Raw genomic sequence first — 55,393 nt, forward strand, 5'->3', positions numbered from 1 at the left:
TGCATGGCATGCAGGAGGTCAGCGGTTCGATCCCGCTAGGCTCCACCATTTCCTTATCTTCTCAAAAAAATCAGATGGCGTGAGACATCCGGACAGCCGGGTTTCCACCCCCGAGGCGGCGCTGATGGACGCCCACCCTCAGTAGGCCGATCTCGAAGCCTTTCCATCCATGACAAACCTGCCATAGGCCGGCGATGCTTTCCCGACTGCCGCCGCTCGCCTCCTGGACTTCCGCTCTCATCGCTGCCCTGATCGGGTTCGGAGGAACCGTCGCGCTGGTCGTTCAGGCCATGCAGGCGCTCGGGGCCGAAGCGGGGCAGGTCGGCTCGGCGGTGACGGCGCTCTGCCTCGGTATCGCTGTGGCCGGTGCGACCCTCTCGCTGTGGATGCGAATGCCGGTGGTGCTCGCCTGGTCCACCCCGGGCGCGGCGCTGCTGGCGGCGAGCGACGGTGCGGTCGCCTGGCCGCTGGCGATCGGCGCTTTCGTAGCGGCCGCGGCGCTCATGTGCCTGCTGGGGCTGGTGCCTGCACTTGGGCGGCTGGCCGCACGAATTCCTGCCTCGGTCGCTTCGGCGATGCTGGCGGGCGTGCTGCTGCCGTTCTGCCTGCAACTGTTCCGCACTTTGCAGACCGACCCGCTGCTGGTGGTGATCCTGTTGCTGGTCTTCGTGATCGCCCGCCAGCGCTTCCCACTCTACGCTCTGCTGCTGGTGCTGGTTTCCGGCGTTGCCGTCGTGCTCCTGCGCGGCGACATGGTCGGATTCGCGCCAGACACGCTGCTCGGCGGGTTGAAGCCGGTCACGCCCGCTTTCGACCTCAAGGCCGTGGCGAGCATCGGCGTGCCGCTGTTCCTCGTCACGCTGGTCTCGCAGAATCTCCCCGGCCTCGTCGTGCTGCGGACTGCCGGCTACGAACCGAAGCCGCAGCCCCTGCTGCTGGGCACCGGCCTCGCGACGATGCTGCTGGCACCTTTCGGCGCGCACGGCGTCAATCTCGCAGCGATAACGGCGGCGATCTGCACCAGCACCGACGCGCACCCGGACCAGCGCCGCCGCTGGACGGTCGGCCTGATCTACGCTGCCTTCTACCTTGCGCTGGCGCTGTTTTCAGCGCCTTTGGTGCAGTTCTTCCTGACGATGCCCAAGGCCTCGATCGCCGCCTTCACCGGAATCGCGCTGATCGTCCCGCTCTCGGGCGCGGTGGAGAACATGCTGATCGAGAAGTCCGAGCGCGATGCTGCGATCCTCACTTTCGCCGCGACCGCCTCGGGCGTTTCGCTGCTGGGCATCGGCTCGGCTTTCTGGGGGCTGCTGGCCGGGTTCGCGGCGCTGGCGGCGAAGGCGGTTTTCGCGCGCCGAAATTGACCTCTTGCCCGGCCCGCCGTAACGCGCGGGGCATGACCGTAACGCGCTTCGCTCCCTCGCCCACCGGGCATCTCCACGTCGGCAACATCCGCACGGCGCTGCACAACTGGCTGCTGGCCAAACAGGCGGGCGGCAAGTTCCTCCTGCGCATCGACGACACGGATGCGGCACGCTCGAAGGAGGAATTTGTCGAGGGCATCAAGGCCGACCTCGCCTGGCTCGGCATCGAATGGAGCGGGGAGGAGCGGCAGTCGGCCCGCTTCGCGCTCTACGAGCGCGAGTTCGAGCGGTTGAAGGCAGCCGGGCGCGTCTATCCCTGCTGGGAGACGCCGCAGGAACTGGAACTGAAGCGCAAGGTGCTGCTTGGACGCGGCCTGCCGCCGATCTATGATCGCGGCGCGCTCAAGCTCACCGAAGATGAAAAGGCAGCGAAGATCGCCGCCGGAGACCTGCCGCACTGGCGCTTCCTGCTCGACCATGACGAGCCGATCGCCTGGGAAGACGGCATTCGCGGCGCGCAGAAGTTCGATGCCGCGCAGATGAGCGACCCGGTGATTCGCCGTGCCGACGGCTCCTGGCTCTACATGCTGCCCTCCGCGATCGACGATGTGGACATGGGCGTCACCCAGATCCTGCGCGGTGAGGACCACGTTTCCAACACCGCCGCGCAGGTCCAGATGTTCACGGCGCTCGGCGCGCCGGTTCCGGCCTTTGCCCACGAGGCGCTGCTGGTCGGCACCGAGGGCAAGTTATCCAAGCGCCTCGGCTCGCTTGGAGTCGCGCATTTCCGGGGGATCGGCATCGAGGCGCAGGCCGTGGTCGCGCTGCTGGGGCGCCTTGGCACCAGCGACCCCGTCGATCCCGGACTTGACGCTGAGGCTCTGGCCGCCGCCTTCGATCTTTCCCGCTTCGGCCGCGCGCCTGCCCGGTTCGACGAGGCGGAACTGGAGCGCGTCAATGCCGCCGTGGTCCATGCGCTGCCGTTCGCAGCGGTCGCCGGCCGCCTGCCCGAGGAGATGGACGAGGGCGCCTGGGAAACGATTCGTCCAAACCTCTCGCACGTTCACGAGGCGCATGACTGGTGGAGCGTGGTAATCGGCCCGATCGAGGCTCCGGCACTGGCAGACGAGGACCGGGCCTATCTGGCTCAGGCCGTCGCGGTTCTGGCCGGGCTGGAATGGGGCGCGGGCTTGTGGAAGGCACTTACCGGCGCGCTCAAGGACGTGACGGGGCGCAAGGGTAAGGGGCTGTTCCTGCCGCTGCGTCTGGCGCTTACCGGGATGGAGCACGGGCCGGATATGGGCGCGCTGCTGCCGCTGATCGGTCGGGATGAGGCTCTGGCGCGGTTGAAGGTTTCGGCCGGGTAAGAACAAGGGAAGATCCAGGGGATGATCCCCCGGACCCTCTAAATGTCATCGTCGCGCGCTGAATGTCGGTCGTGCGCTCCCTGCGGCGCAGCCAATTAGTCTACCGACGCTGCCATGGGCGCGCGACGCTGTTGGTCCGCGTGACCTCGACGGTAATGAGGGTGCAGGGGGGCTATGCTCCCCTGCTTCTGCCCCTTCTCACTCCATGAACCACCCATGGCTCGCCACCAGCGACTGCCCGGTCAGCGCATTGGTCTGGAAGCCTGCAAAGAACAGCGCCACTTCGGCAATATCGTCGACGGTGGTGAATTCGCCGTCCACCGTCTGGCCGAGCATCACGCGGCTGATGACTTCCTCTTCGGAAATGCCCAGTTCCCTGGCCTGCTCGGGGATCTGCTTGTCCACCAGCGGGGTGCGCACGAAGCCGGGGCAGATCACGTTGGAGCGCACGCCTTTCTTGCCGCCTTCCTTGGCGATCACGCGCGACAGGCCGAGCAGCCCGTGCTTGGCGGTGACGTAGGCGCTCTTGAGCGGGCTGGCTTCCTTCGAGTGGACCGAACCCATGAAGATGATCGAGCCGGATTTCTGCGCGTACATGTGCGGCAATACGGCCTTGGAGGTGAGGAAGGCGCCGTCGAGGTGGATCGCCAGCATCTTCTTCCAGTCGGCATAGGCGAAGTTCTCGACCGGATTGACGATCTGGATGCCGGCGTTCGAGACCAGCACGTCCACCGCGCCCCAGGCCTCGACCACTTGCGCGACGCCTGCGTTCACCTGATCCTCGCTGGTCACGTCCATGGCGACGGCCAGAGCCTCGGTTCCGTACTTCGCCTGGATATCGTCGGCGGCCTTCTGGGCGGCTTCGAGGTTGAGATCGGCGATGGCCACTTTGCCGCCCTCGGAGGCATACTTATGAGCGATGGCGTTGCCGATGCCGCTGGCGGCGCCGGTGACGATGCAGGACTTGTCCTTGAGCTTCATGGATCGTCTCTCCTGGGAAATGCGTGCCGATGTATGTGTAGGTGTCACTGTCCGTTGCGGGGCCGGTCGAGCGCGAGGTCGAACGTCATGATCTCGTCGGGTTTCAGCGCGCGCCCGGTCCAGTCCGCTTTTTGCAGCGACCAGAGCGCGTCGGCCTTGCCCGCATCCCAGTGCTCGGTAACCGTCATGCGCGAGAACTCGTAGTCCTTCGACATGGTCTCGTAGCCGCGCGGGCGGTTGATGAGGTGCATCACCGCCACGGCGCCGGCGGGGCGGCAGCCCAGCAGGTGGTGCAGATCGGGATCGTCGCGCAGGTCGTCCGGCAGCTTGTGGGCGAGCCGCTGGGCGGCGGCGCGCATCTCCTGGAGCCGCTTGGACAGATCGGTGTTCATGCGCGTGCGGCTGGAGAAGCGGATGTCCTTCTCCCGCTGGGCGATATCGGCCATGGTCTTGGGCACCGCCCCGCGAGAGGGGAAGAGGTCGACCTGGAACACGGTCATCTCGCAAGGGCTGCGGTTGTCGAGCACGTATTGCAGCGGCGTGTTGGAGACGAGGCCGCCGTCCCAATACCACTCGCCGTCGATCTCGACCGGGGGGAAGCCGGGCGGCAGGGCGCCGCTGGCCATGATGTGTTCGGGGCCGATCCTGCGGTTGCTGCAGTTGTCGAAATAGGCGAAGTTGCCGGTCATCATGTTGACGGCCCCGACCGAAAAGCGGGTTTCGCTGTGGTTGATCCGGTCGAAATCGACCAGATCGAGCAGGGTCTGGCGTAGCGGCGTGGTGTCGTAGAAGCTCAGGCGGCTGAGTTCGTTCGGCCATTCGGGCAGCGGTGTCGGCAGGCGCGGGGTGAAGAAGCCGGGTATGCCGAACGTAGCAGCCCAGCTCGCGGACGTCTCGTTGAAGGCGCGGCGGGCGAACCCGTTGCCGACATCCAGCCGATAGAGCAGTTCGTGGCTGACGCCGTGCCAGAAAGCGCGAAGCTTGCCGACTCGCTCCTCGGGCGCATTGCCCGCGATGATCGCGGCATTGATAGCGCCGATGGAGATGCCGGCCACCCAGTCCGGCGCATGGCCCTCGGCAGCAAGGGCTTCGTAGACTCCGGCCTGGTAGGCGCCGAGCGCGCCGCCGCCTTGCAGCACAAGCACCGATTGCGGCGCGTCGGAAGACGAAGGCGAAAAGTCGGCGTTTTCGGCATGCATGGGCAGGATCCTGCGCATGGGGATGTTGCGATGCAACAAGTGGGGCAGTGCGCAGGCAGTTTCAACAGTTTATTTGGATACAGGTTGCGGTCTCTCTCGATGTCATCCTGAACTCGTTTCAGGATCCATGTCGGACCATCGACGGTCGTCTGTTCGGCAGGATGGATCCTGAAACGAGTTCAAAATGACGGGCGTGGGTTGGCAGGTCGAGTGTGGCCGGCCATCTCGGCGAGCGGACCCCGTCACGCCGCCACTTCGGTCAGGCTTCCCTCGCTCGCCGCTTCCAGCAGGCGGCGTTCGAGCGCCTTGATCCGGCTGGACGATGTCAGCTTCGCGCCCAGAAGGTCGGTGACGTAGAAGGTGTCAGCCGCCCGCTCGCCGTATGTCGCGATGTGGGCGGAGTGGACCATGAGCTTCGATTCGAACAGGGCATGGGCCAGCCGGTTGAGCAGGGCCGGGCGGTCGCGCGCGTTGACTTCGACCACGGTGAGGCGGTTCGAGGCCTTGTTGTCCACCAGGACGCGCGGCCGCACGTCGAAGGCGTCGGCGCGGGGGCGGGCGTCGGGGCGGGCGACGAGTTGCGGCAGGATCTTGATGCGGTTGGCCAGCGCGTTCTCGATCGAGGAGCGCAGGCGGGCGAGCTGGGTCTCTTCCATGAACGGCCGCCCGAGCGGGTCCTGCACCAGGAAGTTGTCGACCGCGCGCCCGGTTCGGGTCGTGTGGATTCGCGCGTCGATGATGTTGCCGCCCGCCAGATGGATGCCGCCGGCGATGCGGTAGAACAGGCCGGGATGGTCCGAAGCGATGACGGTGACCAGCGTCGCCCCGCGCGCCGGGTAATACTCGGTCGCGATCGAGAGCGGCTCCTCCTGCGAGGCGTGGAACTGCGCGAGGTTCTTGGCGATCACGTCCTCGGGCTCGGCGATCCAGTAGGCGTCCGCGAACTGGGTGCCGAGTTCCTCGACGAGCGCGGCGGTTTCCGAGGCGCCATCCGCGACGATCGCCTTCTTCGCCGCGACCCGCTTTTCACGGCCGAATTCGACATGGCCAAGGCGCAGGCGTTCCTCGGTGGCGGCATAGAGCTCGCTGATCAGCTGGCGCTTCCACGAGTTCCAGGTGCCGGGGCCGACCGCGCGGATATCGACGATCGTCAGCAGGGTCAGCTGGCGCAGGCGGTCCACCGACTGCACGAGCGCCACGAAGTCGGTGATCGTCTTGGCGTCCGACAAGTCCCGCTTGAAGGCGGTGGCGGAAAGGATCAGGTGGTGAAGCACCAGCCAGGAGACCAGTTCGGTCTCCTCCTCGTCCAGCCCGAAACGCGGACAGAGCTTCAGCGCGATCTCGGCGCCGATCTCGGAGTGGTCGCCGCCGCGCCCCTTGGCGATATCGTGCAGCAGCACGGCGGCATAGAGCGCACGGCGCGAGCGGACCTTGTGGATGATCTCGTGGCTGAGCGGATGGTCCTGCTTCAGCTCGCCCTTCTCGATGCGGGAGATCAGGCCGATGGCGCGGATCGTGTGTTCGTCCACCGTGTAGTGGTGGTACATGTCGAACTGCATCTGCGCGTTGACGCGGCCGAATTCGGTGACGAAACGGCCGAACACGCCCGCCTCGTTGAACGAGCGCAGCGCCACTTCCGGGTTGTTGCGGCTGGTGAGCAGTTCCATGAACAGCTCGTTGGCGCGCGGATCGCGGCGCACCTCCTCACGGATCAGCGCGGCGTCGCGCGAGACCAGACGCATGGTCTCCGGGTGGATTTCCAGCCCCTCGCGGTCGGCGATGACGAAGATCTCGATCAGGCGCACGGGATCGGCTTCGAACCATGTCTCGCCGGGCGCCATGATGCGGCCGCCGAACACCTTGTAGCCTTTCAGCGTGCGCGGGCGGGCGCGGAAACCCGCCAGCAGCCCGCGCGGCTGACGCTTGGCGAACTGGTCGTCGAGCTGGGCGAGGAACACGCCGGTCAGTGTGCCGACCATCTTCGCCTGCAGGAAGAACATCTGCATGAACCGCTCGACCGCGCTCTTTCCGGGGCGATCGGAATAGTTCATCCGCGCCGCCACTTCGCGCTGGATGTCGAAGGTCAGGCGATCCTCGGCGCGGCGGGTGATGGTGTGGAGGTGGCAGCGCACCGCCCAGAAGAAGTTCTCGGCCCGGCGAAAGGCGCGGTATTCCTTGTGGGTGAGCAGGCCCACGTCCACCAGCTCGCTGGGATCGCGTACCTTGTGGATATATTTGCCGATCCAGTAGAGCGTGTGGAGATCGCGCAGTCCGCCCTTGCCCTCTTTCACATTGGGCTCGACCACATAGCGGCTGTCGCCCATGCGCTTGTGGCGTTCCTCGCGCTCGGCCAGCTTCTCGACCACGAACTGGCGTTCGGTCCCGGCGACCACGTCCTTCCAGAAGCGCGCGCGGGATTCCTCGTAGAGATCCTGATCGCCCCAGACGTAGCGGCCTTCCAGCATGGCGGTGCGAATGGTGAGGTCCGAGCGGCTCATGCGGACCATGTCGTCCACCGAGCGGCTGGAATGGCCGATCTTGAGGCCGAGGTCCCAGAGGAAGTAGAGCATCGCCTCGATCACCTGCTCGCACCAGGCGGTCTGCTTGATGGGGGTGACGAAAGCCAGATCGACGTCGGAATGCGGCGCCATTTCGCCGCGCCCGTAACCGCCGACGGCGATGATCGAGAGGCGCTCGCCCTTGGAACGGTTCATCGCGGGATAGACGTGCGTCGCGACGTGATCGTGGATCACCCGCAGCAGCTGGTCGACCAGATAGGCCTGCGCCTCGGCCACCTCGTGCCCGGCCGAGGGTCTTTCGACCAGGCGCCGGGCGATCTCCGCGCGGCCGTTCTCCAGGGCTTCGCGCAGGCGTTCGACCACCTGCTTGCGGCCCTTGGCGGCTCCGGTTTCAGCCACGACGGCTTCGATCGCCTCGACCAGCGCGCGGCGGTCGATCACGGAACGGGGCGAAGGGATGCGGATCACGCTCATGTCTGGTGATATCTAGACATTCAAGGGCTTGAGGGGAACAGCGCGCGTGTCCCTCGCGCCGATTTTGCGGTGGCCAGGCGAAATCCGGCCTACCATCGCCTCTCGCGCTATGCCAGAAGGCGCGGCAACAGCACCGCCGAGGCCGTCCGGCCCGGCGACTTACAAGATTTACGAGGTCGAGCACTTGTCCCTGACAGCACTTGCCGCAGCCGCCGCCGCAGAGGCACATCAGCCGATCTACTGGGTCAACCTGGGCCTCAAGAACTACCTGTTCCGCATCGGCAGCTTCGAACTGCGGTGGTATTCGCTGGCCTACCTGGCCGGCATCATGCTGGGCTACTGGCACCTTTCGCGCATGATCAAGTCGCCCGGCGCGCCTTTGGCGCAGCGCCATGCCGACGATCTGTTCTTCTACTGCACCATCGGCATCATCCTGGGCGGCCGCCTGGGCTATGCGACGTTCTACACCGGCGGCGACACCGGTATTCCCAGCCTCTGGGCCGATCCTGCCGCGCTGCTGTCGCTCTGGCACGGCGGCATGAGCTTCCACGGCGGCCTGATTGGCGTGCTGCTGGCGATGGCCTGGGTGTCCTGGCGCGGGGAACTCGATTTCCTGCGGGTGGCGGACTACATCGCGGTCTGCGTGCCTTTCGGCATGCTGTTCGGCCGCCTTGCCAATTTCGTGAACGGCGAGCTGTGGGGACGCGTCGTCACCGATCCGGGGCTGCCCTGGGCCATGGTCTTCCCCGATGCCGGACCGCTGCCGCGCCACCCCAGCCAGCTCTACGAAGCCGCTCTCGAAGGCCTGCTGATGATCGTGATCATGCTCGGCCTGTTCTGGAAGACGCGTGCACGCTTCCGTCCGGGGCTGCTGGTCGGCGTGTTCACCACCGGCATCGCCTGTGCGCGCTTCACCGTGGAATTCTTCCGCGAGCCGGACGCCCAGCTTCAGGACTTCGCGGCGCGCACCGGCCTGTCGATGGGCCAGTGGTTGACGATCCCGCTGATCCTGCTCGGTCTCGCACTGATCACGCGCGCGCTTGCCAAGCCGGCGCTGGCCACCGTTCGCCCGATCACCTGAGCCGATGCCCGAGGCCGAACCGCTCTCCGCCGTGTTCCAGCGGCTGATCGCGACCTACGGGCCGATCTCGCTGCTGCACTACATGGGCGAGTCGAACGCCCGCTACTATGCCGACAAGGACCCGCTCGGCGCGGCCGGAGACTTCATCACGGCGCCTGAGATCAGCCAGATGTTCGGCGAACTCGTCGGGCTATGGCTGGCGGATATCTGGATGCGGGCGGGCAGTCCCGCGCCGGTCCACTATGTCGAGATGGGGCCGGGACGGGGCACTCTGGCACGCGACGCGCTGCGGACGATGAAGCGGGTGGGGCTCGAGCCGCAAGTCCATTTCGTCGAAGGCTCGCAGGCTTTGCGGGCGCTGCAGGCCGAGGCCGTGCCGCAGGCGCAGTGGCACCACGATCTGGGCGGCGTACCCAGTGACGCGCCGCTGCTGTTGGTGGGCAACGAATTCCTCGACGCCCTGCCGGTACGACAGCTGGTGAAGACCGCGGCTGGCTGGCGCGAGCGCATGGTGGGCTGGGCCGAGGACCGTTTCCGCCCCGTCGCCGGCGACAAGCCGATGGATGCCGCCGTGCCGGAAAGCCTCAAGGACGCGCCGGAAAGCACTCTGCTGGAGACTTGCCCGGGCGCCGCCGCCGTCATGCACGAGCTTTCCGGGCGACTTGCCGCGCAGGGCGGTGCGGCGCTGCTGATCGACTATGGCTATGCCGAGCCGCAGACCGGCTCCACGCTGCAGGCGCTGCGGGCACACACCAAGGTCGATCCCTTCGCCATGCCGGGCGAGGCGGACCTGACCTGCCTCGTGGACTTCGCCATTCTCGCCGAAATCGCGCAAAGCGAAGGCGCGCGGTGGCAGGGCACGGTGACGCAGGGGGCGTTCCTGCGCGCGCTGGGCATCGAGATGCGCGCCGCCAAGCTCGCGGCGGCCGCTCCGGATCACGCGGACGCGGTCCAGCGCGCGATGGTCCGGCTCATCGGCGACGATCAGATGGGAACGCTGTTCAAGGTCATGGGGGTGGCCGGACCGAACTGGCCGCAAGGCGCAGGGTTCTAGGGCAGTATTCACCGAGGTCGCGCACGGCGAGGTGATGAAGGACGTGACGTCTGCCGGGCCGGCAGGCAGCGGGCAAGGCAGTGCAGGGGGGCAAACATGACGGAAGCGGTGTCGATGAAGATCGCGGGTATCAGGGTCAGGGGCCTGTCGCCGCAAGACCTGCAAGGGCCGGACAGGTTGGAGCGGGTCCTCGGCCTCCTCGCCCTGATCATGCTCTTTTTCATCATCGCGGCACTGCTGCGGGGGATGAGCGAATGGGCGCGCGTGCCCGCGATCGTCTGGCTTCATCTCGCAACGATCCTGGTGGCCCTGGTGCTGACGCCGGTGTTGCTCTGGCGGCGGCGCGGCGATGCGCGTCATCGCCTCTACGGATATGTCTGGAGCGGAGCGATGATGCTCACGGCCCTCGACAGCCTGTTCATCCATATGGGGGGACCCGGCCGTTTCAGCCTCATCCACGTTCTGTCGCTGTTCACGCTGGTCATGGTGCCGATGCTGGTCCTCGCCGCCCGGCGGCACGACGCTGTGCGGCATCGCCGCACGGTGCGCGGCTTGATCATCGGGGCGCTGCTGGTCGCGGGCTTCTTCACTTTCCCGTTCGACCGCCTGCTCGGTCACTGGCTGTTCGGCTGAGCGATACGAAAAGGGGGAGCAGGCCGCAGCCCACTTCCCCCGTTAAGTTTCGAGCTAACCTTTGCTAGGCTCACCGCGTCTCGGGCGTTCGGTCCTCCTCGGGCACCTTGCGCAAGGGCACGGCGCCGAGCCAGTCTTCCAGAGCGTCGAGGTCGATCGCGCCGCGCGTGCGGTCCTTGCCCTGGGCGAAACCGCTGAAGCCGTCGCCGCCCTCCGCCAGGAAGTTCACCACGCTGACCCGATAGGTCTTTGCCGGATCGAGCGGCTTTCCGTCCAGCGTGATCGCCGTGATCCGCGAACCGGAGGGTCGGCGCATGTCGAAGGCGACCCGCATGCCCTGGCTCGGCGACAGCATCTGCTGCTCGCCGTCGTCGTCGAGGCCCTGCTCCAAAGTGGAGCGGATCTGGGCGCCGGTGAGCGACATCGTGACGATCTCGTTGTTGAACGGTTCGACTGCGTAGATCTGGCCGAAAGTCACAGTGCCGTCGCTCGCCGGGACCAGCGCGGCGCGGATACCGAAAGGATTGAGGAAGGCGATCTCGGCGCCGGCCTTGCGCGTGGCGGCAAGCTGCGAATCCGCGATCAGATTGCCCAGCGCGCCGCCCCGCGCGACGCCGTTCCCTTCTTCCTTGGGAAGGGCGGCGGAAAGACGGCCGACCGGGCGCGAGACCAGATGCAGCGAGGCGTTCTTGTACCGCTCGACATAGGCGGCCACGTCCGCGCGCGGCTGGAACTGCGGGAAAGCCGCCGAGTTCGCCACTTGGCCCTTGGCCGAGGTATAACCCGGAGACTGGACGATCAGGTTGCCGGCTTCTTTGCCGAGGAGCTTGTGCGTCGCCGGATCGAAGCGAAGGGTGATGTCGGTCACCAGCTTGCCGTAGACCCCGGCGCTGGTCAGCAGGATCGGGCCGCTCTTCGGATTGGCCGTGTAATTGCAGACATAGGCCCAATGCGTATGGCCCGAGACGACCACGTCGACGCCGGGCTCGAGCCGGTCGAGAATCGGGCGGATGTCGCCGGTCATGTCGTTGCAGCCGTTGGGATCGGGCTGGCCGGCGGTTCGCCCGCCCTGGTGGATCAGCACGAGGACCGCATCGGCTCCGGCCGCCTTCAGGCGCGGCACTTCGCGGTTGATCGTCTCGGCCTCGTCGGCAAATTTCAGGCCGCTGACCCGGTCGGGCGCGACCAGGGTCGGCACGGTCTTGAGCGAAAGGCCTATGAAGCCGAGGGTGATCTTGTCCTTGCCTTCACCGAAGCTCTTGAGGCCGGTGCCGGGAAACAGGGGCGAACCGTCGGGCAGGGTGGTGCTGGCGGCCAGGTACTTGTAGCTGGCGCCCTTGAACTGTTCGAGCTGACAGGGCTCGCCGCGCGTGTTCTTCTCGCAGCCGCCGTTCTGGAGGCGGCGCAGTTCCTGCCATCCCCGGTCGAACTCGTGATTGCCCACGGCGTTGAACTCCACGCCGACGCGGTTCATCACCCCCACGGCCGGCTCGTCGAGATAGAGCGAGGAGGCAAGCTGCGAGGCACTCGTCAGGTCACCGGCCGCGACGACGACATTGTTGGCGTGCCTGGCCTTCAGCGAATCCACCGCCGAAGCCAGCCAGGCACCGCCACCGGCAGGCACCGACACTTCGCCGCCCTGGCCGTCGGGGGCCTCGACCGACTGGTTCGGCGGCTCCAGCGCGCCGTGGAAATCGTTGATGGCGATGACGCCGATCTCGATCGGTGCCGCCGCTTGCCCGGCGGGCTGGCGCGGGCTCGGCGTCGTTGCGCAGCCCGCGAGCAGGGCCGCCAGCAGCGAGGTGGATAGCAGCGGAAGGCCGCGGATGGATGGGAAAGTCATGGCCGCGTCCTATCGGATGCTTTCATGACGGTGCAATGGCTTTTCCTTCGCTTGCGGCCGGGATCAGGCCTCGTCTTCCAGCCTGTGCATGTCGTCGTCGGAAAGGCCGAAGTGGTGGCCGACTTCATGCACCACGACGTGCGTCACGAGATCTTCCAGCGTCACGCCCGTCTCGCACCATTCGGCCAGCAGCGGTTGGCGATAGAGCGTGATCCGCGGCCGGAACTCTCCTCCGACCCAGACCGATTCCTCGTCCAGCGGACGGCCATGGTAGAGACCGGTGAGTTCCCAGGCATCTTCCAGTCCCACGGCGCGCAGGGTTTCCTCGTCGGCGAACTCCTCGACGTGGACGGTGACGCCCTCCAGATGCTGCGCGAACGGTTCGGGAATGCGCGCGAAAGCCGCATGTGCAAGGGCCTCGAAGGTCTCGGGGCCGGGCGCGTTTCCATATCGCTGGGTCATGGCTTCGTTACTCCCGTTCCGCACCGGCCGCGAGGATGCTGGCAATGCCGGCGGCGGTGGAGGGGTGGTAGGTCGGCTTGGCTTCGGCGAAGAAGTCCCGCGCCTTGCTCGCTCCCCATTCGCCTTGTTTCATCAGGCCCTTGTAGAGCGGATAGACGAGCAGTCCGCGCCCGATCCGGGAAAGGTAGGCGCGCAGGTAAGGCACTGCCGGATCGTAGCGGTTGGCGATCGCCAGTTCGAACCACGCCGATTGTATATAGGCATTGCTCGAGGCCGAGAGACCCAGCGTCTCGTCCAGTTCCTTGAGCCGCGCGGGAGTCTGCGTCTTGTCGATGCCCTTGAGGAAGCGCAGCCATTCCTGCGTGGTCCAACCCCTCGGCTGCACGGCGCCGGCCGGGCCACCGCGGTTGAATGCTGCCAGCTTGGCATCGACTTTCGCCAGGGTCTCGCTCTTGACGTGGACGGCATTGCCGGGAAGCCCCGCTCCGTAAGACCAGCGGTCGAGCTGGAGCGAGAGTTCCAGCTCCGGCTGACCTTTCAGGAGGCGCTCGCGCAAGTCGGCCAGGAATCCTGCCGTGGTCTGCGGCTGGAAGGCGTGGCGGTCGAAATAGGAGGAGAGATAGGCATCCCACTTCTCGCGGCCTACGGTATATTCGATCATGCGCAGGAAGTTGGAACCCTTGGTATAGTCCACCTCGCCCGCGCCGGGATCGCCGTGCAGCCGGGTAGCGGCCCCGGTCTGGCCGCCGCCGGCGGCGATTTCACGCTGCATCGTATCCCAATCGAGGTCGGCATAGATGGCGGCCTGCTCCTTGCCGTAGAGCGACTCCATGATGCGGTTCTCGAAGTAGGTGGTGAAGCCTTCGTTGAGCCAGGAGTCGGACCAGGTGGCATTGGTGACGAGATTGCCGGACCACGAATGCGCCAGCTCATGCGCGACGACATCGGTGTTCGACCGGTCGCCGGTGACGATCGTCGGCGTCAGGAAGGTCAGCATGGGGTTTTCCATGCCGCCGTAAGGGAAGGCGGGTGGCAGCAGGAGCATGTCGTAGCGGCCCCAGCGATAAGGTCCGTAGAGCTTGCCGGCAGCGTCGATCATCTTTTCGACGTCGACGAACTCGCTTGCCGCCTTGTCCAGCATAGGCGCTTCCGTCCACACGCCGGAGCGGGGGCCGAGCGGCCTGAACTTCAGGTCGCCCACCGCGAAGGCGATCAGGTAGGGCGGAACCGGCTTGTCCATGCGGAAGCGGAAGGCGCGGCGGCCGTCCGGGAGCGGTTCGCCTTTGTCGCCGGAGAGTTTCTCCGCGCTCATCACCGCCACGAGATCGCCCGGTACGCGCAATGTGGCTTCCCAGGTCTGGCGGATGCCGGGACTGTCCTGGGTCGGCACCCAGGATCGGTTGAGGATCGCCTGGCCCTGGCTGAAAAGGAAAGGCTTCTTCTTGCCGAAGGTCATTTCCGGCGGCAGCCATTGCAGCGCCGTGGCGCCGGGTTTCGATCGGTAGACGATCCGGATCCTGTTCGCGCCGTTCAGCGCGATGGTCAGGGCCGAGCCGGTCTCCTTGTCTCGCGGGCCGACCGTCCACTTCAGCGGCTTGCCGCTCGCATCGGTCACCGAGGCGATGGCAAGATCGTCCACATCCAGCACGATCCGGGGTGCGCCGGGAGCCGCGAGCACGTCCAGCAGGGCGCTGCCGCCCAGCGTCCTGGTGGCGAAATCCACATCGAGATCGAGCGCGACGTGGGTGACGCGCGCGACTTCGGGCTCGGCGTGGGTCCAGACGTCCTTGGCCTCGGCCGTGGTCAGGATCGGTGCAGGCGCGGCGGTTTGCGCGATGCTTGGGACGGCAGTTCCGGCAAGCAGCGCGGCGGCAAGGATAATACGCATGGGTGGGACTTATGATCGCGGCCTTCCCGGCGCGCAAGCAGAGGTTTCCCGGGATCCATGAGGGTTGCCGGATACGAAAAGGGCGCCCGGATCGCTCCGGGCGCCCCACTCGGCGAACTGATGCTCCTTCCTCGAAAGGAAGGACGCGCGATCAGGCGCTGTAGTACATGTCGAACTCGACGGCCGACGGCGTGGTTTCCCAGCGCAGCACTTCCGGCCACTTCAGTTCGAGGTAGGATTCGATCTGGTCCACGGTGAACACGCCGCCTTCGAGAAGGAAGGCATGGTCGGCCTGGAGCGCGTCGAGCGCTTCACGCAGCGAGCCGCAGACGGTCGGCACTTCGGCGAGTTCGGCCGGCGGCAAGTCGTAGAGGTTCTTGTCCATGGCTTCGCCCGGGTGGATCTTGTTCTTGATCCCGTCGAGGCCGGCCATGAGCAGCGAGGCGTAGCACAGGTAGGGGTTGGCCATCGCGTCGGGGAAGCGGAATTCCACGCGCTTGGCCTTGTCGCCCGCACCGTAGGGGATGCGGCACGAGGCCGAGCGGTTGCGGGCCGAGTAGGCCAGCAGCACGGGGGCTTCGTAGCCCGGCACCAGGCGCTTGTAGCTGTTGGTGGTCGGGTTGGTGAAGGCGTTCAGGGCCTTGGCGTGCTTGATGACGCCGCCGATGAAGTAGAGGCACATGTCGGACAGACCGGCATAGCCGTTACCGGCGAACAGCGGGTTGCCCTTGTCCCAGATCGAGATGTGGGTGTGCATGCCCGAGCCGTTGTCCTTCATGATCGGCTTCGGCATGAACGTGGCGGTCTTGCCATAGGCCTGTGCGACCATGTGCACGACATACTTGTAGATCTGCATGCGGTCGGCGGTCTGGACCAGCGTGCCGAAGGTCAGGCCGAGTTCGTGCTGGGCAGCGGCCACTTCGTGGTGGTGCTTGTCGCAGGGCAGGCCCATTTCGAGCATGGTGGTGACCATCTCGCCGCGGATGTCCACGGCCGAGTCGACCGGAGCGACCGGGAAGTAGCCGCCCTTGGCGCGCGGACGGTGGGCGAGGTTGCCGGTGTCGTACTCGCGGTTGGAGTTGCCCGGCAGCTCGATGTCGTCGAGCTTGAAGCCGTTGCCTTCGTAGCCGTCATAGAACTTCACGTCGTCGAACATGAAGAATTCGGCTTCGGGGCCGACGTAGACGGTGTCGCCGAAGCCGGCCGACTTGACGAAGGCTTCTGCGCGCTTCGCGGTCGAACGCGGGTCGCGGGCGTAGAGGTCGCCAGTCGAGGGTTCCACGATGTCGCAGAACAGGATGAGCATCGGGGTGGCCGAGAACGGATCGACGTAGACGGCGTCGAGGTCTGGCTTGAGGATCATGTCCGACTCGTTGATGGCCTTCCAGCCTTCGATCGACGAACCGTCGAACATCAGGCCGTCTTCCAGCTCGTCCTCGCCCAGGATCGAAGCGACCATGGTGAGGTGCTGCCACTTGCCCTTGGGGTCCGTGAAACGCAGGTCAACCCACTCGATCTCTTCGTCCTTGATGCGCTTGAGGACGTCCTTTGCACTCGCCATTAGAGTAGTCTCCAGTGATGCTCTTCCGATCCCGAAAGAGACTTTGATGTTCGTTGTCTTCGGGCGTTCCCGGTTGCGCCGGTTTCCCGATCCTTCGTTTCCGATGCGGGCCGAAGGGATTTTGGCTTGATAGCCCCCGTTACAGGGCGTCGTCGTCCCGTTCGCCGGTGCGGATGCGCACGGCGGTTTCGATGGGCACGACGAAGATCTTGCCGTCGCCGATGCGGCCGGTCTGCGCGGCATCCGCGATGGCTTCCACCACGCGTTCGGCCAGAGCGTCGGGAACCACCACTTCGAGCTTCACCTTGGGCAGGAAGTCCACCACGTATTCGGCACCGCGATAAAGTTCGGTATGGCCCTTCTGGCGGCCGAAACCCTTGGCTTCGGTGACGGTGATGCCCGAGACGCCAACTTCGTGCAGGGCTTCCTTCACTTCGTCCAGCTTGAACGGCTTGATGATGGCTTCGATCTTTTTCACGCCTGTCTTGACCCCTGCATGGTCCCGGATCTTTTTCCGAAGGCAGTTCCGGTCCGGGAACCGAATGCCTCGCGCGCGACTCCCATCAAGAATCGTGCCAGTGCGGATGGGCCCCTCGTAGGCCAAGTGGCTTGCCGCGAAAAGACAGGAAACGCAGGTTTCAGCCTGCGAAATGCACCGACTCGTGCATCCGCCGCCGGGTTGGCGACATTATGTGATCAACATTCAGGCAGGACCTGCCTTAAAATTGTGCAGAGGGTTTAGTCCTGCTTCCTGGAAGGGCGTGCAAGCTTGAGACGCCGACGCTAAAAAGGCGCCGGAAACCGCATGGCTTCCGGCGCCTTTTTAGCGCGAAATAACGCGAATGATATGTGGGGCCGGTTCCAACCCGTGGATCAGAGCCTCAGGCCAGCGGTCTCGGAAAGCCCGGCCATGAGGTTGAGGTTCTGCACGGCCGCGCCGCTGGCGCCCTTGCCCAGATTGTCGAGCATGGCGACCATGCGCGCTTGCGAGCCGTCCGCGGCGCCGAGCACCCGCAGCGTCAGCGTGTCGACCGGCGCCATCGAGGCGCGCAGCAGCAGTTCGTCGGGCTGGTCGTCGACGACCGTGACGATCTCGCTACCCGCATAGAATTCGGCGAGCGCGGCACGAAGCGCGGCGGGATCGCCCGTCTTGGGCATCATGGAAAGATGCAGCGGTACTTCCACCAGCATGCCGCGATGTGCGGGAACCACGGCGGGCGCGAAGATCGGTGCATGGGTCAGGCCGACATGTGCCGTCATTTCCGGCACATGCTTGTGGCCGAGGGCCAGGCCATAGGCACGGAAGGCGATGTCGCCGTCTTCCTCGAAACGGCCGATCAGCGCCTTGCCGCCGCCCGAATAGCCCGAGACCGCGTGGCAGACGTAAGGCCAGTCTGCCGGAAGCAGGCCCGCCTTCACCAAGGGTGCGACCAGGGCGATGAAGCCAGTGGGGTAGCAGCCGGGATTACTGACGAAGCGCGCGGCGGCGACGGTATCGCGGCCCACCACTTCCGGAAAGCCGTAAGTCCAGCCCGGCGCCACGCGGTGCGCCGAGGAGGCGTCGATCACGCGGGTCGTGTCGTTGCGGATCATGCCGACAGCGGCCTTGGCGGCGTCGTCGGGCAGGCAGAGGATAACGAAATCGGCCGCGTTCAGCGCTTGGGCGCGAGCGGCGTCGTCCTTGCGGCGGGCGTCATCGAGGAGGATCAGTTCGAATTCGGCGCGGCCCGTGAGCCGGTCGGCGATTTCCAGACCGGTGGTGCCGGCGGCGCCGTCGATGAAGACCGTCTTCGTCATCAGCCCTGTGCCTCCAGAGTGTCGAGCGCGACATAGCCGACCTGGCCCTGTTCGCCGAGCTGGCCCCAGGCCCAGTTGCCGGCGACGTCGAGCACGTTGAACGTCTCGCCGGCGGGAAGCTCACGAATCGTCTCGGCGTCGGCGCGGCTCATCGCGCGCAGCACCGCGCCGTCGAGCACGACATGCGGCATCGGCACGGCATAATGCGGCACGAAGTAAAGACCCGCCAGCCTGATATGCGCGAGGTCTCCGCGCACGGGAAGGCATCCGGGATCCGCGGTCACGCTCGGCCCGGTCATGGCAAGCAGTCCATCGATCCGGGGAGGGCGGGTATAGGAATCCTCGGTGGCCAACGCGGGTGCTACTCCAAATGCAAAGATGCGCGCGCTTAGCGGCGGCATGGCAAAGACGCAAGTTCAGCCATGGTCGCCAGTGTAGCGCCGCTGCAACATGTGCCAGGCCGCACGCAGACCGAGCGCGTCGCCGCCCTTGGGCCGACCCGGCTTGGCGGCGGGGCGCCAGGCGAAGGTGTCGAAGTGCGCCCAGTCGAGCCCCTTGGGCACGAAGCGGTCCATGAACAGCGCTGCCGTGGTGGCCCCGGCAAAGCCGCTGGACCCGGCATTGTTGATATCGGCGATGTCCGACTTCAGGTATTCGCGGTAGCCATCATAGAGCGGCAGGCGCCAGCAGGGGTCGTCCACTGCAAGGCCCGCGTCGATAATGGCCTGCGCAGTCCCGTCCTCGCGCGTGAAGAGCGCCGGAAGGTCCGGGCCGACCGCCACGCGGGCGGCGCCGGTGAGGGTGGCGAAGTCGATCAGGAGTTCGGGCTCCTTCTCGCCCGCGCGGGTGAGGGCGTCGGCCAGGATCAGGCGGCCCTCGGCGTCGGTATTGCCGATCTCGACGGTGATCCCCGCACGGCTGCGCAGCACGTCCCCGGGGCGGAAGGAATTGCCGGAGATCGCGTTCTCGACCGCCGGGATCAGGAGATGGAGCCGCACCGGCAGCTTCGCGCCCATGATCAGGCGGGCGAGAGCCAGAGCATGGGCGGCGCCGCCCATATCCTTCTTCATCAGTAGCATCCCCGCGCCGGGCTTGATGTCGAGCCCGCCGGAATCGAAGCAGACGCCCTTGCCGACGATCGCGATCCGGGGGTGCGTGGGTTCGCCCCATTCCACTTCGATCAGGCGCGGCGCATGGGCGCGTCCCGCCGCGCGCCCGACGGCGTGGACCATCGGATATTCCCGCTCGAGCATCTCGCCGCGGGTGATTCTCACCTCCGCGCGGAAGGCCTTGGCAAGCGATTCCGCTTCGGATTCGAGCTGGCCGGGCCCCATGTCCTCGGCCGGGGTGTTGACGAGGTCGCGCACGAATTCGATCGCCTCGGCCTCTGCGATCGCGGCATCTATCGCCTTCACTTCGCCGGTGAGGAGAATGCGCGGGCCTTCCTCGGACGGTTCGGAGCGGTAGCGGTCGAAGCTGTATTGTCCCGCGATCCAGCCGAGTGCCGCCTTTCCGGGTTCTCCGTTTGCGCGGCGGTAGGTGCCGGCGGGCAGCACGTCGGCCAGTTTGGCAAGGCACCAGGTGGAGAGGCTGGCCGGATCGGCCACGCCCGCGGCGACGAACCAGCCCTCGCCATCGGGCACGATCGCGTGGCTGCCCGGATCGCCGACGAACTTCTGCGCTTCGATCGCGGCGCGCTGCGGCACCGACAGGCCCTTGGTGAACTCCTCCAGTCCATCCTTCTTGATGAGGTGGATGGAGACGGCTTTCTGGCCGCGATCGGGCTGAATCAATGCGTTCTTGTCGGTCATGGATTCATTCTCTAGCCTTGCCGCGAACCTGAGCCGAGAGGGAAAATGATGCGATTTGGTGCCTGGTGCCTGGCTTCCGCTGCAAGCGCGGCCCTGCTGCTTGGCGGCTGCCAGAGCGAGAAGCCCGCTCCCGCCGCCTCGGAGACCGCTGCGGACACCGTCGATACCGCCAGCGAAACGGCGACTGAACCGGCTGCGGACGCCAGCGAAGTCGCCGTGGGCGGCGGCCGCACGGAGAAGGTGGAGAACGACACCTACGAGTTCAGTTATGCCTATCCCGATGCGGCAGGCGCAATTCCGGGCCTGAAAGCCAATCTCGACAAGCAGCTCGAGACATCGCGCGCGGACCTCATCAGCGGTGCGAAGGAAGGACAGGCGGAGTCCAAGGAGAACGACTATCCCTATCACGCCTACAGCTATGGCGAGGAATGGAAAGTCGTCACCGACCTGCCGAACTGGCTCTCACTGTCCTCGGAAATCTATACCTACTCCGGCGGCGCGCATGGCATGACCATGTTCGACGCCCTGTTGTGGGATCGCCATGCCGAGGCGGTACGCAAGCCGATCGATCTCTTCACCAGCAAGGAAGCGCTGTCGAAAGCCATTCGCACGGCGTTCTGCACCGCGCTCGACAAGGAGCGGGTCAAGCGCCGGGGCGGCCCGATCGACAAGAGCGACGAGATGTTCTCAGAATGCATCGATCCGGTGGAGCAAGTGGTGATCCTCGGGTCGACCAATCGCCAGACCTTCGACCGCATCGGCCTGCTGGTGCCGCCCTATAACGCCGGGCCTTATGCCGAGGGCAGCTACGAGGTGACGGTGCCGGTGACGGGCGCGGTCATGGCCGCCTTGAAGCCCCAATATCGGTCGAGTTTCTCGGTCGCCAGATAGGAGCGGATGCGCGAGGTCACGCCCGATCTCGCAATTTGCGCGCGCAATCGTTATGTAGGCGTCATGACCGAATACCAGATCGTCGAACCCGGAAGCGAAACCGTCCTGCGTGACGGCACCATCAAGCTGCATGGCCCCGAGGGCTTCGAGGGCATGCGCAAGGCGGGGCGCCTTGCCGCCATGATCCTCGACGAGATTGCGCCGATGGTGCAGCCGGGCGTCACCACGGCGGCGATCGACGACAAGGTTCGCGAACTGACTCTGGACGGCGGCGCCGTGCCTGCGACGCTCGGCTACCGGGGATATGCCCATTCGTGCTGCATCTCGATCAACCACGTGGTCTGCCACGGCATCCCGTCGGAAAAGACGATCAAGGACGGCGATATCGTCAATATCGACGTGACCCCGCTGCTCGACGGCTGGCATGGCGACACCAGCCGCATGTACCTGGCGGGCGACGTCTCCCTGAAGGCGCGCCGCCTGGTCGATGTGACCTATGACTGCTTGATGATCGGCATCGAGCAGGCCAAGCCCGGCAACCGCGTGGGCGATATCGGGGCCGCGATCCAGGCCTATGCCGAATCGTTTCGATACGGCGTCGTCCGCGAGTTCTGCGGCCACGGCCTCGGCCGCCTGTTCCATGACGCGCCCGAAGTGGTCCATGCCGGCCGCCCCGGCACCGGCCCGCTGCTGAAGCCTGGCATGTTCATGACTATCGAGCCCATGATCAACCTCGGCAAGCCGCCGGTGAAGCTGCTGGCCGACGGCTGGACGGCGGTAACGCGCGACAAGTCGCTCTCGGCGCAGTTCGAGCATTCGATCGGCATCACCGAGACCGGCTGCGAGATCTTCACGACCAGCCCCAAGGGCCTCCACAAGCCGCCCTACGCCTGATTTGTCGGACGGTAGGGCGCTTGGACAGTAGGGCGCTTGGACGGCGGGGCGCGCGGACGTCGGCTCCCTTGAGCGGAACAGGTCGCCTTCTCCCGCCCTCGTCATGAGGGCAAAGCGGCGCCCTCAGGCCAGCATGTGAAGCATCGCAGGCCGTGAGGCGCCCACAAGGAGCGCGCTTCGGCCTCTGCGCGCGCAAGATCGACAGTCCCGGAGGGCAGGGGGATAAGCTCCCCTGCTCTTCTTTTCCCCTTCAAGCCGCAACCGGCCTGCTCAGCAGTGCCAGCAGCGAGATGCGGTTGAAGAACCACATCCGTTGCAATTCGAGGCCGCTGTATTTCCGCATGGTATTGGCGAAAGTGTAGGGCGTGTACCAGGCGTTGTGATCGGGGTGGACGCCCTCCAGGAAGGTCTCGGTCTCCGCTACATAGTCGAAGTGCCGGGCGCGGCACTGGAATGCGTCCGGCACGGAGATCAGGAAGAGGCCGGCATCCAGGCTTTCGATCTGCGCCAGGAATCCGGCGACATCGGGAACGTGTTCCATGACTTCGGGAACGAGGACGACATCGTAGCGGCCGGTCACTTGGGCGAAATCGGTGAAAAGCTTTCCTTTCACGAATGGCCGTAGCTGCTCGAGCGCCTCGCCATGGGGATCGAGGCCATCGAGTTGGGCGCAGTGTGCTTCGAGGCGGACGTGGAGGGAAGTGCGCGGATCGGTGATCGGCCAGTCCGCGCAGCCGATGTGGAGCACGCGCTGGCCAGAGAGCAGGCTGGCGAAGACCTCCATGCGGTCCAGCGAGGCGAGTTCCGAGCCAACCGGCACCCGCTGGAGGAAATAGGGCGCGTGGATGTGTTCCAGCGGCGAGGACGCGGTCTGCCCGGACGTCGGCACGGCCTGCGGATTCGGGGGTGGAGCCGCCATTTCGCCGAACTCGGTCCGGTGCATGTCCTCGTATGTGCGCAGCGTCGAGCCCCAGAGCTGGTGCGCGTAGACCGGGTCGGCGCCGTCATAGGTAAGGCCGGTGAAGTGGCGCGGGATGAACGTGTGGCTGGGGTAGATCCGCAGCGGGGTATAGGCGAACTTGCGGTAGCAATCGGTCAGGCGCTGCGGGCCCACGGTCTTCCACGCCATGTCGCCGATCACCGAGGGGCTGGCGGCGATATCCTCGACGATCCGCTTGACCAAGGCATTGCCCGCAGTGCAGCCGAAGTAACCGGCTGCGATCAGGCCCGGCCGGGCGATCTCGCTTTCCCAGCAGGCGAAGGCCTCGCAGTCGAGCATCGCGAGGTCGAGCGGCCGCAGACAGAGGGAATCGGCATCGAAGACCAGTCCGCCGTGTTCGAGCAGGATTTCCCAGCGCATCATGTCGGCCACGCCGTTCAGTTCGCGCGGGGCCATCTGCGCCATATGCCGGCGGTTGATCCAGTCGCGGCCCTCCAACTCGGCATTGCCCCAGAGGCGAAATTCCCAATCGGGATGGGCATTGCGCCAGGTCTGGATGCAATTGTCCGGGCGGCGGGTCTCGTCGCCGACCCAGATGAAATGGAAGCACTTCGGAATCATCGCGGCGGTTCCCGGCGGAAGCGGATCTTCCTTGCCGAGAGCTAAAGCGGGGCGGTGTACCAAGTCCGAAGGCGGGCTAGGCAATCCCTCGTATAATCGACCTGCTCGCGGCTGTACGGAGCAGACGCATCGCCTCACCGGGAGAGCTGAAACCGATCAGCCGGAGCGGCACGCAAGTGCGGACTGGTGCCGCTCCGGGCGGGCGACCTCCGGGGGGTATGGAGGTCAGTCCCGCGGGATGATCCAGCGGATCGTCCCCAGGGGATTGCCGGCGACCGCTTGGCCGCCGGCATGGGTGGCCGGTCCGAGCCGGGCACCTGCCGAGGTCTTTGCAGGCGGCCTCGCCAAGGCCGGTAAGACGGCTCGAATCCAAGATGGAGCACGGACCGGCGCGGGCCGGTGCATCGATCTCGAGCCTGAAACCTGGGCTGTTCCGGTGCTCGGCGCGCGGCCGCTCGGCCGGATTGCCGTTCAACCGGGCCGCGACACCGCCAGTCAGGGCTTTGCGGCTATTGCCTGCCCGACGATGTTCGATGAAGTGTCGGTCGATGTACGACATCGGCGATCCTCTCCATGAGGGTACCGCGTTCTCGCGATGTCGGCATCTTGCGGTTGGTCGCAAGCCGGGTGCACCTCATGGATTGAAGGTATCACGTTTCCTGCCAAATCAAACCGCTTTATGACCATGACAGGCCTCTGCGCGACCGACCGGTTCTTACCGCAAGGCCGCGATGGCCTTCTGGCGGCGGCGCTGGACCGAACTTCCCAGCCCGATAGCCTCGCGATACTTGGCGACGGTGCGGCGAGCGAGTTCGAAACCCTTGTCTTTCAACAGGTCTACCAAGGCATCGTCTGAGAGGATCGCTTTCGAGTCCTCGGCGTCGATCAACTGCCGGATCGCCGCCTTCACGGCTTCGGCGGACGCGCCTTCCCCGCTCGCGGCGGAAACGCCCGAGGTGAAGAAGAATTTCAGCTCATGCGTGCCGCGCGGGGAGCTCAGATACTTGTTCGAGGTGACCCGGCTGACGGTCGATTCGTGCATGCCGATCGCCTCGGCCACGGTTCGCAGCGTGAGCGGCTTCAATTGCGAAATGCCGCTGCGGAAGAAGCCTTCCTGCTGCTTCACCAGTTCGCTGGCGACCTTGAGGATCGTCTTCTGTCGCTGGTCCAGGGCCTTGATCAGCCAATTGGCGTCAGCGAGCTTTTCGGAGAGCCAGGCGCGCGATCCCTTGTCGGCGCAGCTGCCCTTCAATTCGACGTAGTAGCTGCGGTTGACGATCAGCCGCGGCAGGCTCGCCTGGTTTATCGCCACGTCCCAGCCGCCGTCGCTGCGGGGCATGATGAGGATATCCGGCGTCACGGCGCCGCTGGGCTCACCGCCGAACCGCAGGCCCGGCTTCGGATCGTAGCCGCGAAGCTCGGACAGCATGTCGGCAAAATCCTCGTCGTCGACGGCGCAGATCCGCTTGAGACGGGCAAGATCGCCGCGCGCGAGAAGGTCGAGATTGTCGATCAGCCGCGCCATCGCCGGATCGTGGCGATCGGCCTCTCGCGCCTGGAGGGCAATGCATTCCGACAGCGACCGTGCGCCTACGCCGGTGGGATCGAGCGACTGCACGACCGCGAGTGCCTGCTCCACATCAGCGCGTGCCACGCCCAGCTCTTCCGCCATGTCGAGGAGCGTGACGGGCAGGTAGCCGGCCTCGTCCAGTTGACCGATCAGATAACGGGCGATGCCGGCTATCCGCGGATCGGCGGCGGCGCTGCCGACCTGCGCCTCCAGGTGCTCGACCAGGGTCGCCTCGCCGTGATGGCGGTCTTCGAGGCCGGGCCGTTCGTCGCCCCCGCCGAGGCGCAGATCGGCGGACCATTCGCCGGTGTCACGATCGCGATCCAGCGCGGCCGTGTCTATGTCCAGCGGGCGATCCTGATCGCCTCGACCCTCGCTGATGAGGCGGTCGACGGCAGATCCTTCGAGCGTGGTTTGCCGGGGCGGGTCCGGCACATCCCCGTCCTGGGCGAGCGAGGCAGGCTCGCCGCCCAGATCGAGCAGGGGGTTGGCTTCCAGCGATTCGCCGATGAAGGCTTCGACTTCGAGGTTCGACAGCGCCAGCAGCTTGATCGCCTGCTGAAGCTGCGGAGTCATCACCAGGGACTGACCCAGCGACTGCCTGGGCCTGAGATCCAGGCGTGGTCCAAGCGCCATGGCTTAGCCGACCTGTGTGCGAAAGCCTTTCGACAGGCATGTGCCTGCCGCGAAGGTCACAGGGTGAAGCCTTCGCCGAGATAGAGGCGGCGCACGTTCTCGTCGGCGACGAGCGCTTCCGGGCTGCCCGCGAAGAGCACCTGGCCGCCGTAGATGATGCAGGCGCGGTCCACGATGTCTAGCGTCTCCCGAACGTTGTGGTCGGTGATGAGCACGCCGATGCCGCGCGTCTTCAAGTCTTTCACCAGATCGCGGATGTCGGAGATCGACAGCGGGTCGATGCCGGCGAAAGGCTCGTCCAGCAGCATGATCGAGGGTTTTGCCGCCAGGGCGCGTGCGATTTCGCAGCGCCGCCGCTCACCGCCGGACAGCGCCATGGCCGGGCTGGAACGCAGGCGGGTAAGGCCGAATTCGTCCAGCAGCCGTTCCAGTTCGCTGGCGCGCACATGCTTGTCCGGCTCGTTGAGTTCGAGCACGGCACCGATGTTCTGCTCGACCGTAAGGCCGCGAAAGATCGAGGTTTCCTGCGGCAGGTAGCCAAGCCCCAACACGGCCCGGCGGTACATCGGCAGGCGCGTCACGTCGACGCCGTCCATCAGAATGCGGCCGGAATCGGGGCGGACCAGACCCATGATCGAATAGAAGCAGGTCGTCTTGCCCGCGCCGTTCGGCCCGAGCAGGCCCAGAACCTCTCCCTTGGCCACCGACAGCGAGATATCGGTCAGGACCGCGCGCTTGTCGTAGCTTTTGGCGATGGAGATGACTTCGAGCCCGCCGGCTTCGGCGACGGTCGGCACATGGTGAGCCGGTTGCGGAGGGAGTTCGGTGGTTCCGGTCATGTTCGGAGCGGTTTACGCAGGCGCCAGGTACTCGGCAAGTCGGCAAATCGACCGATACGGCGTGAGTTGGCAGGTTTCCTGCATGGTCCGTCGCATTTGCCGCCCCGATCCGGCACAAGGCAATAAAGTTGCGTGTTGAAGGGGGACCTTGAAGTCTGGACGGTGTAGTGATCTAGTGGGTGGATCGCCCGAACGGGATTGCTGCAGACGGATCAGGTTCACACACGAAACAGGACTGACGACGATGGACAGGATCGGCAAACAGGACACCCACCCCTTCGGCTCGGTCAGGCCCCTGTCCGCTGCCCTGTCCGACAAATCCGCCCGCGCGGACCGCGGCGGGGGCGTAGCTGGAAAGGCTCGGCTGGAAAGCGCGGACTGGCGCCGCAAGATGAGCGACAACATCGCTTATGCCCTGCTGGTCTATACCGCCTTGCAGATCTTCGTCACCGTGGGCGCGCTCAAGAGCCACGGCGAGTCGCTGCTGCCCTATCTGGCGCTCGTGATTCTGGTCGTTGCGATCATCCCCGCCTGCCGCCGTTTCGAGGCACGTTGGAACCGGCTGGACGACAAGCAAGCCCACGATCCGGACTTCGGTCCTCTCTTCCGCCGCGACCGCATCATGCTCTGGCTGCTTGCGATCGGCCTGCCTTTCGCGATCACCGGCTTGTTCAAAGGTCTCTCGCTGCTGTCGGCATGAAGAAACGGTTCAAGGTCAGGATTCGCAGGCTGTCAGACCCATAACAAGTAAGGCTCAGACCCGCTCTGGAGCATGACGTTCAGTAGAGTTGCGCGGCAGTCTTAGGCCGCCTTAAACAGAATCACGCATCTTCGGGATTGGTCGATGCCGTCTGGTTATAGTAAGCGGACAGTTGTCATCGCGGCCGCGTTCCTGATTGTCGGGATCGGGATTGGAAGGATGATTCCGCAACCAGCTCCGGTCATTCCTCCAAGCCATCAAGAAGCACCGCCTCGCAATCCCGCCTTTCCGGGAAGGAACATGTGGTCGCCGGATATTCGACACGATCCCTACGTTGTCCAAGAGCAAATGAAGATTGTCGAACAGATGGAGCGGGAATGTCGGATATTCAAAAAGAACTGCGCACTGGCTGGAACAGCCCGACAGTCACTGATCGACGATGCAGAATGAAGACGTCGGCTACGCAAGAGGATGAAAGCTGACGGTACGTCCGAAGTTGCGATGAAGATGCCGTTCGACCAGGCCTCGCCCCGGATCAAGTCCGGGACGACGGCGATACGCGCGGATTCAAGGCGCGCGATACCGGACGTTCCGCAACTGACCCCCTGCCTCAAGCGGCGCCACCCTAAAGCAAAATTTGCGCTGGGCTCTCCTGAAGTTTAGGGCTGCGCTCCCCCGAACCGGTATGGGGCCGGTTCGCAGGGTAGTGGAGACCTGAAGAGATGCTCAGCCCCCAGGAAGCGCTCGACCGCGCCCAGGACCTCGTCGAACGCGCCCGCAAGGCCGGCGCCGATGCCGCCGATGCCGTTTTCGGCGCCAGTTCGTCGGAAGGCATCCAGGTGCGCCTGGGCAATCTGGAAGATGTCGAGCGTTCCGAAAGCGAGCACATCTCGCTGCGGGTATTCCTTGGCCGGCGCTCGGCCAGCATCGGTTCCTCCGACCTTTCGCCGCAGGCCCTCGATGAACTGGCGGCCCGGGCGCTCGCCATGGCGGGTGCCGCGCCGGAGGATGCTTTCGCCGGTCTCGCCCCCGAAGAGCTGCTGACGCGCGGCCCCTGGCCGGAACTCGACCTGTCGGACCCGGCGGAGCCCAGCCCGCACGATCTGCGGGCGGCCGCGCGCGAAGCCGAGGAGGCTGCCCGTGCGGTGGCCGGCGTGACCAATTCGGACGGCGCCACCGCCAGCGCCGGCAGCGGTGTCTTCGCTTTGGCGACGAGCCATGGTTTTTCTGGCGCCTATGGTTCCACCAGCCATTCGCTCGGTGCCTCGATCGTCGCCGGAGAAGGCGCGGCCAAGCAGCGCGACTATGCGGCGCGATCGGCGCATCACCGCGCCGACCTGCCGCTTCCCGCCGAGATCGGCGAGCTTGCCGCCCGGCGTGCCGTCGCGCGGCTGAACCCGGGGCGCATGGCCAGCGGGCCTATGCCCGTGGTGTTCGACCCGCGCGTGGGCGGTTCGCTGATCGGCAACCTTATCGGCGCGATTTCCGGAAACGCCATCGCCCGGCGCTCCAGCTTCCTGCTCGGCAAGCTGGAGGATCAGATCTTTGCACCGGGGACCGTCCTGGTGGAAGAACCTCACCGGCCGCGCGGTCTGAGATCCCGACCCTTCGATGGTGAGGGGCTGCCGACGCGGGCGCGCAATCTCGTGGAAGACGGCCGCCTGACCGGCTGGCTACTGGACAGCGCCTCGGCCCGCCAACTGGGCCTGGCGCCGACCGGCCATGCCGCGCGCGGCGGCGGTGGCGCGCCCGGCGTTTCGGTTGGCAATCTGCACCTCCAGCCCGGCACGGCGACCCCGGCGGAACTGATGGCCGATATCGAGGACGGCGTATACATCACCGAACTGATCGGCAGCGGCGTCAACCCCGTTACCGGAGACTACAGCCGGGGCGCCTCGGGCTTCCGCATCGTCGGGGGCGAGATCGCCGGCCCGGTCGCCGAGTTCACCGTGGCCGGCAACCTGCTCGCCATGTTCGCACGCCTGACGGCGGCGAACGACCTGGAATGGCACCGCGCGACCAACGTGCCGACTTTGCGCGTAGATGGGATGACCATCGCGGGCGATTGACGAAGGCGCCGCTGGCTTCCGCTGCACTTGCCGCGCAAGCGGGCGAATGCAAGAACCCCGACCCTACAGGGTGAAGGTCGGGGTTCCGGCAGGGACAGGCTGCGACTGGCGCCTCTCCCGCGAAGATCGGCCGGTCAGTTCGATCCGGCGCCCATCGGGATGGGCGTGCCTGGCTTCAGGTAGACCCGGTTGTCCTCGATGCGGTCGACATTGTCGAAGGCGATGAAATGGTGGGCGCCGTCCGAGCTGTCGGAACGCGTCAGCTTGAGCTGGTCGTCCTCGACTTCGTCGATCGTGCCGACGTGCCGGCCGGAATGATCGGTGACTTCCATGTGCTCGCGGATGCGCAGCTTCTCGAACATGAGGTTTCCTCCTGTGCGGGTGAGTCCGAATGGCCGGTAAACGGCCTGCTCTTCCGCTTCGTTCCAGTGCCGGTCTTGCCGGAGGAACGGCTCGTGGAGGCACCGGTCCCCCCGGGAAGGGCAGGGGGTAGGAGGATCAGGGCTCCGCGCCGAGCCCGAACGTGGCGTCGCCGCGCGGTGAGAGCAGTATCCTGTTGCCGTCCACGCCGTTGATTTCGGACAGGGCGACGAAGGACGATCCTTCTCCCTCCAGGATGACCTCCTGCCCCTCGACATGATCGACCGTGCCGACGGGATAGCCGTCCGCTGCGATCACTGTCATGCCCTTATGGATGGCGCCCCAGGCGGTGGGCCAGGAGGGGGCGGCGGGCTGATGGGAGGATGGCATGGCTGATGCTCCAAAAAAAGCGCTCGGATCCAGGGGAAAACCGCGCAAGTCCGCCTTGTTCCACGATTCGCGATCTAGCTCTGGCCTACAAGCCCTTGCGTCCCTATATTGGTCAAGGCCCAACATGTGCCTTTTTGCTGTGCAAACTTTTGCCAACCCGCTCCAAAAGCGATCAAATTTGGGTATCGTGGGCGGCGTCGGCATCGGGGCTTGCCCCGTGCCTCCAGGATCACGCGCCGGGCAGGCGCGAAAGGCCACGTTTCGGCCCTTCGAATCGCCCGGCACTCTTTAGAATCAGATAGCCATCGAACCTCCGGAGTTGTCCGCCCATGTCGCTTCTCGAAGCCCGCAAGACCTACAAGCCCTTCGAATATCCCTGGGCCTACGACTTCTGGAAGACGCAACAGCAGATCCACTGGCTGCCCGAGGAAGTGCCGCTGGGCGAGGATTGCCGCGACTGGGCGCAGAACATCTCGGAGCATGAGCGCAACCTGCTCACCCAGATCTTCCGCTTCTTCACCCAGGCCGACGTGGAAGTGCAGGACTGCTACCACGAGAAGTACGCGCGCGTCTTCAAGCCGACCGAGATCAAGATGATGCTCACCGCCTTCTCCAACATGGAGACGGTGCACATCGCCGCCTATTCGCACCTGCTCGACACCATCGGCATGCCCGAGAGCGAATACGGCATGTTCCTCGAGTACGAGGAACTGAAGGCCAAGCACGACTACCTGCAGAAGTTCGGCGTCGACAATGACGAGGATATCGCACGTACGCTCGCCATGTTCGGCGGCTTCACTGAAGGCGTGCAGCTCTTCGCCAGCTTCGCGATGCTGATGAACTTCCCGCGCTTCAACAAGATGAAGGGCATGGGCCAGATCGTCTCGTGGTCGGTCCGCGACGAATCGCTGCACTGCGAGGGCATCACCCGCCTGTTCCACGCTTTCGTGCAGGAGCGCGGCTGCCTGACCAAGGCGGTGAAGGACGACATCGCCGACCAGTGCCAGACCACCGTCCGCCTGGAAGACGCCTTCATCGACCTCGCTTTCGAGATGGGCCCGGTACCCGGCATGACCGCCAAGGACATCAAGAAGTACATCCGCTACATCGCCGACTGGCGCATGGGCCAGCTCGGCCTCAACCCGATCTACCTGATCGAGGATCACCCGCTGCCGTGGCTTCAGCCGCTGCTGAACGGTGTGGAGCACGCCAACTTCTTCGAGACGCGCGCCACCGAATATTCGAAGGGCGCGACGCGCGGCAACTGGAACGACGTCTGGTCGAACTTCGATTCGCGCCGCAAGGTCAAGGCGAACGACGAAGTGCTGGTCGTGGAAGGCATCGAGCCCGACATGTTCGGCGCGACGGAGGCTGCCGAGTAACGACGGGCCTCAGGTCATGAAAAGGGCTCGGGAGCGCTGCTTCCGAGCCCTTTTTCGTGTCAGCACCACGTCCCCCGCCGGCCTTGCCAGCGTTCGGCGAGACCCTCGTCCACCAGGATCGTGCCGAGGCTGCGGCCTTCGCGGGTGACGATGCGCAAGGCGCGGCCATAGCGGTCCTTTTCGCGGCCGTCGCCTCCGGGCTGAAGGGTGAACGGGCCCTCGTTGAGCAGGACGATCAGCCGCTCGGTCGCCTTGGCGCCGAGACGTGCTTCTTCGCGGCATTCGGGTTTGCTGGTTTCCGGGGTGTTGATGTCGGCGATGCGGATCTTGGTGCCGCGATACCAGAAGGTGTCGCCATCGACGACGCAGGTCTTGCGCACCGGGCCGGAGCAGCGGGCGAACCGGGCGGTCTCGGTGTCGGGAGCGGAGGGCAGCAGGCCGCCGCCGCTTAGCGACGATCCGCGATGTCCGTGCCAGTAATAGAGCCCCGCGACCAGGAGGAGGGGAAGGAGAATCCAGACGGTGGTCGGGATTCCGCGCCGGTCGTGCGGCCGGCGGTAAGGTCTTGGCATGGGGAAAGAACGTTCCTCAGGTTCCGTATTCGCGAGCCTCTGGCGCGTCGAATTCTCCCCGGCAAGTGCGAATCAGTCGGTCGAGTTCGTGATGATGGAAGGCGCGGGTCAGGCGAAAGCCCAGCGTGCCGTTCCCGCTCCAGCGCACGCGCGCCTCGAACGGTTCCGCACCTTCCGGCGCGATGACCAGCATCTCGCCGTTTTCGACCGGTTCGGGCAGCATGTCCGCCGGCATGACGCAGCCGATGCGGCATCCTTCCTGCGAAACTTCGACCAGCAGGCCAGTACCGACCAGGCGAAGGCCGCGCAGGATACGGGTCTCCCGGCGAACGGCATAGCGCTGGTGCGCACGGATTCTAAGCATGTTCACAGGCAATCGCCCCCGGCGTCCAACCCTTGTTTTATAACCTATGACGCCATGACCTTATCATCCGGTTACCGGCGCTGCGGTGAGTCGGACCCACCCGGTTCGGACCGGGAAGCTGCCGGGTTTACGGCAACGCCCTAGCCCGGGATCTACAGGCGTTATTTACGCCTGCAGCAAAAGACATCCACGCAGGCGGCATGCCCGCTCCGGAAGCAGGTGATTCAGGCAGCCTGCTGGTCGGCCGGGCCACCCTTGAGCACGAAGCGGCGATCGCAATAGCCGCAATCGACATAGCCCTTTTCGTCGATCTCCAGCCACACGCGCGGGTGGCCGAGAGCGGCGGGCTTGTAGTTGCCGGCGGCGCGGATGTCGGTGGCCCCGTCGCAGGAAACGCGGTGGGATTCGGTGTAGACGGTTTCGGGCTGCGTGCTCATGGTTCGGCCGATTACCAAGCCTTCGCGGCAATTTCCAGACGGCAAATGCGCCCCGGCGCGCGGGATGGCGCGCCGGGGGTCGCCTGGGCGAGACCTCAGGCCGGAACGGTCAGCCCGGCGGCCTGGGCAAGCGCGTCGGCAAGGGCCTTTTCGCGGACCTCGGGGCCGATGGCGATGCCTTCCGCCAGCACGAAGATGGGGTCGGTTATGCCCACGAAGCCCAGCACGGCGCGCAGATAGCTCTCGGCGTGCTCGACGGCGGCAGCCGGTTGGCCTTCGCCGTAGTAGCCGCCGCGCGAAAGGGCGACGTAGACCTTCTTGCCGCCGGCCAGGCCTTCGGGGCCTTCGGCGGTGTAGCGGAAGGTCTTGCCGGCCACGAGCACGCGGTCGAACCACGCCTTGAGCTGGCTGGGAATCGTGAAGTTGTACATGCCGGCACCGATCACGATCACGTCGGAGGCGAGGAATTCGGCCAGTTCCGGCGTGCCGTCGGGATTGCCGAGCACGTCGAGCGTCAGGTGCGGCAGGGCTTCGGCGGCGAGGTCGCGGTAGCTGACTTCAAGCGCGGGGTCGGCCTTGGTCAGGCTCTCGACGATGGCGGCCGAGACGGCGCGGCTCACCGAGTTTTCGCCGAGGATGCTGGAATCGAGATGGAGAAGCTTCATGGGGAGAGAACCTCTGGATAGTCTGAAAAAGGGTCTAGGTTTGAAAATGTGACCGCCCATAGCTATGTTGCACCGCGACAAACGCCAAGAGCGCATTTTTTCAGGACCAGGTAACATGGACGTGACTACCTTGGAGGCACCCAGCTTGGAGGCACCCAGCTTGGAGGCAGCAGATCGAGCGGATGCCGTGCCGGACATCGTGCATTCGCCAGGCGCATGCCGGGTGATCGGCGATATTCTCAGCCGGGTGGGCGACAAGTGGTCGATGCTGGTGGTCATGACCTTGCTGGAGGGGGACCGCCACTTCAACGAACTGAAGCGCGCAATCGACGGCATTTCGCAGCAGATGCTGTCGCGCACGTTGCGGGCGCTGGAGCGGGACGGGCTGGTGGTCCGCACGGTCCATGCCAGTGTGCCGGTGCGCGTCGAATATGCGCTCAGCGATCTTGGCCGCTCCCTGTCGCGACCGGTGAAGGAGCTGGGCGCCTGGGCCTTCGCCAACCGTCCGGCGATCGAGGAAAGCCGCTCGGTGTTCGACAGGCGCGAGGGCGATTGAAGCGAAGATCGATCGCGGCGTGATGGATCGAAAGGAATAATGAATCACGCGGAGACGCGGAGGTGCCGTGCAGGCGGCAGGCTATCTCCTGTCCTTTGGCGATGCGCCAATCGCAACCGCGGCATGAAAGCGGCTTCGCCGAACCTCTCCGCGTATCCGCGTGATCGATATCCCTTGGCCGACGCTGCCTCGGCAAAATTCGCACTCTTTACTGGCGCGCCGTCCTGCCCCACATGCGGGCCATGACCAGCTCGACTTCCGCCGCCATCTCGATCCGCGACCTCAAGAAGCGTTACGCCCCTGCCGGAAACGGCGAAGGCAAGCTCGCGCTGAAGGGTGTCTCCTTCGACGTGCCGGAGGGCGGCATCTTCGGCCTGCTCGGCCCCAACGGCGCGGGCAAGTCGACGCTCATCAACATCATGGCGGGCCTTGTCCGCAAGAGCTCGGGCACGATCGACATCTGGGGCTTCGATATCGACAAGCACCAGCGCAATGCCAAGCGCTCGATCGGCATAGTCCCGCAGGAAATCGTGTTCGACCCGTTCTTCACCCCCTTCGAAGTGCTGGAGAACCAGGCCGGACTCTACGGCATCACCAAGGCCGTGCGCCGTTCGGAAGACCTGCTGCGGGCCGTGCACCTGGCCGACAAGCGCGACGCCTATGCGCGCACGCTCTCGGGCGGGATGAAGCGCCGCCTGCTGATCGCCAAGGCCCTGGTCCACCAGCCGCCGGTGCTGGTGCTCGACGAGCCGACCGCGGGCGTGGACGTGGAACTGCGCCGCCAGCTCTGGGAACTCGTCACCGAGCTGAACCGCGAGGGCGCGACGATCGTGCTGACCACGCACTATCTGGAAGAAGCCGAGGAACTCTGCGACCGCATCGCCATCATCAACCACGGCGAACTGATCGCGAACAAGCCCACGCGCGAACTTGTCGGCATGGCGCGCGAGAAGATCCTCGTCCTCACGCTCGACCGCGACGTGACCGCGCTGCCCAGCCATCCCGGCTTCCTCAAGTGCGAGATGTCGGGTGAGCGCGTACTCCAGATCACCTATGACAAGGACCGCAGCAATGCCGGCGAGATCCTGTCGGCGGTACAGGCGCAGGGCTTCGCGATCGTCGATGTGACCACGCGCGAGGCGGATCTGGAGGACGTCTTCGTCAGCCTGACGAGTTCCGTCGCTGCGTGAGTTATCTCTACCTCGGAATCGCGATCGTCGCCGAAGTGATCGCGACTTCGTTTCTCAAGCAGTCGGAAGGCTTTACCAAGGCCGTGCCGACCGCAATCATGGCGGCGGGCTACGGGGTGGCGTTCTATTGCCTCTCCCTGGCGCTGCGGGGAATGCCGACCGGGGTGGCCTATGCGATATGGTCCGGCGTGGCGATCGTGCTGATCGCGGCGATCGCCTGGATTTTCCAGGGGCAGAAGCTGGATCTGCCGGCCGTTGCCGGCATCGCGCTGATCATCGCGGGCGTGATCGTCATGAACGTCTTTTCGAAAGTGACCGGCCACTGAAGCACGGAGTTCCGGAGTAGTCTTCGCCGCACTGCAACATGATTGCCGTGCGGGCATGGGCACAAAGCTAATTATTGCGTGATCGCTGTCGCCCCGGCATGGAGCCGCCATGGCTACGAACATCGACCCCGTTCCCGCGCATCCGCTCCCTTCGCATGACGTGATCGTCGTCGGTTCAGGCGCGGCGGGTCTCACTGCAGCGCTCGAGATGGCCGACAAGCTCAAGGTTCTGGTGCTCGCCAAGGGCACGCTGACCGGCGGTTCCACGGCCTGGGCACAGGGCGGCATCGCCGCCGTTCTCGATGCGGGCGACACTTTCGAAGAGCACATCGAGGACACCATGGTCGCCGGGGCCGGTCTGAACCGGCGCGAAACCGTGGAATTCGTGATCGAGCGCGCGCCTCACGCGATCGCGCGGCTGGTCGAACTGGGCGTGCCGTTCAACACCGAGGGCAGCGACCTGCACCTCACCCGCGAGGGCGGCCATTCGCACCGCCGCATCGTCCACGTCGCCGACGCGACCGGCTGGGCGGTGCAAAGCGCGCTGCTGAAGGCGGCGGAGGACCATCCCAACATTACCCTGCTGCCGGGGCAGTCCTGCATCGACCTCATCACCGGGCGCCACGAACTGCGCTATTCCGGCTCCGGCCGGGTCTGGGGTGTCTATGCGCTCGACGAAAAGACCGGGCGGGTCGAGGCGCACACCGCTCGCGCGACGGTCCTTGCCACCGGCGGCGCGGGGCGCGTCTATCAGTTCTCCACCGCGCCGCGCGGCGCCACCGGCGACGGCATCGCCATGGCCTGGCGCGCCGGTGCGCGCGTCTCCAACATGGAGATGATGCAGTTCCACCCGACCTGCCTCTACAACCTGGAGGTCAAGAACTTCCTCATCACCGAGGCCGTGCGCGGCGAGGGCGGGAGGCTGCTCCATCCGGTCACCGGCCACCGCTTCATGCCCGATTACGATGCGCGCGCCGAACTGGCCCCGCGCGACGTCGTCGCCCGCGCCATCGACGACCAGATCAAGCGCTACGGCCTCGACTACGTCCACCTCGACATCAGCCACCAGCCCGCGGCCTTCATCCGCGAGCACTTCCCGAACATCTACGAAAAGCTGCTCGGCCTCGGCATCGACATGACCAGGGAGCCGATCCCGGTCGTCCCCGCGCAGCACTACACCTGCGGCGGCGTGCTCATCGATCTCGACGGCAAGACCGACCTGCCGGGCCTCTACGCGGCGGGCGAATGCACCGAGAGCGGCCTTCACGGCGCCAATCGTCTGGCCTCCAACTCGCTGCTGGAATGTTTCGTCTTCGGCGAATCCTGCGCGGCGCACATCCTCGATCACTGGGACGCGTTCGACCTGCCGCCGCCGGTGCGGCCCTGGGACGAAAGCCGGGTCATCGATTCGGACGAGGAAGTGGTCATCAAGCAGAACTGGACGGAGATCCGGCGTTTCATGTGGAACTATGTCGGTATCGTGCGCACCACCAAGCGGCTGGAGCGCGCGATGCACCGCATCCAGATGCTGAACGGCGAGGTCGAGGAATACTACCGCCATTTTCGTGTCTCGACCGACCTGATCGAACTGCGCAACCTGCTTCAGACCGCCGAACTGATCGTCCGCTCGGCGCTGCACCGGCACGAGAGCCGGGGGCTGCACTTTACGCTGGATTATCGCGAGACGGAGACGGAAGCGCACGACACCGTTCTGGTGCCCTGACCGGGGCGGTTGCGCTTTCGCGTCTCCTCCTTCGTCATTGCTTCGCTACGCCCGCAATGACGAAGGGCGTGGGGTTTGAACTCAGCCTTCGACGGGCGCGGTCGTCACGCCGAGATCCGGCAGGCCGACCGAACGCTTGCCCGAGAAATCGGTGCGGACGACGATCAGCCCGTCCTTTTCCAGATAGTCCAGCAGGCGCTGTACGCGGCGCGGGCTGCTGGTGCCGTAGACGCGGGCCAGGGTCATGTCGTCCGGGCAGGGCTCGTCGTTCATCGCCGCGCGGGCGATCATGTAGAACGGGGCCAGGGCATCGTCGGGGACATGCCTGGCGAGGTTGACGAGGTCGAACCAGCGCTCGTCTTCCGGGTCTTCGATCCCGGCGATTGCGGCGGCGAAGCCCCTGCGGAACATCGTCGCGTCGAGGCCGCGCACCGAAATGCCCTTCATTCGGCAGCGGATCGTAAAATCCTGGAACAGCGTGGTCGCGGACTGGAACGTGCATTCCGGATCCCGGGCCATGGCGTTGAGGATTTCGAGCATGGCCGCGCGGTTTTCTTCCGGCTCCGGCTCGGGCCGCTCGGGGCGCGGGGGCGGTGCGGTCGGCGATGCCGGGCTGTGGGCGATCGATTCGCTCAGTTCCTCGATGTCCACGCTGGGACGCGGGGCCGGGCGTGAGAATTCCGAGCGTTCGGGCTCCACATGCAGATTGTCGTGCAGCAGCTCGCGCAGTTCGTCGGTCGAGGCTGTCGGCAGCGGCATCAGGCCGGGCGTGACCGACTTGGCGCCGGTCAGCACCGAGCCGATGTTGACTGCCACGGGACGGCGGCTGATCGCCGGGCCGAGGCCGAGGAACTGGCCGCGCGCCAGGTCACGGATCGATTCGGCCTGGCGCCGCTCCATGCCGAGCAGATCGGCGGCGCGCACCATGTCGATATCGAGGAAGGTGCGGCCCATCAGGAAGTTCGACGCCTCTGCGGCGACGTTCTTCGCCAGCTTGGCCAAGCGCTGCGTGGCGATCACCCCGGCAAGGCCGCGCTTGCGGCCCCGGCACATGAGGTTGGTCATTGCCGCCAGGCTGACGCGCCGGGCCTCTTCGGAAACTTCCCCGGCGGCGGCGGGCGCGAACATCTGCGCCTCGTCCACCACGACCAGCGCCGGATACCACTGCTCGCGCGGGGCATCGAACATGGCGTTGAGGAACTGCGCGGCGCACTTCATCTGCTGGTCGATCTCCAGCTCGTCGAGCGCCAGCACCACCGAGGCGCGATGTTCGCGGATGCGCGCGCCGAGCCGGACGATCTCCGCCTCGGCATAAGCGGCGCCGTCGATCACGACATGGCCGAATTCCTCGGCAAGGCTGACGAAATCGCCTTCCGGATCGATGACGACCTGCTGGACGACCGAGGCGCTCTCTTCGAGCAGGCGGCGCAGCAGGTGCGACTTGCCGGACCCGGAATTGCCCTGCACCAGCAGGCGGGTCGCGAGAAGTTCCTTGATGTCGATCTCGATCGACTCGCCCTGCGGGGTTTGGCCGATCACGATATTGGCGCTCACGGCACCTGCCTTGGGCAAGGCTGGCCCGGGAGGCAAGTCGGCATTGCGGCGTTATCCATAGCTTGAATCGGGAGTCCGGTTCTGCGCGCCCGTTCTCTATCTCCGGCGCGGGCGCGAATCGCCAGTCACGGCGCTGTCACACGCGCGGGGCATAGGTTTGGGGATCATGGCTTCTCCGGTTACTTCCGATATCGACGATAGCGAACAGCGGCCGCTCAGGCTGGTGGTTCTGGCTGGGCATGGTCTCACGCCGGCAGCCGTCGATGTGCTGGCCGAGCGTTTTGGGGAAAAGCATCGCTGCCTGATCCCGCTCGCCGGAAGGCCGCTGATCGCGCATGTCCTGCAAACCGCCGCGCAGCATCCGCGGGTGGCGAGCCTTGCCGTCTGCGTCGAGCGCGAGGCCTTCGATCCGGTGTGGGACGTGCTCACCCGCCTGCCTGGACGCGGGTCCGTCGCCCTGGTCGAGGCGCGCGAGGATATCGCCGCCAGCGTCCGTGCCGCAGCGGCGGACTGGGATGGGCCGCTGCTCGTCACCACGGCCGATCACGCGCTGCTGAGCCCCGAATCGATCGACGCCATGGCCGATGCGCTGGAAGGTTGCGACGTGACTTTCGCGCTCGCCCGGCGCGAGGCGGTGGAGGCGGCGCACCCGAGCGCCCTGCGCAGCTACCTGAGCCTTCGCGACGGGGCCTTCGCGACATGCGATCTCTACGGCATGGCGCATACCCGCTTCGTCGACGCCGTGGACGTGTTTCGGGGTGCGCGGATCGGTGGGCGGGAAAGTGCCCGCGTTCGGCGTGCGATCGGCTTCATCGGGCTGGCATTGATGAAGCTGGGCATGGAAACGCTTTCCGGCGCGGTCGTCCGCGCATCGCGGCGGATGGGGCTGAGGGTTCGTGCCGTGATCCTGCCGGACGGCACGCAGGCCATCGATGTCGACGACGACCGCAGTTACGCGATCGTGCGCGATCTGCTGGGCGATGTTTCGCGGGATGAACAGGCAGCGGACGCTGCGCTGGCCGTGGCGTGAAAGGGCCGAGCGGCAGCGTCCGTCCTCGCTATCCGGAAAATTTCAGGAGCCCAAACGACTTTCGGGCCCCCTTGCGGGGGCCCGAAGGCTTTGTCCAATCTTGATCTACAAGAATGATGGTGCGGTCAAGAAGACTCGAACTTCCACGGGCTTTCGCCCACAACGACCTCAACGTTGCGCGTCTACCAATTCCGCCATGACCGCTAAATCATCACCGGGGAGCTGTGAAGCCGCCCCTTGGCAGGAGCGCGCCACTAGCAAAGGGTTCCGGACCCGGCAAGAGGCTTCGAGCGATTATTTTCAAAAAGAGCGACTTTTTTCGAGCAAGACCTAAAATTCGGCGGATTAGCGTGGAGATACGAAAAAACGCGCCCAAGCTTTCCGGCTGGGCGCGTCTTTGATTCCGTGAAAATTGCGCAGACGTCCGCGAGAAACGCTATTCGGGCTTCCAGCCGATCTCCGCGGCCGAGGCCGCCTTGGGAATGTCCGTGAGCGCTTCGTTGACGGTGATCGCTTCTCCGGGGGCCAGCTTGCGCTTGGAAGGCACCACTTCCTTCTCGTAGACGATGCGGTCGCGCTTGTCGCGCAGCACCACCAGCAGTGAAGGCACCTTGCGCGCTTCGCTGCCGATATTGCTGATCGTGCCGCTGACCGAGAAGAACTCGGTGCCGTCGGGCAAGGGCTTGCGGTCCTGCCGTTTGCGCGGGAAGTCGAGCTGGAGGTCGGGCTGCGCCTGCGAGAACGTCTGGTGCGGAATCGGTAGCCAGTCGGGCAAGCCGCCCCAGGCGACCGCGCCGGTAAGGCCCAGCGTCACCACCGCGAAGAGTACCGAGCCGAAAGTCGCGATCCGCGTCCAGTTGCGGCGCGGGCGGAACGGCGGCGCGAAATCGAAGCTGGAAGGACCTTCGTCCGCATAGTGGACGGCCGTGGTGTCGTCATAGACGCCCGCCGTCTTGCGGGCGGCGCGAGGGGGCGTTGCCGAAGACGCGGAAGCGGCGTCTGCCGCCGGTTCCGCGACGGGCGCGTCCTGTGCCGAGATCGGCGCCGGCGCGGGAGCAGCGGCGCGGCCGGGGACGCGGATGGCTTCCCTTGCCGGTTGTGCCGACGAGCCAGGCCGCGTGGACTGCGATTGATGCGGCATCGGTGCAGGAGCGGGCTCCGCAACGGCAGGCTGCGCAAAGGCAGTGTCGGGATGCGGTGCCTGCGTGTCTGGTACGCTCTCGGCCAGTTGTGCAGGCTCCGGTTCCGGGGGCGTTTGCGCACTGGATGGCGCCGGGCCTTCCTGGAACCAGCTGTGGCGGCACTTGGCGCAGCGCACGGTGCGGCCGTCCACGCCGACCGCGCTGTCCGGCACGGCGTATCGTGTAGAGCAAGCTGGGCACGCGATGATCATGATAGCAAGCTAAAGCACGACTGACTCGTCCGCGACAAGACATCGAGCTGTGGGCACAAGCCGGAACGCCCTTTTTTCCACATTCAATGCTCGCTATAGCCGCTCCCGTCGCCCGTTCGGACCAGACGCAGCACAGATATACGAGCATGACCGCGGACGGGGAAATCGTTCATTTCGACAATGTGGGCTTGCGCTACGGTACGGAGCGCGAGGTGCTGTCCGATCTGACCTTCACGCTGTTCGCGGGGCGCTTCTATTTCCTGACCGGGGCGAGCGGCGCGGGCAAGACCTCGCTGCTGCGGCTGCTATACCTGGCGCAGCGTCCTTCGCGCGGCGCCATCCGCATGTTCGGTACCGATCTGATCACGCTGCCACGCAGCCGCTTGCCGGGACTGCGCCGGCGGACCGGCGTGGTATTCCAGGACTTTCGCCTGATCCCCCATCTCTCCGCCTTCGACAACGTCGCCCTGCCGCTGCGCGTGGCAGGTCATCAGGAGCGGGACATCGGCGGACCGGTTCGCGACATCCTCGAATGGGTCGGCCTGTCGGACAAGCTGGACGCCGGCCCGGCCACGCTTTCGGGCGGCGAACAGCAGCGCGTGGCCATCGCGCGCGCAGTGATCGCCCGCCCGGCCATGCTGGTAGCGGACGAACCCACTGGGAACGTCGATTCCGAAATGGCCCTCAAGCTCTTGCGCCTGTTCGAAATGCTCAACCGGCAGGGCACGACCGTCGTCGTCGCCACGCACGATCTCGACCTGCTGCGCAAGGTTCCCGACAGCCTGATCATGCGGCTCGACCGGGGGCGTCTTGCCGATCCCACCGGTGCGCTGCGCTATCCGCCGCGCAGGCTGACATGAGCGAAGCGGACACGCTCGCCGACGCCGGGAAATGGCGCGTCAGGGACTGGCGCCGCCTCGGCGTGCGCGGCGCGGAACTGATCCCGCAGACGCGCATGTCGGGTCCGATGCCGTGGGTAATCGCCATCATGGTGGCGATGACCGCGATCGCGCTGGCGGCCGGTCTGGCGCTGGGTAATGCGATTTCCTTGGCGCGGGCCGAGATCGAGGGCGGCGTGACCATCCAGGTCATCGAGCCGCGCGACGAGATACGCGAACGGGAAGCCGCAGCAGCGGTGGACGCGATCAAGCGCCTGCCGCACGTCGCCGGATTGCGCCGGGTGCCGCAGGCTGAGCTGGACGGGTTGATCGAGCCCTGGCTCGGCACCGGGATCGCCGCCGCTACCGGAGCCGCCATTCCCGTACCTTCGCTGATCGACGTGCGGCTCAAGGGACCGGCCACGCCGCCGCAGCTCGCCGCGATCGAGAAGGCGATTGCCAAAGTGGCGCCATCGGCGAAAGTCGATGCGCAGTCGAGCTGGCTGAGGCCGGTGTTCGACGCGATGGTCTCGCTTCAAGTGCTTTCGATCTCGCTGGTGCTGCTACTGGCAGGCGCATTGGCCGCCGCCGTCCTCCTGGCGGCGCGTTCGGCGCTAGGCGCCAATCGCGACATCATCGAGATCGTCCACCTGCTGGGCGGCACCGATACCCAGGTCGCGCGCGTGTTCCAGCGCTCGATCGGCTTCGATGCGGCGGGCGGCGGCACGGTGGGACTGGCGCTGGCGATGGTGGTCATCCTCTCGCTCGGCCGCCGGTTCGCGAGTCTCGGCGCGGGGCTGGTGGATAGCGGGGCGCTGGTCTGGACCGACTGGCTGCTGCTGGCGCTGGTGCCGCTGCTTTCGACGCTGCTGGCCATGCTGACTGCACGGCTGACGGTGCTGCATGCATTGCGCAAGATGCTATAGTCGTCGCAAGTCGCTATAGATCGCTCATGTTCCGCCGCACCGCTGCCTTCCTCCTGCTGATCTGGCTCTTCGGGTTCCTCTGGTTCGCGGTCACGCTGCCGGGGCCGCTGGACGATGCCGTGCGAACCGATGCGGTGATCGTGCTGACCGGAAGCAAGGGCCGGATCGAGCGGGCGCTGGCCGTACTGGATGCCGGCCGCGCGCCGCGCCTGCTCATTTCGGGTGTCGACCGGGAGGTCAAGCCGGGTGAGCTGGCAGCCGAGTTCCGCATTTCGGACCGGCTGATGCAGTGCTGCATCACGCTGGGATACGAAGCCTACGATACCCGCTCCAACGCCGTGGAAGCGGCGGAGTGGCTGGCGCGGCGCAAGGGCCGTTCGGTGCGGCTGGTGACGGCGGACTGGCACATGCGGCGCGCCGCTTACGAACTGGCGCGCGAACTGCCGGAGCATGTCACAATCCGCGAGGACGGGGTGCCCTCCCGCCCCAGTCTGAGCACCTTGTTCCTGGAATATCACAAATATATCGGCCGCATGGCGCTCGATCTCTGGAACCGCCCTCCCTGGAAAGCCACCTGATGCGCGCCACTCCGCTCGACGTCGTCCGCAGCCTTCTGTTCTATCTGCTGTTCTACCCCGGCACGCTGGTGTTCATCGCCGGCGTGGGCGTGACCTCGCTCGTCGGCACCGAGCCGATGCGGCGCACGGTGCGCGGATGGAGCCAGTATCACCGGCTCTGCTGCCGCTGGCTGCTGGGCATCCGCCTCAAGGTGGAGGGGGAGATGCCGAACGAAGGCGTGTTGGTGGCGATGAAGCACGAGAGCTTCTTCGAGGCGATCGACCTGCCGGCGCAGATGAACTTTCCCGCCCCCTTTCCGAAGGCGGAACTGGTCGGCCTGCCCGGCTGGGGCTGGGCCGCGCGTCAGTACGGCGTGGTCACCGTTGAACGCGACCAGGGCGCCAAGGCCTTGCGCGCGATGGTCAGTTCGGCGCGGAGCTTCGCAGCGCTTGGCCGCCCGTTGGCGATCTTTCCCGAAGGCACGCGCGTTCCCTCTGGCAAGCGGGCGCCGCTGCAGTCGGGCTTCGCGGGGCTCTACAAGCTGCTGGCGCTGCCGGTGGTGCCGGTGGCGGTGGACAGCGGGCGGCTTTATCATCGGCTTTGGAAGAAGTCGGGGACGATCACCTTGCGGGTCGGCCGCCACATCGAGCCCGGTCTACCTCGCGAGGAAGTGGAGGCACGGGTGCTAGACGAGATCAACGCGCTGAACGGGTGAGTTTCGGGCCGAAGGATCGTGGACCTGCGGGCCTGCCTACTCCGCCGCGTCCACTCCGGCCTCATGATCGCCGCGCCCGAAGTCGGGGCGGGAATCGTCCTGGCCTTCCTCGATGATCGAGCGGCGGATCGCGCGGGTGCGGGTGAACTGGTCGAACAGCGCCTGTCCGTCGCCCACCCGGATCGCGCGTTGCAGGGCGGTGAGATCCTCGGTGAAGCGCTGGAGCATGGTGAGCACGGCTTCCTTGTTGGACAGGAACACGTCGCGCCACATCGTCGGGTCGGAAGCGGCGATCCGGGTGAAGTCGCGGAAGCCGCCCGCCGAATACTTGATGACTTCGCCCTGCGTCACGTCTTCCAGATCCGACGCCGTGCCCACGATCGTGTAGGCGATGAGGTGCGGTACGTGGCTGGTGACGGCGAGCACAAGATCGTGGTGCTCGGGCGTCATGATCTCGACATTGGCGCCGAGCGCTTCCCAGAAGCCGACGAGTTCGCTCAGCTTGACCAGGTCGGTCCGCGCCGCGGGGGTGACGATGCACCAGCGGTTGCGGAACAGGTGCGCGAAACCGGCATCGGGGCCGGAGTTCTCGGTGCCGGCGACCGGGTGCGCGGGAATCACCATGTGGTCGGGCAGGGCTTCGCCCAGCGCCTTGGAGATCGCCTGCTTGCTGGAGCCGACATCGCTGACGAGGGCACGGGCGGGCAGGGCATCGCGCACTTGCTCTGCGGCAAGGCCCATGACGCCCGGCGGCACGCAAAAGATCACGAGGTCGGCGTTCTCGACGGCTTCGGCCGGGGTTTCGCAGACCCTGTGGACGAGGGCGCGCTCGGCGGCGCGGGCGCGGTGCGCCGGGCTGAGGTCGTAGCCGGTGGTCTGCGTGCCAGGCAGGTGCTCCTGTACCGCCAGGCCAATCGAGCCGCCCTGAAGGCCAAGGCCGATGATGGCGACAGTGCCGAAACTCATCGTGCGGCTTCCGCCATCTCGCGCAGGGCTGCGGCGATCACGTCCATGTCCTCGGGCTTGCCGATGGTGATGCGCAGGGCCTGGGGAAGGCCCTGACCCGGCAGCCAGCGGACGATGTAGCCGCGGTCGGCCAGCCCGTCGAAGGCGGTTTCGGCGGTGAGAGCGCCTTCGAACAGCACCAGCACGAAGTTCGCCTGGCTGGGCAGTGCGCGCAAGCCGTGGTTGCCGAGGGCCTCCAGCTTCTCGACGAAACGGGCGCGCTCGTCGCGGTTGTGGACGCGGCTGGCCTCGACGAAAGCCGCGTCCTCCAGCGCTGCCAGCGCCATGGCTTGACCGGTGTTCGAGACGTTGAAAGGCCCGCGGATGCGGTTGAGCGTCGCGACGATGCCCGGCGCGCCGGTGGCCCAGCCGATGCGTTCGCCCGCGAGGCCGAAGATCTTGGAGAAGGTGCGCGTGACCAGCACGTTGTCATGCGCGGCGGCCAGTGCCAGGGAGCCGTCGTCGTCCTCGGGGGCGACATATTCGCCATAGGCCTGGTCCAGCACCAGCAGCACGTCGGCGGGAAGACCGGCATGGAGGCGCGCGATCTCGCCCTGTGGCAGGTAGGAGCCGGTCGGGTTGTTGGGATTGGCGACGAAGACCACGCGGGTCTTGTCCGTCACCAGCGCCAGCAGCGCGTCGACATCGGTGCCGTAGTCGGCATCGGGCGCGACCACCGGCGTGGCGCCGCAGCGGCGCGCGGCGATGTCGTAGACCGAGAAGCCGTAGCGCACATAGATCACTTCGTCGCCAAGCCCGGCATAGCCCTGCGCGGCGAGGTTGAGCAGTTCGTCCGAGCCGGTGCCCATCACCACCCGCGCGGCATCGAGGCCGTGCTTCGCGGCGATGGCGTGACGCAGGGCGGTGCTGTCGGGATCGGGATAGAGCGCTGGGGGCTGCGTGCGGGCATCGAGCGCGGCCTGGCTGGTGCCGAGCGGGTTCTCATTGGCCGACAGCTTGATCAGCGGCCTGCCGTCCTTGCCTTTGGACTTGCCCGGCACATAGGCATGGATCGCGTCGATCCACGGCTTGGGCTGCGGGGCGGTGCTGGGACGGAGGGTCTGGCTGTCGGTCATGACCCGCGCCTTAGCCCAGCGACGGCAGGATGGACAGGGGCGTTTGGAAAGTGAAGGACCGGATCTGTCTGCTGATGCGCCGCTTCCGATCGCAATGCTGCGCGCACAAGGATGACTGCCGCCGAATATTGCTGATCTTCCGCGTAAGGCTCCGGCGCATACCGGCCTGGAGGCCCGCACGATTGACAGGCCCTGGCCGCTCCCCCAACTCCTTTCCTGCACCATGCCCAACTCGCCCCTCCTTGACGCCACCCAGGTCCTGAACCTCGCGCAGCCGCTTCCGCTGGATGGCGGGCAGAGCCTTCCCGATGGCCGCATCGCCTACGAGACGCACGGCAGGCTGAATGCGGCCAGGGACAACGCGATCCTGATCTGCCACGCGCTTACGGGCGATCATCACGTCGTCTCCCACCACCCCAAGACCGGCAAGCCGGGCTGGTGGGTACGTATGGTGGGACCCGGCAAGCCGATCGACACCGACCGCTTCTTCGTGATCTGCGCCAACGTGATCGGTTCCTGCATGGGCTCTACCGGCCCTGCCAGCCTGGCGGCGGATGGCCAGCCCTGGGGAATGCGTTTTCCCGTCATCACCGTGCGCGACATGGTGCGCGGCCATGTCGCCCTGCTCGACGCGCTCAGGATCGAGAGCCTCTATGCCGTCGTCGGCGGATCGATGGGCGGGATGCAGGCGCTGAGCCTCGCCTCGAACTTCGCCGATCGCACGCGCGCGGCGCTGGTGATCGCCTCGACCGCGCGGCATTCGGCGCAGAACATCGCGTTCCATGAAGTCGGGCGGCAGGCGATCATGGCCGACCCCGAATGGCGCGAAGGGGACTATTATGCGCATGGCAAAGGACCCGAGAAAGGCCTCTCCGTCGCCCGCATGGCCGCGCACATCACCTACCTGTCGGAAGCCGGCCTCACCGAGAAGTTCGGCCGCCGTCTGCAGGACCGCGAGGAAAAGACCTTCGGCTTCGACGCCGATTTCCAGATCGAGTCCTACTTGCGCTACCAGGGCCTCGCCTTCACCGACCGCTTCGACGCGAACTCCTACCTCTACATCACCCGCGCGATGGACTATTTCGACCTCGCGGAGGAACACGGCGGCCTGCTCGCCAATGCTTTCGCCGGTTCGAAGGCGCGGTACTGCCTGGTCAGTTTCGACACGGACTGGCTCTACCCCACCGCCGATTCACGGAACGTGGTCCACGCCCTGAATGCCGCAGGTCTGCCGGTGAGCTTCGTCGAACTCTCCGCGCCTTATGGTCACGACTCCTTTCTGCTCGACGTGCCCGCGCTGGACCGCGTCGTCGAAGGATTTCTGGGAGATGGCCGTTGAGCACAGCGTCCATCGAACTCAGCGACGACAGTTTGCGGCTGGACGTCGCGCGCATCCATCGCTGGCTGGCATCGAGTTATTGGACGCCGGGCATCGAACGCCTGCAAGTCGAGCGCCAGATTGCCGGTTCGCACTGCCTCGGCGCCTATCTTCCGGGCGGCACGCAGGTGGGGTTCGCCCGCGTGATTTCCGACCGCGCCAGCTTCGCCTGGCTGGCCGACGTCTGGGTGGACGACGGCGTGCGCGGGCAAGGGCTGGGGACAAGGCTGGCCCAATGGTTCATCGAACACCCGGACTATGCCGATGTGCGCCGGTTCGGGCTCGCCACCAAGGATGCCCACGGCCTCTACACCCGGCTGGGCTTCACGCCGCTGGCCCGCCCCGACCGGCTGATGGAGAAGCTCTCCGGCCCCTTCGCAGCGACCTTGGAGGCGGATTCGTGAGCCTGCTGCGCCCCGACCTCGCGGTGATCGCCGCCAATGTCGCGCCGGGGTCGCGGGTGTTGGATATCGGTTGCGGCGACGGCACGCTGATGCAGGCCCTGCGCGATGACAAGCGCTGCGATGCGCGCGGCATGGAACTCGATCCGGCCGACGTGGGTCTTTGCGTTGCCAAGGGACTTTCGGTGATCCAGGGCGATGCCGACCGGGATCTGGCCTTCTACCCCGACCGGTCGGTGGACTATGCCATCCTCTCCCAGACGCTGCAGACGACGATGAGGCCGGACTTGGTGCTGGAGCAGCTTTTGCGAATCGGCCGCCGCGCCTTCGTGAGCTTTCCGAATTTCGCCCACTGGCGCGTGCGGCTGTCGCTGCTGTGGCGTGGCCGGATGCCGGTGACGCGCCTGCTGCCGATCGCCTGGTACGAAACGCCGAACATCCACCACCTCACCGTGAACGACTTCCGCGAACTCGTGATACGGCGCGGGATCGCGGTCGAGGGCGCCTGGTTCCTGTCCGGAGATCAGCAGTGCAGCTCGGCGGCGGCCAATTTCCGCGCCGAGCATGCCGTGTTCCTGCTCTCGCGCGGATAATCGGCAGGAGGGCGACTTATCCACGCGTTTTGCCGGGGCGCGAGGAGGGGCGTTTCGGTTCGGGTGGACGCTTGCGGGCAGGTTTGGCATTCGAAATCGCCATGTGGCACATCTTCCAGTTTCCGCTCTGCCCCTTCAGCCGCAAGGTCCGCTTGCTCATGGGCGAAAAGGGCATCGCCTACGAACTCCAGACCGCACGGCCCTGGGAAGGTGAGGACCGGCTGTTCGAGATGAACCCGGCGGGGCGCACGCCGGTGGTGCGAGAAACCGAGCGCGGCACCGTGATCGTCGACAGCCGCGCGATCTGCGAATATTTCGAGGAAACCGTCGATCGCAATCCGCAGATCAGCGGCACCGCCGTCCAGCGTGCCGAGATTCGCCGCCTGATCGCGATGTTCGACGAGAACTTCTATCACGACGTTTCCGGCCCGCTGCTCCACGAGCGTATGAAGAAGCGCTTGGTCCTGCGCCAGTCGCCCGATGCCAAGATCCTGCGCGAATCGATGAAGCTGGCGCACGATTATCTCGACTACATAGACTACCTGATCGACAACCGTCCCTGGCTGGCGGGCGCCACGATGACGCTGGCAGACCTTGCCGCCGCCGCGCAGATTTCGGTGGCGGACTATCTCGGCGGGCTGGACTGGTCGAGCCATGAGCAGGCGCGCGGCTGGTATCTGGTGATGAAGTCGCGGCCTTCGTTCCGGCCGCTGCTCAGCGAGCGCATGGAAGTGATCCAGCCGCCGAGCCACTATGCCGAAGTGGATGCCTGAGTAGGCATCGTCCCGGATTTGATCCGGGACTGCTGGCAAATCTTGAGGCGACCGCTGGCAGTGAAGCGTCCGACGCGAGGCGGGCCGTTCACTGCCAGCGGTCCCGGATCAAGTCCGGGACGACGACGATCGATCAGTTCGCCGCGCGATAGCTCTCCAGGATGTCGCGGCGCAGGGCCGCGCCGCTGTCGGGGCGCGAGTAGAACATGTGGCCGCCCTCATACATGTGCAGGCGCACGCGGTCCGGGCGGCCGAACTGCGGCATCTGGGCCATGATCAGGCGCGAGCCGAAGTAGGGGCAGGACAGGTCGTCCCAGCCGTGGACGATGTCCACGGTCATCTTCGGGTCGATCGAGATCGCCTGGCGCAGATCCTTGACCGGGTTGTCGCTGTTGTCGCGGGTCCAGGCCTCGTTCACCTCGTAGGACAGCGCATTGTAGCGCGCGTCCACCTTCCAGCCGACCTGTCGCGTGACGAAATCGACCATGGCCGAAGTGGTCGGCGCGATCAGCGTGGTCAGCAGCGGATCGCTGTATTGCGGGCGGGCGCTGGCGGGGAAGGGGTCGTAGGCGGTGTAGTTGGAATCGTAGACCGAGCCGACCAGGCCCTTGTCGCGGTGGATCTCGCGCAGATAGGTCGGAATGTCGACGCGGCCGTCCATGCGGCGCACCAGCGCGGGATCGAGGCCGGTCAGTTCGGCGACTTTGGCGGAGAGGCGGTCGGTCGCCGCCTTGTCCTGCGGACCAGCGAGGAAGTCCTGCACGTATTCGGTGCGGATATACTCCTCGACCGGGGCCATCGAGGCCTCGCTCAGCTTGCCCTGACGCTCGAAGTGGCCGGCGACCATGGCGGGGAGGTTGATCATCCAGGGCAGCGGCGACAGCGCGTCGTCCTCACCGATGGCGGGCGGGTCGAGGTAGGGGGAAACGAGCGTCATGCCCGAGATGCCCACGCCCATCTGGGTCTGGAGGTAATAGGCCAGGCGCGGCACGCGGTAGCCGCCGTAGCTCTCGCCGGAAAGGTACTTGCGGCTGGTGAGGCGGCCGTTCTGGTTGAGCCAGTCATAGACCACGCGGCTGAGGTACTTGATGTCGTTCTCGGACGTGTAGAACGCCTTCTTGGTCGCCTCGGCATCGACGCGGCTGCGCGAAAAGCCGGTGCCGATCGGGTCGATGAAGACGAGATCGGTGAAGTCCAGCCAGGAGTTTGGATTGTCGCGCAGCACGGCCGGGTCTGACGGGGCATCGCCCTGCGCGCCGAACTGGACGCGCTTGGGGCCGATGGCGCCAAGGTTCAGGTAGACCGAGGCCGCGCCGGGGCCGCCGTTGAACGCGAAAGTGACCGGGCGCGAAGTCGGGGCGCCGGGCACGGTATAGGCAGTATAGACCACCTCGCCGATGGTCTTGCCCTTCTCGTCCTTGATCGGCAGCGCGCCAACGGTGGCGGTGTAGTTGACGGTCTTGCCGCCGATCACCGCGCTCTGCTTGATCGACTTGGGGGCGGGCAGCAGGGGCAGCTCGTCGCCCTCCGCGTCCTTCTTCGCTTCGGCGCTTTCGGCAGGCTTATCGGCAGCGAAGGCCGGGACGGAACAGGCGGCGAGCACCATGGCCAGGCAGGCCAGCGAAACTTTGCGCATGGAAGGAACGACCCCTTTATCGATGCGTCCGAACGGACGTCAGGGGCGATCAGTAGAACCTTGAAATAGTATACGACAAGGGTCGGAGCTGGAAAAAATGTCGTGCCTGGCCCGTCCTGCCTTCCGGGGATCGGGCCATGGAATGGTCCATCGGAAGGCAGGGCAGGTCAGGCGTCCGGACGGCTGGGGGGAGCCGCCCGAAAGTCATCAAGGCAGCATTGAGCCCGTTTCGATGAAACGCTGGTGCCACGACAGCGCCTCGGCAGGCAGCGAGGGCGACTGCAAGCCGTAGGAGCCCTTGAGCGCGCGAGCGTAGTAGTCCTCCAGCAGCGGGCGATAGTCCGGATGCGCGCAGTTGGCGATGATGACCTTTGCACGCTCCTTGGGGCTGAGGCCGCGAAGATCGGCCAGGCCCTGCTCGGTGACGATCACCTGCACGTCCTGGTTGATGTGATCGACATGGCTCGCCTGCGGCACGATGGCCGAAATCTTGCCGCCTTTGGCGGTGGAGGGCGTCATGAAGATCGAGATATAGGCATTGCGCGCAAAGTCTCCCGAGCCGCCGATGCCGTTCTGGATGCGCGAACCCATGACATGGGTGGAATTCACCGCGCCGTAGATGTCCGCCTCGATCAGCCCGTTCATGGCGATGCAGCCGAGCCGGCGGATCAGTTCGGGGTGGTTCGAGATTTCCTGCGGGCGCAGGATCATCTTGTCGCGGTAGCGGCGCATGTCGGCATTGACGCGCGCGGCAGCCTCGGGGCTGAGCGAGAAGGCAGTGGCGGAGGCCATGCGCAGCTTGCCGGAATCCAGCAGGTCGAGCATGCCGTCCTGGATCACTTCGGTGTAGGAGGTCAGGCTGTCGAACGGCGCGTCGACCAGGCCGGTCAGCACGGCATTGGCGATATTGCCCACGCCCGACTGGATCGGCAGCAGCGCCGAAGGCAGACGGCCAAGCTTCACTTCGTGCTGCAGGAATTCCAGGATGTGGCCGGCGATCGCCTTGGCCTTTTCGTCCGGCGGGCTGAACGGGGCGTTGCGGTCGGGCCGGTCGGTCTCGACCACGGCGACCACTTTGGCCGGATCGACCTTGAGATAGGGCTCACCGATGCGGTCGTCTGGCTTCACCAGCGGGATCGGCACGCGGCTGGGGGGCAGGGCAGTGCCATAGTAGATGTCGTGCATGCCTTCGAGCGCTTCGTTCTGCCACGAATTGACTTCGAGGATTACCTTGGAGGCGCGATCCAGCCAGGTCTTGTTGTTGCCCACCGAGGACGATGGGATCAGGCTGCCGTCGGCGCGGATGCCGGAGACTTCGATCACGGCTGTGTCCAGCGGGCCGAGGAAGCCCTGCCAGGCCATCGGCGCCACCTGACTGAGGTGCATGTCGAAATAGTTCATCTCGCCCTTGTTGATGCGTTCGCGGGCGATGGGGTCGGAATTGTAAGGCAGGCGGAATTCGATGCCATCCGCCTTGGCCAGCGCGCCGTCGAGTTCGGGGCCGGTCGAGGCACCGGTCCACATGCGCACCTTGAAAGCGCGGCCGGCGGCGTGCTCGGCTTCGATATGGGCGGCGAGGGCGAGAGGGACCGCCTTGGGATAGCCGGAGCCGGTGAACCCGCTCATGCCCACGGCACTGCCGCTTTCTATCAGGCGCGCGGCTTCTTCGGCAGGCATGACCTTTGAGCGAAGCTCAAGACTCGCGATGCGCATGACAACCTCATCCTTTCTTTCTGACCTTTGCAGCGCCAGTCGGCCTCTGGAACCGCCAAATCCAGTGCAAAGTCTAGTGAGACGATTGCGGAGGATGCATGCTCTTGAACGTTATCTCGGGATTCTAACTACCCCACCTCTTCTTTTGAGACTTCCCATACCGCGTCTTGCGCGTCCCCGGCTTGCCCTCGTTGCTGCGGCCGACGATCGGGGCTTTCTTGTGCTCGTCGGGGATGCCGAGTTCGCTGGCTTCGAGCTTCCGGATCTCGTCGCGCAGGCGGCCGGCTTCCTCGAACTCGAGGTCGGCGGCGGCGGCGCGCATCTTCTTCTCCAGGTCCTCGATATAGGCCCGCAGGTTGTGGCCCACGAGGTTGTTCTGGCCTTCCGCGTCGATGTCGATGAGCACGCCGTCGCGGCTGGCGGTATCCGCGACGATGTCGGCAATGCGGCGCTTGATCGTCTGCGGCGTGATGCCGTGCTCGGCGTTGTATTCTTCCTGCTTGGCGCGGCGGCGGTCGGTTTCGGCGATGGCGCGTTCCATCGACCCGGTCATGCGGTCGGCATAGAGGATCACGCGCCCATCGACGTTACGCGCGGCGCGGCCGATGGTCTGGATCAGCGACGTCTCGCTGCGCAGGAAGCCTTCCTTGTCGGCATCGAGAATGCAGACGAGGCCGCATTCGGGGATGTCCAGACCCTCGCGCAGCAGGTTGATGCCCACCAGCACGTCGTAGACGCCCAGGCGCAAGTCGCGGATCAGTTCGATGCGTTCCAGCGTCTCGACGTCGCTGTGCATGTAGCGCACGCGCACCCCGGCTTCGTGCATGAATTCGGTGAGATCCTCGGCCATGCGCTTGGTGAGGGTGGTGACGAGGGTGCGATAGCCTTTCTCGGCTGTCGCCTTGCACTCCATGATGCAGTCCTGAACCTGGTCCTCGACCGGTCGGATCTCCACCGGCGGGTCGATCAGGCCGGTGGGGCGGATCACCTGCTCGGCAAAGACGCCGCCGGACTGGTCCATTTCCCAGTGCCCCGGCGTCGCTGAAACGGCGATGGTCTGCGGGCGCATGGCGTCCCACTCGTTGAAGCGCAGCGGGCGGTTGTCGATACAGCTCGGCAGGCGGAAGCCGTATTCGGCCAAGGTGATCTTGCGGCGATGGTCGCCCTTGGACATGGCGCCGATCTGCGGCACCGTCTGGTGGCTCTCGTCCACGAAGAGCAGCGCATTGTCGGGCAGATATTCGAACAGGGTCGGCGGCGGCTCGCCGGGCAGGCGGCCGGTGAGGAAGCGCGAGTAGTTCTCGATCCCCGCGCAGGAGCCGGTGGCCGCGATCATCTCGAGGTCGAAATTGGTGCGTTGCTCCAGCCGCTGCGCTTCCAGCAGGCGGCCTTCGGCTTCCAGTTCCTTGAGGCGCTCGGTCAGTTCGAAGCGGATCGCCTCGCCGGCCTGCTTCATCGTCGGTCCCGGTGTCACATAGTGCGAATTCGCATAGACCCGCACTTTCTCCAGCACCGAGCCCTTCTTGCCGGTGAGCGGATCGAACTCGGCGATCTCCTCGATCTCGTCCCCGAAGAACGAGATGCGCCAGGCGGTGTCTTCCAGGTGAGAGGGAAACAGTTCCAGATTGTCCCCGCGCACGCGAAACGTGCCGCGCGTGAACGCCGCGTCGTTGCGTTTGTATTGCAGCGCGACGAGCTTGCGGATGATCTCGCGCTGGTCCTGGGTCTCGCCGGTCTTGAGGTCGAAGATCATCGCCGAATAGGTTTCGACCGAGCCGATGCCGTAAAGGCACGAAACCGAGGCGACGATGATCACGTCGTCGCGTTCCAGCAAGGCGCGCGTGGCCGAGTGGCGCATCCGGTCGATCGCCTCATTCACCGAGCTTTCCTTCTCGATGTACGTGTCCGACCGGGCGACATAGGCCTCGGGCTGATAATAGTCGTAGTAGGAGACGAAGTATTCGACCGCGTTCTCGGGGAAGAAGTCCTTCATCTCGGCGTAGAGCTGCGCCGCCAGGATCTTGTTCGGCGCCAGGATGAGCGCCGGACGCTGCAGTTCCTCGATCACCTTGGCCATGGTGAAGGTCTTGCCCGAGCCGGTCACGCCCAGCAGCACCTGCGTCTTCTCGCCCTCTCCCGCGGTGGAGACGAGGTCGGCGATGGCGGTGGGCTGGTCACCATTCGGTTCATAGTCGGAAACGACCTTGAACGGCCTGCCCGGCATCGACTTGTCTGGCCGCGCCGGCTTGTGAGGAACGAAAGTGCCCGAAGTGTCCGGTTCCTCAAGGCCCCGGCGAATGATCAGCTCTGCCATGCAGGAACATATGGGGTATGTCGTCCGAGGTCGCAATGTCTGCTGCGGGGACTCGCGGGCGGCGCCCGTCGATGGTACTTCGTCTCCCCTTCAATTCGGTGCGAAAGGTCTCGATTCTATGAAGCGGATCACGGCGGTTTCGGTGATGTGCCTGGCGCTTGCAATGGCGGGCTGCGGCTCGAAGGAGCACAAGGACGGCGAGGCCCGGCCGATGGACGAGGTGAAGCAGGAAGCCGCCCAGCTCCAGCGCCCGAAGCCGGGACAGTACACCCAGAAGGTCGAGATCACGAA

At 65.8% G+C, this 55,393-nt stretch carries 53 protein-coding genes and 1 tRNA gene (1 of these 54 cut by a window edge); 26 read left to right on the forward strand and 28 right to left on the reverse strand.

Features of this window, described 5'->3' with window-relative positions; translation table 11 throughout:
* Nucleotides 1–194 precede the first annotated feature (194 nt).
* The gene (locus tag L284_RS32340) at nt 195–1,364 is read left to right on the forward strand and encodes a benzoate/H(+) symporter BenE family transporter (protein WP_021233454.1); all 1,170 of its coding nucleotides are present in this window, start codon (nt 195–197) and stop codon (nt 1,362–1,364) included.
* Nucleotides 1,365–1,396: 32 nt separating this feature from the next.
* Nucleotides 1,397–2,731 (forward strand): glutamate--tRNA ligase, encoded by a 1,335-nt coding sequence (gene gltX / locus L284_RS32345; protein ID WP_021233455.1) that lies wholly within the window; start codon nt 1,397–1,399, stop codon nt 2,729–2,731.
* 198 nt (nt 2,732–2,929) lie between these two features.
* Here the strand turns inward: gltX and L284_RS32350 are convergent, their stop codons facing one another.
* The 3 genes from L284_RS32350 to L284_RS32360 form a co-directional block, all read right to left on the reverse strand.
* The gene (locus L284_RS32350) at nt 2,930–3,712 is read right to left on the reverse strand and encodes a 3-hydroxybutyrate dehydrogenase (protein WP_021233456.1); all 783 of its coding nucleotides are present in this window, start codon (nt 3,710–3,712) and stop codon (nt 2,930–2,932) included.
* 44 nt (nt 3,713–3,756) lie between these two features.
* Nucleotides 3,757–4,911 (reverse strand): patatin-like phospholipase family protein, encoded by a 1,155-nt coding sequence (locus L284_RS32355; RefSeq protein ID WP_031341798.1) that lies wholly within the window; start codon nt 4,909–4,911, stop codon nt 3,757–3,759.
* A gap of 242 nt (nt 4,912–5,153) precedes the next feature.
* Entirely contained in the window at nt 5,154–7,904 is a 2,751-nt protein-coding gene (locus tag L284_RS32360; RefSeq protein WP_021233458.1) for a [protein-PII] uridylyltransferase, read from the reverse strand.
* A gap of 184 nt (nt 7,905–8,088) precedes the next feature.
* Between L284_RS32360 and lgt the strand changes: the two genes are divergently transcribed.
* From lgt to L284_RS32375, 3 genes are all read left to right on the forward strand, one after another.
* Entirely contained in the window at nt 8,089–8,985 is an 897-nt protein-coding gene (gene lgt, locus L284_RS32365; RefSeq protein ID WP_021233459.1) for a prolipoprotein diacylglyceryl transferase, read from the forward strand.
* 4 nt (nt 8,986–8,989) lie between these two features.
* Nucleotides 8,990–10,039: a class I SAM-dependent methyltransferase gene (locus L284_RS32370; RefSeq protein ID WP_021233460.1), complete on the forward strand. Its 1,050-nt coding sequence runs from the start codon at nt 8,990–8,992 to the stop codon at nt 10,037–10,039.
* A 96-nt stretch (nt 10,040–10,135) separates the two neighbouring features.
* Entirely contained in the window at nt 10,136–10,672 is a 537-nt protein-coding gene (locus L284_RS32375) for a DUF2306 domain-containing protein (protein WP_235054330.1), read from the forward strand.
* A 70-nt stretch (nt 10,673–10,742) separates the two neighbouring features.
* Here the strand turns inward: L284_RS32375 and L284_RS32380 are convergent, their stop codons facing one another.
* From L284_RS32380 to L284_RS32415, 8 genes are all read right to left on the reverse strand, one after another.
* A complete protein-coding gene (locus L284_RS32380; protein WP_021233462.1) occupies nt 10,743–12,515 on the reverse strand; it encodes a bifunctional metallophosphatase/5'-nucleotidase in 1,773 nt (590 codons plus the stop codon).
* A 63-nt stretch (nt 12,516–12,578) separates the two neighbouring features.
* A complete protein-coding gene (locus L284_RS32385) occupies nt 12,579–12,977 on the reverse strand; it encodes a metallopeptidase family protein (protein ID WP_021233463.1) in 399 nt (132 codons plus the stop codon).
* A gap of 7 nt (nt 12,978–12,984) precedes the next feature.
* Nucleotides 12,985–14,865, reverse strand: a complete 1,881-nt coding sequence (locus L284_RS32390) for a M1 family metallopeptidase (RefSeq protein ID WP_021233464.1) — start codon at nt 14,863–14,865, stop codon at nt 12,985–12,987.
* Between the two features lie 151 nt (nt 14,866–15,016).
* Nucleotides 15,017–16,426: a type I glutamate--ammonia ligase gene (gene glnA / locus L284_RS32395; protein ID WP_021233465.1), complete on the reverse strand. Its 1,410-nt coding sequence runs from the start codon at nt 16,424–16,426 to the stop codon at nt 15,017–15,019.
* Nucleotides 16,427–16,565: 139 nt separating this feature from the next.
* Nucleotides 16,566–16,904 (reverse strand): P-II family nitrogen regulator, encoded by a 339-nt coding sequence (locus tag L284_RS32400; protein ID WP_021233466.1) that lies wholly within the window; start codon nt 16,902–16,904, stop codon nt 16,566–16,568.
* A gap of 395 nt (nt 16,905–17,299) precedes the next feature.
* Entirely contained in the window at nt 17,300–18,223 is a 924-nt protein-coding gene (argC, locus tag L284_RS32405; protein WP_021233467.1) for an N-acetyl-gamma-glutamyl-phosphate reductase, read from the reverse strand.
* Nucleotides 18,223–18,522, reverse strand: coding sequence for an SH3 domain-containing protein (locus tag L284_RS32410; RefSeq protein WP_052018355.1), 300 nt, complete (start codon nt 18,520–18,522; stop codon nt 18,223–18,225). Before L284_RS32410 ends, argC begins: the two co-directional genes overlap by 1 nt.
* A gap of 117 nt (nt 18,523–18,639) precedes the next feature.
* A complete protein-coding gene (locus L284_RS32415) occupies nt 18,640–20,034 on the reverse strand; it encodes a leucyl aminopeptidase family protein (protein ID WP_021233469.1) in 1,395 nt (464 codons plus the stop codon).
* A gap of 45 nt (nt 20,035–20,079) precedes the next feature.
* On the opposite strand from L284_RS32415, the gene L284_RS32420 reads away from it, so the two are divergent.
* Nucleotides 20,080–20,925, forward strand: a complete 846-nt coding sequence (locus L284_RS32420; protein WP_021233470.1) for a DUF4163 domain-containing protein — start codon at nt 20,080–20,082, stop codon at nt 20,923–20,925.
* A gap of 63 nt (nt 20,926–20,988) precedes the next feature.
* A complete protein-coding gene (gene map / locus L284_RS32425) occupies nt 20,989–21,819 on the forward strand; it encodes a type I methionyl aminopeptidase (RefSeq protein WP_031341806.1) in 831 nt (276 codons plus the stop codon).
* A 250-nt stretch (nt 21,820–22,069) separates the two neighbouring features.
* On the opposite strand, the gene L284_RS32430 is transcribed toward map, so the two are convergent.
* Nucleotides 22,070–23,380 (reverse strand): methyltransferase domain-containing protein, encoded by a 1,311-nt coding sequence (locus L284_RS32430; protein WP_021233472.1) that lies wholly within the window; start codon nt 23,378–23,380, stop codon nt 22,070–22,072.
* 238 nt (nt 23,381–23,618) lie between these two features.
* Between L284_RS32430 and L284_RS47890 the strand changes: the two genes are divergently transcribed.
* On the forward strand, nt 23,619–23,957 hold the full coding sequence (locus L284_RS47890; protein ID WP_152524635.1) for a hypothetical protein: 339 nt from the start codon (nt 23,619–23,621) through the stop codon (nt 23,955–23,957).
* Nucleotides 23,958–24,095: 138 nt separating this feature from the next.
* Here L284_RS47890 and rpoN read toward each other — a convergent pair whose 3' ends face one another.
* Nucleotides 24,096–25,586, reverse strand: a complete 1,491-nt coding sequence (gene rpoN, locus L284_RS32435) for an RNA polymerase factor sigma-54 (protein ID WP_031341808.1) — start codon at nt 25,584–25,586, stop codon at nt 24,096–24,098.
* Nucleotides 25,587–25,642: 56 nt separating this feature from the next.
* Nucleotides 25,643–26,425 carry an LPS export ABC transporter ATP-binding protein gene (gene lptB, locus L284_RS32440; RefSeq protein ID WP_021233474.1) on the reverse strand — a complete coding sequence of 261 codons (783 nt, stop codon included), beginning with the start codon at nt 26,423–26,425 and terminating at the stop codon, nt 25,643–25,645.
* Nucleotides 26,426–26,669: 244 nt separating this feature from the next.
* Here lptB and L284_RS32445 point away from each other — a divergent pair, with 244 nt between their 5' ends.
* The 3 genes from L284_RS32445 (at nt 26,670) to L284_RS32450 (ending at nt 29,194) form a co-directional block, all read left to right on the forward strand.
* A complete protein-coding gene (locus L284_RS32445; RefSeq protein ID WP_021233475.1) occupies nt 26,670–27,125 on the forward strand; it encodes a hypothetical protein in 456 nt (151 codons plus the stop codon).
* A 144-nt stretch (nt 27,126–27,269) separates the two neighbouring features.
* The gene (locus tag L284_RS47895; RefSeq protein WP_152524636.1) at nt 27,270–27,575 is read left to right on the forward strand and encodes a hypothetical protein; all 306 of its coding nucleotides are present in this window, start codon (nt 27,270–27,272) and stop codon (nt 27,573–27,575) included.
* Nucleotides 27,576–27,847: 272 nt separating this feature from the next.
* Nucleotides 27,848–29,194, forward strand: coding sequence for a TldD/PmbA family protein (locus L284_RS32450; RefSeq protein ID WP_021233476.1), 1,347 nt, complete (start codon nt 27,848–27,850; stop codon nt 29,192–29,194).
* 134 nt (nt 29,195–29,328) lie between these two features.
* Here the strand turns inward: L284_RS32450 and L284_RS32455 are convergent, their stop codons facing one another.
* Together L284_RS32455 and L284_RS32460 are read right to left on the reverse strand one after the other, a co-directional pair.
* A complete protein-coding gene (locus L284_RS32455) occupies nt 29,329–29,556 on the reverse strand; it encodes a DUF2171 domain-containing protein (protein WP_021233477.1) in 228 nt (75 codons plus the stop codon).
* A 136-nt stretch (nt 29,557–29,692) separates the two neighbouring features.
* Nucleotides 29,693–29,944 (reverse strand): DUF2171 domain-containing protein, encoded by a 252-nt coding sequence (locus tag L284_RS32460; RefSeq protein WP_021233478.1) that lies wholly within the window; start codon nt 29,942–29,944, stop codon nt 29,693–29,695.
* Nucleotides 29,945–30,273: 329 nt separating this feature from the next.
* Between L284_RS32460 and L284_RS32465 the strand changes: the two genes are divergently transcribed.
* Entirely contained in the window at nt 30,274–31,326 is a 1,053-nt protein-coding gene (locus L284_RS32465; RefSeq protein ID WP_021233479.1) for a ribonucleotide-diphosphate reductase subunit beta, read from the forward strand.
* Nucleotides 31,327–31,385: 59 nt separating this feature from the next.
* On the opposite strand, the gene L284_RS46840 is transcribed toward L284_RS32465, so the two are convergent.
* From L284_RS46840 to L284_RS32485, 4 genes are all read right to left on the reverse strand, one after another.
* Nucleotides 31,386–31,898 (reverse strand): thermonuclease family protein, encoded by a 513-nt coding sequence (locus L284_RS46840; RefSeq protein WP_021233480.1) that lies wholly within the window; start codon nt 31,896–31,898, stop codon nt 31,386–31,388.
* A gap of 16 nt (nt 31,899–31,914) precedes the next feature.
* Nucleotides 31,915–32,262 (reverse strand): hypothetical protein, encoded by a 348-nt coding sequence (locus tag L284_RS32475; RefSeq protein ID WP_021233481.1) that lies wholly within the window; start codon nt 32,260–32,262, stop codon nt 31,915–31,917.
* Between the two features lie 224 nt (nt 32,263–32,486).
* Nucleotides 32,487–32,699 (reverse strand): zinc-finger domain-containing protein, encoded by a 213-nt coding sequence (locus tag L284_RS32480; RefSeq protein ID WP_021233482.1) that lies wholly within the window; start codon nt 32,697–32,699, stop codon nt 32,487–32,489.
* A gap of 95 nt (nt 32,700–32,794) precedes the next feature.
* Nucleotides 32,795–33,364, reverse strand: a complete 570-nt coding sequence (locus L284_RS32485; RefSeq protein ID WP_021233483.1) for an FMN-dependent NADH-azoreductase — start codon at nt 33,362–33,364, stop codon at nt 32,795–32,797.
* A 115-nt stretch (nt 33,365–33,479) separates the two neighbouring features.
* Here L284_RS32485 and L284_RS32490 point away from each other — a divergent pair, with 115 nt between their 5' ends.
* The 4 genes from L284_RS32490 (at nt 33,480) to nadB (ending at nt 37,159) form a co-directional block, all read left to right on the forward strand.
* Complete coding sequence (locus L284_RS32490) at nt 33,480–33,920, forward strand: winged helix-turn-helix transcriptional regulator (protein ID WP_021233484.1); 441 nt, start codon at nt 33,480–33,482, stop codon at nt 33,918–33,920.
* A gap of 242 nt (nt 33,921–34,162) precedes the next feature.
* Nucleotides 34,163–35,110: an ABC transporter ATP-binding protein gene (locus tag L284_RS32495; protein ID WP_031341813.1), complete on the forward strand. Its 948-nt coding sequence runs from the start codon at nt 34,163–34,165 to the stop codon at nt 35,108–35,110.
* Nucleotides 35,107–35,436: a DMT family transporter gene (locus tag L284_RS32500; RefSeq protein WP_021233486.1), complete on the forward strand. Its 330-nt coding sequence runs from the start codon at nt 35,107–35,109 to the stop codon at nt 35,434–35,436. Before L284_RS32495 ends, L284_RS32500 begins: the two co-directional genes overlap by 4 nt.
* A 109-nt stretch (nt 35,437–35,545) precedes the next feature.
* Nucleotides 35,546–37,159 (forward strand): L-aspartate oxidase, encoded by a 1,614-nt coding sequence (gene nadB, locus L284_RS32505; protein WP_021233487.1) that lies wholly within the window; start codon nt 35,546–35,548, stop codon nt 37,157–37,159.
* A gap of 81 nt (nt 37,160–37,240) precedes the next feature.
* On the opposite strand, the gene L284_RS32510 is transcribed toward nadB, so the two are convergent.
* Complete coding sequence (locus L284_RS32510; protein WP_031341817.1) at nt 37,241–38,713, reverse strand: ATP-binding protein; 1,473 nt, start codon at nt 38,711–38,713, stop codon at nt 37,241–37,243.
* A gap of 166 nt (nt 38,714–38,879) precedes the next feature.
* Between L284_RS32510 and L284_RS32515 the strand changes: the two genes are divergently transcribed.
* Nucleotides 38,880–39,743, forward strand: coding sequence for an NTP transferase domain-containing protein (locus L284_RS32515; RefSeq protein ID WP_021233489.1), 864 nt, complete (start codon nt 38,880–38,882; stop codon nt 39,741–39,743).
* A gap of 117 nt (nt 39,744–39,860) precedes the next feature.
* On the opposite strand, the gene L284_RS32520 is transcribed toward L284_RS32515, so the two are convergent.
* Both L284_RS32520 and L284_RS32525 read right to left on the reverse strand, forming a co-directional pair.
* Nucleotides 39,861–39,947: transfer RNA gene (locus tag L284_RS32520), tRNA-Leu, on the reverse strand.
* Between the two features lie 232 nt (nt 39,948–40,179).
* Entirely contained in the window at nt 40,180–41,136 is a 957-nt protein-coding gene (locus L284_RS32525) for an MJ0042-type zinc finger domain-containing protein (RefSeq protein ID WP_031341821.1), read from the reverse strand.
* A gap of 146 nt (nt 41,137–41,282) precedes the next feature.
* Here L284_RS32525 and ftsE point away from each other — a divergent pair, with 146 nt between their 5' ends.
* From ftsE to L284_RS32545, 4 genes are all read left to right on the forward strand, one after another.
* Nucleotides 41,283–41,996 carry a cell division ATP-binding protein FtsE gene (gene ftsE, locus L284_RS32530; RefSeq protein ID WP_031341823.1) on the forward strand — a complete coding sequence of 238 codons (714 nt, stop codon included), beginning with the start codon at nt 41,283–41,285 and terminating at the stop codon, nt 41,994–41,996.
* Between the two features lie 95 nt (nt 41,997–42,091).
* On the forward strand, nt 42,092–42,940 hold the full coding sequence (locus L284_RS32535) for a cell division protein FtsX (RefSeq protein WP_235054332.1): 849 nt from the start codon (nt 42,092–42,094) through the stop codon (nt 42,938–42,940).
* A 26-nt stretch (nt 42,941–42,966) separates the two neighbouring features.
* Nucleotides 42,967–43,518, forward strand: coding sequence for a YdcF family protein (locus L284_RS32540; RefSeq protein WP_021233493.1), 552 nt, complete (start codon nt 42,967–42,969; stop codon nt 43,516–43,518).
* The gene (locus L284_RS32545; RefSeq protein WP_021233494.1) at nt 43,518–44,213 is read left to right on the forward strand and encodes a lysophospholipid acyltransferase family protein; all 696 of its coding nucleotides are present in this window, start codon (nt 43,518–43,520) and stop codon (nt 44,211–44,213) included. The genes L284_RS32540 and L284_RS32545 overlap by 1 nt, the downstream gene beginning before the upstream one ends.
* A gap of 36 nt (nt 44,214–44,249) precedes the next feature.
* On the opposite strand, the gene L284_RS32550 is transcribed toward L284_RS32545, so the two are convergent.
* Both L284_RS32550 and hisC read right to left on the reverse strand, forming a co-directional pair.
* Nucleotides 44,250–45,179 carry a prephenate/arogenate dehydrogenase family protein gene (locus tag L284_RS32550; protein WP_021233495.1) on the reverse strand — a complete coding sequence of 310 codons (930 nt, stop codon included), beginning with the start codon at nt 45,177–45,179 and terminating at the stop codon, nt 44,250–44,252.
* Complete coding sequence (gene hisC / locus L284_RS32555) at nt 45,176–46,294, reverse strand: histidinol-phosphate transaminase (protein ID WP_021233496.1); 1,119 nt, start codon at nt 46,292–46,294, stop codon at nt 45,176–45,178. The genes L284_RS32550 and hisC overlap by 4 nt, the downstream gene beginning before the upstream one ends.
* Before the next feature lie 223 nt (nt 46,295–46,517).
* On the opposite strand from hisC, the gene metX reads away from it, so the two are divergent.
* The 4 genes from metX to L284_RS32575 all read left to right on the forward strand — a co-directional run bounded on the left by metX (nt 46,518) and on the right by L284_RS32575 (nt 49,439).
* Nucleotides 46,518–47,633, forward strand: coding sequence for a homoserine O-acetyltransferase MetX (gene metX / locus L284_RS32560; protein WP_021233497.1), 1,116 nt, complete (start codon nt 46,518–46,520; stop codon nt 47,631–47,633).
* Nucleotides 47,630–48,076 carry a GNAT family N-acetyltransferase gene (locus L284_RS32565; protein ID WP_021233498.1) on the forward strand — a complete coding sequence of 149 codons (447 nt, stop codon included), beginning with the start codon at nt 47,630–47,632 and terminating at the stop codon, nt 48,074–48,076. Before metX ends, L284_RS32565 begins: the two co-directional genes overlap by 4 nt.
* Nucleotides 48,073–48,666, forward strand: a complete 594-nt coding sequence (gene metW, locus L284_RS32570; RefSeq protein WP_021233499.1) for a methionine biosynthesis protein MetW — start codon at nt 48,073–48,075, stop codon at nt 48,664–48,666. The genes L284_RS32565 and metW overlap by 4 nt, the downstream gene beginning before the upstream one ends.
* A 101-nt stretch (nt 48,667–48,767) precedes the next feature.
* The gene (locus tag L284_RS32575; RefSeq protein WP_031341825.1) at nt 48,768–49,439 is read left to right on the forward strand and encodes a glutathione S-transferase family protein; all 672 of its coding nucleotides are present in this window, start codon (nt 48,768–48,770) and stop codon (nt 49,437–49,439) included.
* Between the two features lie 133 nt (nt 49,440–49,572).
* Here the strand turns inward: L284_RS32575 and L284_RS32580 are convergent, their stop codons facing one another.
* From L284_RS32580 to uvrB, 3 genes are all read right to left on the reverse strand, one after another.
* On the reverse strand, nt 49,573–51,075 hold the full coding sequence (locus L284_RS32580) for a S10 family peptidase (protein ID WP_021233501.1): 1,503 nt from the start codon (nt 51,073–51,075) through the stop codon (nt 49,573–49,575).
* A 207-nt stretch (nt 51,076–51,282) separates the two neighbouring features.
* Nucleotides 51,283–52,788 carry an acetyl-CoA hydrolase/transferase family protein gene (locus tag L284_RS32585; RefSeq protein ID WP_021233502.1) on the reverse strand — a complete coding sequence of 502 codons (1,506 nt, stop codon included), beginning with the start codon at nt 52,786–52,788 and terminating at the stop codon, nt 51,283–51,285.
* A 124-nt stretch (nt 52,789–52,912) separates the two neighbouring features.
* Nucleotides 52,913–55,102, reverse strand: coding sequence for an excinuclease ABC subunit UvrB (uvrB, locus tag L284_RS32590; protein ID WP_021233503.1), 2,190 nt, complete (start codon nt 55,100–55,102; stop codon nt 52,913–52,915).
* A gap of 118 nt (nt 55,103–55,220) precedes the next feature.
* Here uvrB and L284_RS32595 point away from each other — a divergent pair, with 118 nt between their 5' ends.
* A protein-coding gene (locus tag L284_RS32595) for a DUF3617 domain-containing protein (RefSeq protein WP_021233504.1) crosses the window boundary here: on the forward strand, nt 55,221–55,393 show its start. Its footprint extends 385 nt past the window's final position; only the first 173 of its 558 coding nucleotides appear in the window; it begins with the start codon at nt 55,221–55,223; the stop codon falls past the right edge of the window.

Origin of the sequence: Novosphingobium lindaniclasticum LE124, from assembly GCF_000445125.1 — a bacterium.
In the GTDB taxonomy this organism is placed as follows: Bacteria; Pseudomonadota; Alphaproteobacteria; order Sphingomonadales; family Sphingomonadaceae; genus Novosphingobium; species Novosphingobium lindaniclasticum.

Excerpts from the sequence above, each read along its gene's own strand:
- L284_RS32340 (WP_021233454.1), top strand. The coding sequence starts at position 195 with ATGCTTTCCCGACTGCCGCCGCTCGCCTCCTGGACTTCCGCTCTCATC.
- gltX (WP_021233455.1), top strand. The coding sequence starts at position 1,397 with ATGACCGTAACGCGCTTCGCTCCCTCGCCCACCGGGCATCTCCACGTC.
- L284_RS32350 (WP_021233456.1), bottom strand. The coding sequence starts at position 3,712 with ATGAAGCTCAAGGACAAGTCCTGCATCGTCACCGGCGCCGCCAGCGGC.
- L284_RS32355 (WP_031341798.1), bottom strand. The coding sequence starts at position 4,911 with ATGCATGCCGAAAACGCCGACTTTTCGCCTTCGTCTTCCGACGCGCCG.
- L284_RS32360 (WP_021233458.1), bottom strand. The coding sequence starts at position 7,904 with ATGAGCGTGATCCGCATCCCTTCGCCCCGTTCCGTGATCGACCGCCGC.
- L284_RS32370 (WP_021233460.1), top strand. The coding sequence starts at position 8,990 with ATGCCCGAGGCCGAACCGCTCTCCGCCGTGTTCCAGCGGCTGATCGCG.
- L284_RS32375 (WP_235054330.1), top strand. The coding sequence starts at position 10,136 with ATGACGGAAGCGGTGTCGATGAAGATCGCGGGTATCAGGGTCAGGGGC.
- L284_RS32380 (WP_021233462.1), bottom strand. The coding sequence starts at position 12,515 with ATGACTTTCCCATCCATCCGCGGCCTTCCGCTGCTATCCACCTCGCTG.
- L284_RS32385 (WP_021233463.1), bottom strand. The coding sequence starts at position 12,977 with ATGACCCAGCGATATGGAAACGCGCCCGGCCCCGAGACCTTCGAGGCC.
- L284_RS32390 (WP_021233464.1), bottom strand. The coding sequence starts at position 14,865 with ATGCGTATTATCCTTGCCGCCGCGCTGCTTGCCGGAACTGCCGTCCCA.
- glnA (WP_021233465.1), bottom strand. The coding sequence starts at position 16,426 with ATGGCGAGTGCAAAGGACGTCCTCAAGCGCATCAAGGACGAAGAGATC.
- argC (WP_021233467.1), bottom strand. The coding sequence starts at position 18,223 with ATGACGAAGACGGTCTTCATCGACGGCGCCGCCGGCACCACCGGTCTG.
- L284_RS32410 (WP_052018355.1), bottom strand. The coding sequence starts at position 18,522 with ATGACCGGGCCGAGCGTGACCGCGGATCCCGGATGCCTTCCCGTGCGC.
- L284_RS32415 (WP_021233469.1), bottom strand. The coding sequence starts at position 20,034 with ATGACCGACAAGAACGCATTGATTCAGCCCGATCGCGGCCAGAAAGCC.
- L284_RS32420 (WP_021233470.1), top strand. The coding sequence starts at position 20,080 with ATGATGCGATTTGGTGCCTGGTGCCTGGCTTCCGCTGCAAGCGCGGCC.
- map (WP_031341806.1), top strand. The coding sequence starts at position 20,989 with ATGACCGAATACCAGATCGTCGAACCCGGAAGCGAAACCGTCCTGCGT.
- L284_RS32430 (WP_021233472.1), bottom strand. The coding sequence starts at position 23,380 with ATGATTCCGAAGTGCTTCCATTTCATCTGGGTCGGCGACGAGACCCGC.
- L284_RS47890 (WP_152524635.1), top strand. The coding sequence starts at position 23,619 with ATGATCCAGCGGATCGTCCCCAGGGGATTGCCGGCGACCGCTTGGCCG.
- rpoN (WP_031341808.1), bottom strand. The coding sequence starts at position 25,586 with ATGGCGCTTGGACCACGCCTGGATCTCAGGCCCAGGCAGTCGCTGGGT.
- lptB (WP_021233474.1), bottom strand. The coding sequence starts at position 26,425 with ATGACCGGAACCACCGAACTCCCTCCGCAACCGGCTCACCATGTGCCG.
- L284_RS32445 (WP_021233475.1), top strand. The coding sequence starts at position 26,670 with ATGGACAGGATCGGCAAACAGGACACCCACCCCTTCGGCTCGGTCAGG.
- L284_RS47895 (WP_152524636.1), top strand. The coding sequence starts at position 27,270 with ATGCCGTCTGGTTATAGTAAGCGGACAGTTGTCATCGCGGCCGCGTTC.
- L284_RS32450 (WP_021233476.1), top strand. The coding sequence starts at position 27,848 with ATGCTCAGCCCCCAGGAAGCGCTCGACCGCGCCCAGGACCTCGTCGAA.
- L284_RS32455 (WP_021233477.1), bottom strand. The coding sequence starts at position 29,556 with ATGTTCGAGAAGCTGCGCATCCGCGAGCACATGGAAGTCACCGATCAT.
- L284_RS32460 (WP_021233478.1), bottom strand. The coding sequence starts at position 29,944 with ATGCCATCCTCCCATCAGCCCGCCGCCCCCTCCTGGCCCACCGCCTGG.
- L284_RS32465 (WP_021233479.1), top strand. The coding sequence starts at position 30,274 with ATGTCGCTTCTCGAAGCCCGCAAGACCTACAAGCCCTTCGAATATCCC.
- L284_RS46840 (WP_021233480.1), bottom strand. The coding sequence starts at position 31,898 with ATGCCAAGACCTTACCGCCGGCCGCACGACCGGCGCGGAATCCCGACC.
- L284_RS32475 (WP_021233481.1), bottom strand. The coding sequence starts at position 32,262 with ATGCTTAGAATCCGTGCGCACCAGCGCTATGCCGTTCGCCGGGAGACC.
- L284_RS32480 (WP_021233482.1), bottom strand. The coding sequence starts at position 32,699 with ATGAGCACGCAGCCCGAAACCGTCTACACCGAATCCCACCGCGTTTCC.
- L284_RS32485 (WP_021233483.1), bottom strand. The coding sequence starts at position 33,364 with ATGAAGCTTCTCCATCTCGATTCCAGCATCCTCGGCGAAAACTCGGTG.
- L284_RS32490 (WP_021233484.1), top strand. The coding sequence starts at position 33,480 with ATGGACGTGACTACCTTGGAGGCACCCAGCTTGGAGGCACCCAGCTTG.
- L284_RS32495 (WP_031341813.1), top strand. The coding sequence starts at position 34,163 with ATGACCAGCTCGACTTCCGCCGCCATCTCGATCCGCGACCTCAAGAAG.
- nadB (WP_021233487.1), top strand. The coding sequence starts at position 35,546 with ATGGCTACGAACATCGACCCCGTTCCCGCGCATCCGCTCCCTTCGCAT.
- L284_RS32515 (WP_021233489.1), top strand. The coding sequence starts at position 38,880 with ATGGCTTCTCCGGTTACTTCCGATATCGACGATAGCGAACAGCGGCCG.
- L284_RS32525 (WP_031341821.1), bottom strand. The coding sequence starts at position 41,136 with ATGATCATCGCGTGCCCAGCTTGCTCTACACGATACGCCGTGCCGGAC.
- ftsE (WP_031341823.1), top strand. The coding sequence starts at position 41,283 with ATGACCGCGGACGGGGAAATCGTTCATTTCGACAATGTGGGCTTGCGC.
- L284_RS32535 (WP_235054332.1), top strand. The coding sequence starts at position 42,092 with ATGTCGGGTCCGATGCCGTGGGTAATCGCCATCATGGTGGCGATGACC.
- L284_RS32540 (WP_021233493.1), top strand. The coding sequence starts at position 42,967 with ATGTTCCGCCGCACCGCTGCCTTCCTCCTGCTGATCTGGCTCTTCGGG.
- L284_RS32545 (WP_021233494.1), top strand. The coding sequence starts at position 43,518 with ATGCGCGCCACTCCGCTCGACGTCGTCCGCAGCCTTCTGTTCTATCTG.
- L284_RS32550 (WP_021233495.1), bottom strand. The coding sequence starts at position 45,179 with ATGAGTTTCGGCACTGTCGCCATCATCGGCCTTGGCCTTCAGGGCGGC.
- hisC (WP_021233496.1), bottom strand. The coding sequence starts at position 46,294 with ATGACCGACAGCCAGACCCTCCGTCCCAGCACCGCCCCGCAGCCCAAG.
- metX (WP_021233497.1), top strand. The coding sequence starts at position 46,518 with ATGCCCAACTCGCCCCTCCTTGACGCCACCCAGGTCCTGAACCTCGCG.
- L284_RS32575 (WP_031341825.1), top strand. The coding sequence starts at position 48,768 with ATGTGGCACATCTTCCAGTTTCCGCTCTGCCCCTTCAGCCGCAAGGTC.
- L284_RS32580 (WP_021233501.1), bottom strand. The coding sequence starts at position 51,075 with ATGCGCAAAGTTTCGCTGGCCTGCCTGGCCATGGTGCTCGCCGCCTGT.
- L284_RS32585 (WP_021233502.1), bottom strand. The coding sequence starts at position 52,788 with ATGCGCATCGCGAGTCTTGAGCTTCGCTCAAAGGTCATGCCTGCCGAA.
- uvrB (WP_021233503.1), bottom strand. The coding sequence starts at position 55,102 with ATGGCAGAGCTGATCATTCGCCGGGGCCTTGAGGAACCGGACACTTCG.